The 55,702-nt window shown below is 67.0% G+C and carries 48 protein-coding genes and 1 pseudogene (1 of these 49 cut by a window edge); 33 read left to right on the top strand and 16 right to left on the bottom strand.

Annotated elements, in window-relative coordinates:
- Positions 1-348 precede the first annotated feature (348 nt).
- The 3 genes from lecA to VQ065_RS18565 all read left to right on the top strand — a co-directional run bounded on the left by lecA (position 349) and on the right by VQ065_RS18565 (position 1,873).
- Positions 349-717, top strand: a complete 369-nt coding sequence (gene lecA / locus VQ065_RS18575) for a PA-I galactophilic lectin (RefSeq protein WP_003090046.1) — start codon at positions 349-351, stop codon at positions 715-717.
- A 271-nt stretch (positions 718-988) separates the two neighbouring features.
- Positions 989-1,330: a hypothetical protein gene (locus VQ065_RS18570; protein WP_031629851.1), complete on the top strand. Its 342-nt coding sequence runs from the start codon at positions 989-991 to the stop codon at positions 1,328-1,330.
- Positions 1,331-1,465: 135 nt separating this feature from the next.
- Positions 1,466-1,873, top strand: a complete 408-nt coding sequence (locus tag VQ065_RS18565) for a hypothetical protein (RefSeq protein ID WP_003090041.1) — start codon at positions 1,466-1,468, stop codon at positions 1,871-1,873.
- A gap of 58 nt (positions 1,874-1,931) precedes the next feature.
- Here the strand turns inward: VQ065_RS18565 and VQ065_RS18560 are convergent, their stop codons facing one another.
- Positions 1,932-3,695, bottom strand: a complete 1,764-nt coding sequence (locus tag VQ065_RS18560) for a cyclic di-GMP phosphodiesterase (RefSeq protein ID WP_003090039.1) — start codon at positions 3,693-3,695, stop codon at positions 1,932-1,934.
- 255 nt (positions 3,696-3,950) lie between these two features.
- Between VQ065_RS18560 and VQ065_RS18555 the strand changes: the two genes are divergently transcribed.
- The 4 genes from VQ065_RS18555 (at position 3,951) to VQ065_RS18540 (ending at position 6,805) form a co-directional block, all read left to right on the top strand.
- On the top strand, positions 3,951-4,160 hold the full coding sequence (locus tag VQ065_RS18555) for a hypothetical protein (RefSeq protein ID WP_003090037.1): 210 nt from the start codon (positions 3,951-3,953) through the stop codon (positions 4,158-4,160).
- Between the two features lie 192 nt (positions 4,161-4,352).
- The gene (locus VQ065_RS18550; RefSeq protein WP_003090036.1) at positions 4,353-5,540 is read left to right on the top strand and encodes an NAD(P)/FAD-dependent oxidoreductase; all 1,188 of its coding nucleotides are present in this window, start codon (positions 4,353-4,355) and stop codon (positions 5,538-5,540) included.
- 22 nt (positions 5,541-5,562) lie between these two features.
- Positions 5,563-5,988 carry a DUF1641 domain-containing protein gene (locus VQ065_RS18545; RefSeq protein ID WP_003090035.1) on the top strand — a complete coding sequence of 142 codons (426 nt, stop codon included), beginning with the start codon at positions 5,563-5,565 and terminating at the stop codon, positions 5,986-5,988.
- Positions 5,978-6,805, top strand: a complete 828-nt coding sequence (locus VQ065_RS18540; RefSeq protein ID WP_003090032.1) for a class I SAM-dependent methyltransferase — start codon at positions 5,978-5,980, stop codon at positions 6,803-6,805. Before VQ065_RS18545 ends, VQ065_RS18540 begins: the two co-directional genes overlap by 11 nt.
- Before the next feature lie 9 nt (positions 6,806-6,814).
- Here VQ065_RS18540 and VQ065_RS18535 read toward each other — a convergent pair whose 3' ends face one another.
- The gene (locus VQ065_RS18535) at positions 6,815-8,302 is read right to left on the bottom strand and encodes a SulP family inorganic anion transporter (protein WP_003090030.1); all 1,488 of its coding nucleotides are present in this window, start codon (positions 8,300-8,302) and stop codon (positions 6,815-6,817) included.
- Positions 8,303-8,651: 349 nt separating this feature from the next.
- Between VQ065_RS18535 and VQ065_RS18530 the strand changes: the two genes are divergently transcribed.
- Positions 8,652-9,164, top strand: coding sequence for an anti-virulence regulator CigR family protein (locus VQ065_RS18530; RefSeq protein WP_003090028.1), 513 nt, complete (start codon positions 8,652-8,654; stop codon positions 9,162-9,164).
- 125 nt (positions 9,165-9,289) lie between these two features.
- On the opposite strand, the gene ctpH is transcribed toward VQ065_RS18530, so the two are convergent.
- Positions 9,290-10,906, bottom strand: a complete 1,617-nt coding sequence (ctpH, locus tag VQ065_RS18525) for a methyl-accepting chemotaxis protein CtpH (protein WP_003090026.1) — start codon at positions 10,904-10,906, stop codon at positions 9,290-9,292.
- A 258-nt stretch (positions 10,907-11,164) separates the two neighbouring features.
- Between ctpH and plzR the strand changes: the two genes are divergently transcribed.
- Positions 11,165-11,452, top strand: coding sequence for a type 4 pili assembly inhibitor PlzR (gene plzR / locus VQ065_RS18520; protein ID WP_003090024.1), 288 nt, complete (start codon positions 11,165-11,167; stop codon positions 11,450-11,452).
- 74 nt (positions 11,453-11,526) lie between these two features.
- Here plzR and srfA read toward each other — a convergent pair whose 3' ends face one another.
- Positions 11,527-11,757 carry a stress response facilitator SrfA gene (gene srfA / locus VQ065_RS18515; RefSeq protein WP_003090022.1) on the bottom strand — a complete coding sequence of 77 codons (231 nt, stop codon included), beginning with the start codon at positions 11,755-11,757 and terminating at the stop codon, positions 11,527-11,529.
- Positions 11,758-12,075: 318 nt separating this feature from the next.
- Here srfA and VQ065_RS18510 point away from each other — a divergent pair, with 318 nt between their 5' ends.
- The gene (locus tag VQ065_RS18510; RefSeq protein ID WP_003090018.1) at positions 12,076-12,618 is read left to right on the top strand and encodes a DUF4946 domain-containing protein; all 543 of its coding nucleotides are present in this window, start codon (positions 12,076-12,078) and stop codon (positions 12,616-12,618) included.
- Between the two features lie 39 nt (positions 12,619-12,657).
- Here VQ065_RS18510 and VQ065_RS18505 read toward each other — a convergent pair whose 3' ends face one another.
- Entirely contained in the window at positions 12,658-12,804 is a 147-nt protein-coding gene (locus VQ065_RS18505) for a PSPA7_2676 family Cys-rich small protein (RefSeq protein ID WP_003090016.1), read from the bottom strand.
- A 136-nt stretch (positions 12,805-12,940) separates the two neighbouring features.
- Positions 12,941-13,633, bottom strand: coding sequence for an MgtC/SapB family protein (locus VQ065_RS18500; RefSeq protein WP_003102512.1), 693 nt, complete (start codon positions 13,631-13,633; stop codon positions 12,941-12,943).
- A 221-nt stretch (positions 13,634-13,854) separates the two neighbouring features.
- On the opposite strand from VQ065_RS18500, the gene VQ065_RS18495 reads away from it, so the two are divergent.
- The 6 genes from VQ065_RS18495 to VQ065_RS18470 all read left to right on the top strand — a co-directional run bounded on the left by VQ065_RS18495 (position 13,855) and on the right by VQ065_RS18470 (position 21,698).
- Entirely contained in the window at positions 13,855-15,549 is a 1,695-nt protein-coding gene (locus VQ065_RS18495) for an AMP-binding protein (protein ID WP_003090011.1), read from the top strand.
- A gap of 68 nt (positions 15,550-15,617) precedes the next feature.
- Entirely contained in the window at positions 15,618-16,703 is a 1,086-nt protein-coding gene (locus tag VQ065_RS18490; RefSeq protein ID WP_003090009.1) for an AraC family transcriptional regulator, read from the top strand.
- Positions 16,704-16,879: 176 nt separating this feature from the next.
- Complete coding sequence (locus tag VQ065_RS18485; protein WP_003090007.1) at positions 16,880-18,547, top strand: acyl-CoA synthetase; 1,668 nt, start codon at positions 16,880-16,882, stop codon at positions 18,545-18,547.
- 19 nt (positions 18,548-18,566) lie between these two features.
- Positions 18,567-19,334: a 3-hydroxyacyl-CoA dehydrogenase gene (locus tag VQ065_RS18480; protein WP_003090005.1), complete on the top strand. Its 768-nt coding sequence runs from the start codon at positions 18,567-18,569 to the stop codon at positions 19,332-19,334.
- Between the two features lie 17 nt (positions 19,335-19,351).
- Complete coding sequence (locus VQ065_RS18475; RefSeq protein ID WP_003108823.1) at positions 19,352-20,542, top strand: acetyl-CoA C-acyltransferase; 1,191 nt, start codon at positions 19,352-19,354, stop codon at positions 20,540-20,542.
- A gap of 28 nt (positions 20,543-20,570) precedes the next feature.
- Positions 20,571-21,698: an acyl-CoA dehydrogenase family protein gene (locus VQ065_RS18470; protein WP_003090001.1), complete on the top strand. Its 1,128-nt coding sequence runs from the start codon at positions 20,571-20,573 to the stop codon at positions 21,696-21,698.
- Positions 21,699-21,814: 116 nt separating this feature from the next.
- On the opposite strand, the gene VQ065_RS18465 is transcribed toward VQ065_RS18470, so the two are convergent.
- Positions 21,815-22,747, bottom strand: a complete 933-nt coding sequence (locus VQ065_RS18465; RefSeq protein ID WP_003090000.1) for a LysR family transcriptional regulator — start codon at positions 22,745-22,747, stop codon at positions 21,815-21,817.
- Between the two features lie 173 nt (positions 22,748-22,920).
- Between VQ065_RS18465 and VQ065_RS18460 the strand changes: the two genes are divergently transcribed.
- The gene (locus tag VQ065_RS18460) at positions 22,921-24,150 is read left to right on the top strand and encodes an acyl-CoA dehydrogenase (protein ID WP_003089998.1); all 1,230 of its coding nucleotides are present in this window, start codon (positions 22,921-22,923) and stop codon (positions 24,148-24,150) included.
- Between the two features lie 42 nt (positions 24,151-24,192).
- On the opposite strand, the gene VQ065_RS18455 is transcribed toward VQ065_RS18460, so the two are convergent.
- The 4 genes and pseudogenes from VQ065_RS18455 to VQ065_RS18440 all read right to left on the bottom strand — a co-directional run bounded on the left by VQ065_RS18455 (position 24,193) and on the right by VQ065_RS18440 (position 27,907).
- Positions 24,193-24,384, bottom strand: a complete 192-nt coding sequence (locus tag VQ065_RS18455; RefSeq protein WP_003089995.1) for a hypothetical protein — start codon at positions 24,382-24,384, stop codon at positions 24,193-24,195.
- Positions 24,341-25,384, bottom strand: a complete 1,044-nt coding sequence (locus VQ065_RS18450) for a TerC family protein (RefSeq protein WP_003089993.1) — start codon at positions 25,382-25,384, stop codon at positions 24,341-24,343. The genes VQ065_RS18455 and VQ065_RS18450 overlap by 44 nt, the downstream gene beginning before the upstream one ends.
- A gap of 149 nt (positions 25,385-25,533) precedes the next feature.
- Positions 25,534-26,928, bottom strand: coding sequence for a substrate-binding domain-containing protein (locus VQ065_RS18445; RefSeq protein WP_003122636.1), 1,395 nt, complete (start codon positions 26,926-26,928; stop codon positions 25,534-25,536).
- 60 nt (positions 26,929-26,988) lie between these two features.
- A pseudogene (locus tag VQ065_RS18440) lies at positions 26,989-27,907 on the bottom strand (LysR substrate-binding domain-containing protein).
- 90 nt (positions 27,908-27,997) lie between these two features.
- Between VQ065_RS18440 and VQ065_RS18435 the strand changes: the two are divergent.
- Positions 27,998-28,429, top strand: a complete 432-nt coding sequence (locus VQ065_RS18435; protein WP_024946981.1) for a VOC family protein — start codon at positions 27,998-28,000, stop codon at positions 28,427-28,429.
- 109 nt (positions 28,430-28,538) lie between these two features.
- On the opposite strand, the gene xthA is transcribed toward VQ065_RS18435, so the two are convergent.
- Positions 28,539-29,351: an exodeoxyribonuclease III gene (gene xthA, locus VQ065_RS18430; RefSeq protein ID WP_003089983.1), complete on the bottom strand. Its 813-nt coding sequence runs from the start codon at positions 29,349-29,351 to the stop codon at positions 28,539-28,541.
- Between the two features lie 144 nt (positions 29,352-29,495).
- Here xthA and VQ065_RS18425 point away from each other — a divergent pair, with 144 nt between their 5' ends.
- The 9 genes from VQ065_RS18425 to VQ065_RS18385 all read left to right on the top strand — a co-directional run bounded on the left by VQ065_RS18425 (position 29,496) and on the right by VQ065_RS18385 (position 41,736).
- On the top strand, positions 29,496-30,209 hold the full coding sequence (locus VQ065_RS18425) for a GNAT family N-acetyltransferase (RefSeq protein ID WP_003139068.1): 714 nt from the start codon (positions 29,496-29,498) through the stop codon (positions 30,207-30,209).
- Between the two features lie 133 nt (positions 30,210-30,342).
- Positions 30,343-32,082, top strand: coding sequence for an autotransporter assembly complex protein TamA (locus tag VQ065_RS18420; protein WP_003122638.1), 1,740 nt, complete (start codon positions 30,343-30,345; stop codon positions 32,080-32,082).
- Positions 32,079-35,744, top strand: coding sequence for a translocation/assembly module TamB domain-containing protein (locus VQ065_RS18415; protein WP_014603857.1), 3,666 nt, complete (start codon positions 32,079-32,081; stop codon positions 35,742-35,744). The genes VQ065_RS18420 and VQ065_RS18415 overlap by 4 nt, the downstream gene beginning before the upstream one ends.
- Positions 35,745-35,878: 134 nt before the next feature.
- Positions 35,879-36,514, top strand: a complete 636-nt coding sequence (locus tag VQ065_RS18410) for a CDP-alcohol phosphatidyltransferase family protein (RefSeq protein WP_003139074.1) — start codon at positions 35,879-35,881, stop codon at positions 36,512-36,514.
- Between the two features lie 89 nt (positions 36,515-36,603).
- Positions 36,604-38,364 (top strand): bifunctional alpha/beta hydrolase/class I SAM-dependent methyltransferase, encoded by a 1,761-nt coding sequence (locus VQ065_RS18405; RefSeq protein ID WP_003089970.1) that lies wholly within the window; start codon positions 36,604-36,606, stop codon positions 38,362-38,364.
- Positions 38,364-39,713, top strand: a complete 1,350-nt coding sequence (locus VQ065_RS18400; RefSeq protein WP_009314145.1) for a phosphatase PAP2/dual specificity phosphatase family protein — start codon at positions 38,364-38,366, stop codon at positions 39,711-39,713. The genes VQ065_RS18405 and VQ065_RS18400 overlap by 1 nt, the downstream gene beginning before the upstream one ends.
- Positions 39,706-40,158, top strand: coding sequence for a hypothetical protein (locus VQ065_RS18395; protein WP_003089966.1), 453 nt, complete (start codon positions 39,706-39,708; stop codon positions 40,156-40,158). The genes VQ065_RS18400 and VQ065_RS18395 overlap by 8 nt, the downstream gene beginning before the upstream one ends.
- Before the next feature lie 11 nt (positions 40,159-40,169).
- On the top strand, positions 40,170-40,799 hold the full coding sequence (locus VQ065_RS18390) for a lysophospholipid acyltransferase family protein (RefSeq protein WP_003089964.1): 630 nt from the start codon (positions 40,170-40,172) through the stop codon (positions 40,797-40,799).
- Between the two features lies 1 nt (position 40,800).
- On the top strand, positions 40,801-41,736 hold the full coding sequence (locus tag VQ065_RS18385; RefSeq protein ID WP_003089962.1) for a phosphatidate cytidylyltransferase: 936 nt from the start codon (positions 40,801-40,803) through the stop codon (positions 41,734-41,736).
- Positions 41,737-41,924: 188 nt separating this feature from the next.
- Here VQ065_RS18385 and VQ065_RS18380 read toward each other — a convergent pair whose 3' ends face one another.
- The gene (locus VQ065_RS18380) at positions 41,925-42,920 is read right to left on the bottom strand and encodes an aldo/keto reductase (protein ID WP_003089960.1); all 996 of its coding nucleotides are present in this window, start codon (positions 42,918-42,920) and stop codon (positions 41,925-41,927) included.
- 118 nt (positions 42,921-43,038) lie between these two features.
- On the opposite strand from VQ065_RS18380, the gene VQ065_RS18375 reads away from it, so the two are divergent.
- From VQ065_RS18375 to tpx, 3 genes are all read left to right on the top strand, one after another.
- Positions 43,039-43,950, top strand: a complete 912-nt coding sequence (locus VQ065_RS18375) for a LysR family transcriptional regulator (protein ID WP_003089957.1) — start codon at positions 43,039-43,041, stop codon at positions 43,948-43,950.
- A 154-nt stretch (positions 43,951-44,104) separates the two neighbouring features.
- Positions 44,105-45,454 carry an alanine/glycine:cation symporter family protein gene (locus VQ065_RS18370; RefSeq protein ID WP_003089954.1) on the top strand — a complete coding sequence of 450 codons (1,350 nt, stop codon included), beginning with the start codon at positions 44,105-44,107 and terminating at the stop codon, positions 45,452-45,454.
- A gap of 134 nt (positions 45,455-45,588) precedes the next feature.
- Complete coding sequence (gene tpx / locus VQ065_RS18365) at positions 45,589-46,086, top strand: thiol peroxidase (RefSeq protein WP_003089950.1); 498 nt, start codon at positions 45,589-45,591, stop codon at positions 46,084-46,086.
- A gap of 149 nt (positions 46,087-46,235) precedes the next feature.
- On the opposite strand, the gene ptaA is transcribed toward tpx, so the two are convergent.
- The 3 genes from ptaA to VQ065_RS18350 form a co-directional block, all read right to left on the bottom strand.
- Complete coding sequence (gene ptaA, locus VQ065_RS18360; RefSeq protein WP_003089946.1) at positions 46,236-47,360, bottom strand: pyoverdine biosynthesis transaminase PtaA; 1,125 nt, start codon at positions 47,358-47,360, stop codon at positions 46,236-46,238.
- 196 nt (positions 47,361-47,556) lie between these two features.
- Positions 47,557-48,882, bottom strand: coding sequence for a TldD/PmbA family protein (locus VQ065_RS18355; RefSeq protein ID WP_003089937.1), 1,326 nt, complete (start codon positions 48,880-48,882; stop codon positions 47,557-47,559).
- Complete coding sequence (locus VQ065_RS18350) at positions 48,882-50,315, bottom strand: TldD/PmbA family protein (RefSeq protein WP_003089930.1); 1,434 nt, start codon at positions 50,313-50,315, stop codon at positions 48,882-48,884. Before VQ065_RS18350 ends, VQ065_RS18355 begins: the two co-directional genes overlap by 1 nt.
- 256 nt (positions 50,316-50,571) lie before the next feature.
- On the opposite strand from VQ065_RS18350, the gene muxA reads away from it, so the two are divergent.
- The 3 genes in view from muxA to muxC are tightly spaced (each overlapping or abutting the next) and all read left to right on the top strand, a layout consistent with a single transcriptional unit that may run on beyond the window.
- The gene (gene muxA, locus VQ065_RS18345) at positions 50,572-51,852 is read left to right on the top strand and encodes a multidrug efflux RND transporter periplasmic adaptor subunit MuxA (protein WP_003089923.1); all 1,281 of its coding nucleotides are present in this window, start codon (positions 50,572-50,574) and stop codon (positions 51,850-51,852) included.
- A complete protein-coding gene (muxB, locus tag VQ065_RS18340) occupies positions 51,849-54,980 on the top strand; it encodes a multidrug efflux RND transporter permease subunit MuxB (RefSeq protein ID WP_003089920.1) in 3,132 nt (1,043 codons plus the stop codon). Before muxA ends, muxB begins: the two co-directional genes overlap by 4 nt.
- A protein-coding gene (gene muxC / locus VQ065_RS18335; protein WP_003089914.1) for a multidrug efflux RND transporter permease subunit MuxC crosses the window boundary here: on the top strand, positions 54,977-55,702 show its 5' portion. 2,385 nt of this gene lie beyond the right edge of the window; only the first 726 of its 3,111 coding nucleotides appear in the window; it begins with the start codon at positions 54,977-54,979; its stop codon lies off the right edge, out of view. Before muxB ends, muxC begins: the two co-directional genes overlap by 4 nt.

The following is a 55,702-nucleotide window of genomic DNA, read 5'->3' as shown; positions in this document are numbered from 1 at the left end:
CGGCAGTCAACGAGTCGACGTTGCCTTCTTTCCCTTCTCGGCCTTGGAGGCGTTTCATTCTAGTACGGCTCCGTATAGGGTTCGCCCTGGCTGGCGAGCGGGAGTGTTTGTTCAGCTTGAAGTAGTTGTCTTTGGAAGTTTGATTTTTTGTCGTTATCTTCTGCTCCTGCTTTTTAATTTCCTTTCCGAATATATTCAATTCACTGGCGGAATTATTGTGTTTTCTCCTGCATGAATTGATAGGCGGTACTTTCTCGCTGCTGTGCTTTGCTGACAGGGAAGGATCGCGAATCAGGGTTTTTCGCCTCTTTCGTTTATGAACAGGAATTCATATATCGGAGATCAATCATGGCTTGGAAAGGTGAGGTTCTGGCTAATAACGAAGCAGGGCAGGTAACGTCGATTATCTACAATCCGGGCGATGTCATTACCATCGTCGCCGCCGGTTGGGCCAGTTACGGACCTACCCAGAAATGGGGGCCGCAGGGCGATCGGGAGCATCCGGACCAAGGGCTGATCTGCCACGATGCGTTTTGTGGCGCGCTGGTCATGAAGATTGGCAACAGCGGAACCATTCCGGTCAATACCGGGTTGTTCCGTTGGGTTGCACCCAGTAATGTCCAGGGCGCCATCACTCTTATCTACAACGACGTGCCCGGAACCTATGGCAATAACTCCGGCTCGTTCAGCGTCAATATTGGAAAGGATCAGTCCTGATAACTTGTCTCTGAAAAAAAGGGCCCGAATGGGCTCTTTTTTTAAATACAAATAAAGTGAAGTTGCCCGTGTGGCCGTTATGAACGGACAGGCAGCGCTTCGCAGTTGCGACTACCAATGACAAGGGTATCGAACTCAGGGGCTGCCGCGGTCGTGGGAAACCGAGCGAGTGGGGGCGGGGAACTGCTTCAACACGCTTCGGTCTGAACGGGAATATCGATTCCTGACCCGATTCAGAATTCCGTCCACATAGTAGACAGTACCGAAGCCGATGCCCTGCCGACTTTCCCTGGTTGTATCTCCCGCTCTCTTCTCCATTGCCGCTGGCGCCGCGGAGGAACTCAAGGACATGGCAGGTTCGACCATCGTCGTTGCCGGAAGACTCGAGGCCGTCGAATGCCCTGGCGCAGGCCTGTACGATTGCACGGGGTGGCCTGCCAACCTGTACCGTTTCGAGGGACAGGACGTGTGCCTCAGCATCGAGGCTGGCTGCGATTACAGTTGCGATGGCATTCTCAGCGAGAAGGGCGGCACGCAATCGATCCTGGTTTCCGGCTCCTATCGCGATCACATCCGCAAGGTGGAAGGCACGCAGGTCTCCTGCCCGCGCTAGAGACGCTACCCGGTTCGGCCGCACACCCGGAGCGCTGGAAACATCGCGAGGCGCAACGGACGGTCTGCCGCCCGCTGAAGAAGGCGAGCGGATCGGGATGTGCTAGGGTGCCCGTTTGCAGGGAGGACCCAGGGCATGGAGCACCCATACAAGACCCCAGAGGCCGACCTGGCCGACGAGAGGCTGACTGCGGGAGGTTTCCTTTCCGGCGGGCAGCCGCTGTGGAAGGCATTCTGGCTGTTCTTCGCTGCGGGTTTCTTATTGCTCAGTGTCGCCGCCAGGCAGGCGATGGTGGCCATTGTCGATCCGCTGATGCAGGAAGCTCCCGGCGAACATGCGGTGGCCCTGACCTTGTGGGGAATGATCGGTGTCGAGCTGGTGAGGCTGGCCTACCTGTGCCTCAGCCTCGTCGTGGTCTGGCGCTGCGGGCGCAACTCCCGCTGGGTGGCTGCGCGCCATGCCAGCAGGGCGGTGCTGTCGGCACTGATACTCCTGACCCTTTACTCGATCTATCTGGTCTGGGCCTTGCTCACCAGTCCCTGATCGACGCGCCGAGGCTGGCGAGCATGCTGGTACGGCCCATTCCACGTGCCTGCGTCGGCTAGCGCCGCAGCCAGTCCTCCAGTTGCTCCGGCAGCATCGGCTGGGCGATCAGATAGCCCTGGCCCTCGTGGCAGCCCCAGGCCTGCAGCAGGTGGAAGGTGTCGTGGGTCTCGATGCCTTCCGCGACCACCCGATAACCCAACTGGCTGGCCAGGCCGATCACCGCCTGGGTGACGCTCTGCGCCTTCGGCGAGCCGGCGAGGTCGCGGGTGAATGATTGATCGAGCTTGATGGCGGTGACCGGCAGGTCGCGCAGGTAGGTCCAGTTGCTGTAGCCGGTGCCGAAGTCGTCCACGGCGATGCCCATGCCAAGCTCCCGGGCACGCAGCAGCACCGAGCCGACCGCCGAGGCGTCGCGGATGAGGACGCTTTCGGTGAATTCCAGCTCGAGGGCGGAAAGGTCGATGTCGTAGGTTTTGGCGAGTCTGACGGCCTCTTCCAGGAAGCTGCTGTCTTCCATGTCCGATGCCGATACGTTGATCGCCAGCCTGAGCGGGATGTTCCGTGCGTTCCATTGCGCCAGTTGGGCCATGGCATGGCGCAGCACCCAGTCGCTGAGGGGGCGCATCAGTGCGGTTTTCTCCGCCAGGGGCACGAATTCGGCGGGGCTGACGAAGCCGAGTTGCGGGTGCCGCCAGCGCAGCAGCGCTTCCACGCCCGTGCACCTGCCTGTCGGCAGGTCGATTTTCGGCTGATACACCAGATGGAAGCCTTCTTCGGTTCCGATCGCCTGGGACAGCGAGGTCAGCAATGTGAAGGCGCGCTGCTGGGCCTGGTCCAGCGGCGGGTTGTAGCGGGCCCAGCCGACACCGCGGTCGCGGGCGTCGTCGGCCGCGCTGACCACCAGGCGCAGCCAGTCCTGGTCGCCGTCGAGGGGATCGTCGGCAAGCGGTAGTACGCCGAGTCCCACGATGGCCTTGATCGGGATCCCGCGACATACGACGGGGCTTTCGAAGGCCCGCAGCAAGCGGAGGCAGACCGACTCGGTTTCTTCCTGTTGCTGCCGTGGCAGGAGCAGTCCGAAGCGCGTCGGGCTGATCTTGTAGAGGGTGAAATCCGGCAGTTCCGCGCGGATGCGGTCGCGCGCCTCGAGCATGAGGTCGTTGGAAAAGGGATAGCCCAGCGTACGGATGATGGTATTCAGCAGGGCGAGGGGCAGGAGGTCGGCGGCGATCACGGTGAGGGCGCCGTCGCGCTGCAGGCGCAGGGAAACGTCCTCCTGCAGGCGGAGACGGTTGTACAGGCCGGTTGGCTCGTCGATGTAGTTGGTCGAGCGCAGCGTATGGATACGGGCCATCACCAGGCGGGCGAAATGCTCGAGCATGGCGATGTCGCGCTCGGACAGCGGCCCGCGTGGTTCCCGGTCGATGACGCAGAGGCTGCCGAGGTTGAGACCCTCCGCGGTGGCCAGCGGAGCCCCGGCGTAGAAGCGGATGCGCGGTTCGCCTTGCACATAGGGATTGTCCCGGAAGCGCGGGTCGAGGGTGGCGTCGGCCACCTCGAAGACTCCCTTCCCCAGGATCGCGTAGGCGCAGAACGAATCCCGTCGCGGCGTCTGCCGGGTATCGAGGCCGATGCTCGCGCGAAACCACTGGCGCTGGTGGTCGAGGATGGAAATGAGCGCGATTGGCGTCTGGAAGTAGGATGTAGCGGCGGCGAGGATTTCCTCGAATACCTCGTCCGCACCTTCTTCCAGCAATCCGAGTTGGTCGACGTAGGCTTGCCTGGAATGCTCGTTCGCGGGATAGGGTGGGGTTGCCATGCTGGACTCCTGGGCTACTGCGATGTCGGGCATCGGCAATCAATGATGTCATTGTGCCTTTATTTCGTGGAGCGCGGGCTCTTTCCCAGATTGCAGCGATGAAAGGGCATGGGGGTTGATCGCGGTCATGCCGGTAGGGCCTTCGACGCCGACGCCAGCTCTGCGAAACCGATTACCTGCCAATCGGACGTTTCCTATATCGACCGGCACCACCGCTCGCTAAAACGGTCGCACATGCTTCCACCGAGAAAAGACATGTCCGATACGTTCTCCTTCGCCTCGCGCCTCTGCAAGTTCGTCATCCTTCTCGTCATCCTGCTGATCGGCGGAGCCAGCCTCTACCTGTGGTGGCTGGGGCGGCCTTACCAGGACGCCATGTCCGCCTTCGTCCCGTTGCTCATGCCGATGCTCGTGCTGGTGCTGGCGTTCGATACGTTCCGGGCCCTCGCCCGAACGAGGCGCTAGGCGTCAGCGAGGCAGCGCTGTATTCCCGTCGTTCTACCCTGCCAGTTCTGGTAGGCGGCGGGTCTTCGCAGGCAAGCGCTTGAACTGGATGAGGTTTCCGGATTTGTCCTGTTTCCGTGGCGAAGCCGTGCTTGCCTAATCCCCCGGTTCATCTAGATATACCCATGGCTTCCTCAGGGTTAAGGAGAAGTCATGCAACGAATCGTCATCGTCGGGGGCGGAGTGGGCGGCACTATGCTCGCCAACCTGCTGGTCGTCCGGCTCTACCCGGAGATACTCGGCGGCGAGGTGCAGGTACTGCTGATTTCCGACTCGCCGGATCACTACTACAAGCCGGCCTTCATGTACGTCGCCTTCGAGCAATTCTTCCTCGAAGATCTGAAACGACCGCAGCGCTCGCTGCTGCGGCCGGAAGTGATGTTCCAGCTCGACCGGGTCGACCGTTTCGATTTCCCCCGCCAGGAACTGCAGACCCGCAGCGGCAGGCGCCATGGCTACGACTACCTGGTGATCGCCACGGGTTGCGTGCCGGCTCCGGAACGTATCGAGGGGCTGAAAGAGGCTGGCGACCATTTCTACCAGTACCAGCCGGCCCGTCGGTTGGCCGAGCGGCTGGCGAGCCTGGAGTCGGGGCGGGTATTCATCACGGTGAGCTTCCCGAGGACGCCGAATGTGCCCCACCAGTGCGGGATCGCGCCTGTGGAGACGACCCTGATGCTCGACGACTACTTGCGCCGCCGGGGTGTCCGCGAACGTGTCGAGATCGTCTACACCTATCCCACCACGGCCCAGTTGCTGCGCAACTGTCTGTTCCTGCAACGACCGACCTGCGAAATCCTGCCGAGCCTGTTCGAGCAACGCGGCATCCGTTTCCAGCGCGGTTTTACCCTGGCCAGGGTCGACCCGGAGCGGCGCATCGCCTATTCGGAGGAGGGCGACGAGCAGCCGTTCGACTTGCTCATGGCGACACCGCCGATCCACGCCGTGGATGCGGTCAGGGAGTGCGGCCTGTCCCAGGCCGCCGCCGACGAAGGCTGGTTGCCGACGAACCATGAAACCTTGCAGGTGTATGGCGTCGACCGGGTGTATACCCTGGGCGATACCGTCGATCTGCCGGTGAGCAAGGCCGGTGGGGCCTGTCACAACCAGGCGCCGGTAGTTGCCAGCAACATCGCTGCCGAGATTCGTCTCGGTAAGCCCTGCGCGATCTACGATGGACGAGTCCAGGCTGTCGCGCAGATGGGCCTGAACGCCGGAATGCCGCTCTGGTACGACTATCGGCACGACGTAAAGCCGACCCCGCCGACCAAGCTTGGCGGGTTGTTGCGCCAGGGTTTCAATCGCGGCCTGTACTGGGCCGTAGCCCGTGGAATGCTTTGACCCCGCACGGGGAGGAGCCGACATGGATAGCCATCAGCAGCCATACGCGTCGCAGGCGCAGGCCGATACCACCCTGTTTCCCGAGCAGACCCGCGAGAGTCTCCAGGCCCTGGCCGTCAAGTTGCAGCCGCTGATCGAGGGCCACCGCCTGGACAACCTGGTGGATCTGCTGTCACTGCTTTCGGATATCGTCGATCTGCTGGACCCGGCCATGGTGGACAGGCTGGCGCAGCTCTTCGAGCAGGTCACCAGTGTCGGTTGGTCAGTCGGTAACGCGGTACGCGTGGCCAAGGCGGAGCTGCTCCGAGAGCAGCCGCCAAGCCTGAAAGACCTGCTGCGGTTGTTGCGCGACGCCGATACCCGGCGCGGGCTGGCTCTCGTGCTGGGTAGCTTGCGCAGCCTGGGGTGCCAACTCGCCGCGGAGCAGGAGGTTGCCCATGGTGCATGACCTTCTCCGAGATCGTGCGGATCTAGAGGCGCGTTGGAACCCTTCCGCCTACATGCAGTTCGCCCGATTGCGCCAGCGGCCGGTGGTCGAGTTGCTGGACCATATCGAGCTGTGCTGTCCGGAACGGATCTACGATCTTGGCTGCGGAACCGGCATCGCCACCGAATTGCTCGCCCGCCGCTGGCCGCTGGCCGAACTGCACGGCGTGGACAGCTCCGTGGAGATGCTCGAGGAGGCCGCGCGCTTGCCGATCAAGGCCAGTTGGGAACGCGCCAACCTGCGCCACTGGTGCGCCGAGCGCCCTGCCAGCCTGCTGTTCGCAGCGGCGGTACTGCACTTTCTCGAAGATCACGGCAAGCTGCTGCCACGCCTGCTGGGGCAACTGGCTCCGGGAGGCTGCCTGGCGGCGCACATGCCGAACTGGCGCGATGCTTCCTGGTATCGCCTGATGCTCGATGCGCTGGACAGTGCGGGCCCCGGCGGTGCATCGCTGGGCAGCCCCGCGTTGCGCTATAGGCTGCATCGGCGCAATGTGCTGTCGCTGGACAACTACTACCGGCTACTGGCACCGCTGACGGCGGAGCTGGACATCTGGGAGACCGAGTACCTGCAAGTGGTGGACGGCAACGACCCGATCTTCGATTGGATCAAGGTCTCCGCCTTGCGTCCGGTGCTCGGCGAACTGGACGAGGAGGCGCGTCGGCGCTTCCTCGACCGTTACCTGGAACTGCTGCACCGTCACTATCCACGGGAACTGGATGGACGAACGCTGTTCCCGTTCCGCCGAGTATTCATCGTCGCCAGTCTCGGCCGCTGAACGGGCGTTTCAGTGATCGGAGAGAATGTCCACTGCGCCCGGCTTGTCGTAGGCGCCGAAGCGATCGACCAGGGTCGCGCTGGCGGCGTTCAGGCCCAGCACGTCGACCTGCACGCCGCGCTGGCGAAAGCCCAGGACCACCTTGTCCAGTGCCGCGACGGCGGTGACGTCCCACAGGTGGGCGTGGCGCAGGTCGATGAGCACATGCTCCAGCGTCTCTTTCAGGTCGAAGGCAGCGACGAACCTGCCGGACGACGCGAAGAACACCTGCCCGCTCACCTGGTAGTGGCGGCGGGTGCCGTCGGCGGAGCGTTCGCTGTCGATATCGAGGTAGTGCCCGATCTTGTTGGCGAAGAACAGCGAGGCCAGAAGAACGCCGGCGACCACGCCGAAGGCCAGGTTGTGGGTGGCGAGGACCACGCCGACCGTCACCAGCATGACCAGGTTGGTCGATAGCGGGTAGCGCTTCAGGTTGCGGATCGACTCCCAGCGGAAGGTGCCGATGGACACCATGATCATCACCGCCACCAGGGCCGCCATGGGAATCCGCCCGACCCAGTCGCTGAGGAACACCACCATCAGCAGCAGCGCGACGCCGGCCACCAGGGTCGAGAGCCGGCTGCGCCCGCCGGATTTAACATTGATCACCGACTGGCCGATCATCGCGCAGCCAGCCATGCCGCCGAGCAGGCCGGTGGCGATGTTCGCCAGCCCCTGGCCCTTGCATTCGCGGTTCTTGTCGCTGCCGGTGTCGGTCATCTCGTCGACGATGGTGGCGGTCATCAGCGACTCCAGAAGGCCGACCACCGCCAGGGCGGCGGAGTAGGGCAGGACGATCAGCAGGGTGTCGAGGTTCAGCGGCACGTCCGGCCAGAGGAACAGCGGCAGGCTGTCGGGCAACTGTCCCATGTCGCCGACGGTGCGGATGTCCAGGCCCAGGTAGATGGATATGCCGGTGAGGACCAGGATGCATACCAGCGGAGAGGGCAGCAGCCGGCCGATCCGGGGCAGGTGCGGGAAGCCGTAGACGATCGCCAGGCCCGCGGCGGTCATCGCGTAGACCGGCCAGCCGACATCGGTGAGTTCGGGTAGCTGGGCCATGAAGATGAGGATCGCCAGGGCATTGACGAAACCGGTCACCACCGAGCGCGAGACGAAGCGCATCAGCGAGCCCAGGCGCAGGTAGCCGGCGAGTATCTGCAGCACGCCGCAGAGCAGGGTCGCCGCCAGCAGGTATTGCAGGCCGTGGTCCTTCACCAGGTTGACCATCAGCAGCGCCATGGCGCCGGTAGCGGCGGAGATCATTCCCGGACGGCCGCCGGCGAAGGCGATCACCACCGCCATGCTGAAGGAGGCGTACAGGCCGATCTTCGGGTCGACCCCGGCGATGATGGAGAAGGCGATGGCCTCGGGGATCAGCGCCAGGGCGACGACCAGGCCGGCGAGCAGGTCGCCGCGAATATTGGAGAACCAGTTCTGTTTCAGCGTCTGTAGCATCGGGATATCCAGGGACGAGGCGCGGCCCGTGCCGTCGGTCGACGGTGCGGGCCGTGTGATGGCATTGAAAAAACAAGGGATGACGACAGGCGTTCAGGCGAACGAACGCTGGCCGCGGTCGCTCGGACCGTTGCCGGAAGGGGCAGGCATGGCTATGGCGGAGTGGGCAGCCAGGTCATCGGGGAGTGCGGGTGGTCGCTTGCAGGGAGCGGCAGCATAGCCGATTCGATAGGCCCGACCAAGCTCTACTCCGGACATTCCCTGGGGGCGCAATCGGTGGCGCTGAATCAAACAGGCGAAACGGTTCTAAGCTATCGAGGGATCGTCCTCGCATGGAGAGAACATCATCATGTTCAACACTCGTTCTGTGCTCGCGCTGGTCGTGAGCCTGTCCCTGATCGGCGGTACGCCTGCCGTCCTGGCCGACCCGGGCAATGGCAAGGGCAACCCGCACGGTAACCAGATGGACGGCGGAAAGGGTAACAAGGGCAACAAAGGCAACCAGGGTGGCCACGACAACCATGGCGGCCCCGGCAACAAGGGCGGCGGCGCCGGCCAGAAGGGCAACGGCGGCGGCAACTGGGACTCGGGACCGCGTATCGACGTCGGCGGGGTACGGGTGATCCTCGGCGACAACCGCGGCTACTGGAACCCGGGGCCGGCCCTGCCGCCCGGCATCCAGAAGAACCTGGCGCGCGGCAAGCCGCTGCCGCCCGGCATCGCCAAGAAACTCGACGGCCGCCTGCTAGGCCGGCTGCCGCACTACGACGGCTACGAGTGGATGCAGGCCGGCACCGACCTGCTGCTGGTGGCGGTGGCGACCGGGCTGATCTACGAGGTGCTGGACAACGTCCTCGACTGATCGAACCCTGGCTGTGCATGGCGGATAGCGCCACAACGCTATCCGCCATGCCCCCCGTTGGAGCGGCGGATAATCGCGTTGCGGTTGTCCGCCTTACCTCATGGAAGTCGTTTCCTTACCCCAGGTCAGGCCCGCAGGCGTTGCAGGGCATCGCCCAGTTGCGCGGAGAGGCTGTGGAGATCGCGGCTGGCGGCCTCGGTCTGCTCCACCTGTTCCTGGTTGCTGGAGGCGATCGAGGCGATTTCCGTGAGGTTGCGGGAAATGTCCTCGGCCACGGCGGTCTGTTCCTCGGCGGCGGTAGCGATCTGGCGGTTCATGTCGCGGATCGATTCGACCGAGGCGGTGATCTGGCGCAGCATGGCGCCGGCGTTGGCAACCTGCTCTGCACCGGCCTCGCTGCGCGACTGCCCGCTTTCGATGGCGCGCGCGGCATTCACCGCGCCGCTCTGCACGGTATCGATGATCTGGTGGATCTCGGCGATGGACTCGGCGGTGCGCTGCGCCAGGGTGCGGACCTCGTCGGCGACCACCGCGAAGCCACGGCCGGCATCGCCGGCGCGGGCGGCTTCGATGGCCGCGTTGAGGGCGAGCAGGTTGGTCTGCTCGGCAATGCCGCGGATCACGTCGAGGACCTTGCCGATCCTGCCGCTATCGCTTTCCAATTGGCGGATGACCTCCACCGTATGGTCGATCTCCTTGCGCATCTCGCCGATGCTGCGAATCGTTTCTTCCATCACGTCTTCGCCGCGCTGGGCGGAATCGTCCGCCTCGTCGGCGGCCTTGGCCGCGTCGCCGGCGTAGCGCGCCACTTCCTGGGCGGTGGCGGACATTTCCTGCATCGCCGTGGCGACCTGGTCGGTGCGGCTGAACTGCTCGCGGGTACCGGCCGCCATCAGGCTGGCGATCGCGTTCAGCGAGCCGCTGGCGCTGTCCAGGTCGCGGGTACTGCGCCGCAGCCGCTCGAAGATGTCCACCAGGAAGTCGCGCAGCGTGTTGGCGGCCAGGGCCAGCTTGCCGAGTTCGTCCTTGCGCCGGATCTCGATGCGCTCGCCGAAGTCGCCATGGCTGAGCTGGGCGATGTGCTCGATCAGGCGTTGCACCGGACGGACCAGGTTGCGATTGACCAGCCACAGGCTGAGCAGGGCGACGGCCAGGCTGGCGCCGATCAGCACCAGGCTGCCGAGCAGCATGGTGCGCCGGGCCTCCGCGCTGATGGCGGCGGAACGGAGATCACTGGCCTGGTGCAGTTCGTCACGCAAGGCCTGCATCTGCGCGGTGGTGGCGCGGTCGATGCCGGTCACCGCCTGGTCGCCGGCGATGGGGTCGGCGCCCGCCTCGAGGAACCGTTGCCTGCCTTGTCGGTAAGCCGTACCGAGTCGCCGGTGCTCTTCGCGCAGGCGCTCGACACGATCCTTCAACTCGCCTTCGGCCACGCTGCCCAGGCGCCCGAGGATGTCCTGCACCGCTCGTTCCTGGGCTTCGAACTGGCTCCAGTATTTCGTCTGGGCCTCTGCCTGGCGTCCGCGCAGCAGGACGTTCTTCCATTCCTGGACCTGGCCGCGGAATTGCAGGTTGGCCTCGTCGATCAGTTGCGCCGCCCGCACGGGGCCGCCGAGCAGCTCGCGGTAGGCGCGTACGTCGCCGGTCAGCGAGCCGAAGCAGGCCAGGGCTATGAGTAGCAGCGCCGCCAGGCTGCCGCCGAGCAGGACAAGGATTTGCGCACGTAGGGATTGTTGCAGCATGGAACGCCTCGATGGATTGCCAGGTTGGACCGGCACGCAGGCTGCGACGAGGCAGCCGAGGACGTCCCTGTGGCCCGGCGAGGCGGGCGTGGCGCGTGTTCCGGCTCGCAGAGTATCGACAGCGGATCTGACAACTTGAGGACGACGCAGGGGCCGGGCCAGAGCCGACGAAGGGAAATAGCTGGCATGGATGTTCTGCGGGGCTTCGGTTAATCTCTGTGACGAATGTCACATTGTGCCAGTCGAAGGATCTGACTCATGGATGTCCCTCCCACCGTTCAGGATGAACAGGCCGTTTCCCGCCAGTTGCACTCGTTGAGTGTGCGCAATCTCGCTCACTTGGCTGCCGCCCTGACCCAGCTCGGCTTCGAGCTGTCGCGCAGCTCCGACCCTGGCACCCGCCAGGCGGCCAATGCCTTCATCGGCCAGTTGGCCAATATCAACCAGGACATCGATCGACAGATCGAGCTGCTCGGCGCGCTGGACGCCGACAGCGTGGGGTTTCGCCTGCTGGACGAGGTGCAATACCCGGATGCGCCCGAATGAGCCGACGCCAGGAGCACGCAAAGAGTGGAGGGGGTGTGCGGGCCGAGAGCGGCAGTCTCCCGGCGTGGCGCTGATCAGTCTTCCTGGCGCAGGTCGCTGAGCATCTGCTCCCAGTACTGGTTGGCCTTGCGGTTGAGATCGAAGGCGGCTTGACGCAACTGGTCGTACTCGGCGCCGCTGTAGCCGCTTTCGCGCAGCTTCTGGCGAGCGGCGTCGGCTTCTTCGCGCAGACGGTTGTAGGTCGCCTGGTCGTCCGCCCAGGTCCTGCCTGTGCGCCGGGTGTACTTGTCCTGGGGTTCAGCCATGGGTTCTCCTTGCGGGCCGGATGGGACTTGGAAAAACGCTGCGCTGAACAGACTTTTTCCAATGGCAAAAATTCAAAAAAAACTGACGGATTGCGCGACTTCGCTATTGGTACCGATGTCCCATACCTGTACGCCAGCCGATGAAATTTGTGCGTTCCTCGCCAAGTCGGCTAGCTTGTTCAGGCTTGCGCCTTGGCGCTCGCCGTCTCTCCGGTAAGCTGGGAACCTTGTCGCCATGGGCTCGGAGACTGCGCGGACGGCGCCATGGCGACAGGTCCGACCTTTCCCTCCGATGGGTTTTGCGAGTAAGGAAATGCTATGAGAAGCAAGGCGTCCGGCTTGGCGCTGGTGGTAGTGGCGGGGCTTGTGGCGGGTTGCGCCAGCAGTGGCTATCAGCCCGAGGTCGACTGGCCGGCCGGCTGGCAGGTGATCACCGAGAGCATCCCACCCGAGGCCAGCGACGTGGAGCAACTGGGCTCCCGGCAACTGGCGACCAAGCTCGGGCCGGGAGGCGAGAAGGAAGCCAGCATCGAGTTGCTCAGCCTGAAGATGATGGAAGAGGAGTCGGTGGAGATCGACGGCCAGTTCCAGAGTGTCTTCGATGTCGTCCAATCGGGCTACCGCAAGGCCGGGCTGGGCTCGCGCTGCACCACACCGATCCGCTCGAACCTCGGCGGCCTGGCATCGCTGGAGACCCACTGCCGGATCAGCCAGGGCAACGAGGTGCTGCTGACCCAGATCGTGGCGATGGCCCTGGGACAGCGCGCGATGTACTCCCTGGTATATACCGCCAGTCCGGCCAACAGCGTGGTCTACCGGCAGAGCTACCTGCGCACCCGGGCCAGCCTGGTCCTGCGCTGAAGGGCCAGCCGCTCGACGCCTGGACGCGACCGGCGTCGCTCAGGCTTCCTCGGGCGGCGCCTCGACGCTGAGATAGCGATGGGCGCCGCAACGCCGGCAACGTTGGCGCAGCATCAGGTCGGGGCCTACCGTGACCAGGCTACCTTCGTCCCAGCGGCAACCTCGCAAGAAACAACGCAAGCGCATGACTCCTCCCCGCGGGGCGGCTCGCCCCGTCCACGAAACAGGCAGTGGTGGTGTGGTTCACTCCGGCTTGTTCTTGTCTGGAGGTGGGAAAAGCCTGCGGCGAAGCGTCTAGAATGGGCAACCTAAATTCGCCGGTTCATTCCGCGGCGGGATTCATCACCCAACTGGCGGCGGTGACCTGCGGTGCCAGGCACAGCTCGCCGACCATCTGTTCCACCAGCGAATCTTCCTTGTGCAGGGTGAACACCACGGCGTTCACTTCCACGTTGCCGCTGCCTTTCAGCGCGTGGCTTTCCAGGCTCTGCAGGTTCAGGCGGTTGTCGCCCATGCGTTGCAGCAACTGCATGCGCACCAGCGCTTCGTTGCGCGCCTCGCAGGACACGCTGATCTGGTAGAAGCGCTCCTGCTCGGCCTCGCCCGAGGTGTGGCGGTCCACCACCCGGCCGAGAGCGGGCAGGAACAGGTTGGCGATGACGATCAGCGCGGTCGTCATGCAGGCCGCCAGGATGAAACCGCTGCCGGCCAGTACGCCGATCGCGCCGGTGCTCCAGATGCTCGCCGCAGTGCTCAGGCCGCGTACGCTGAGGCCGTCGCGCATGATCACGCCGGCGCCGAGAAAACCGATGCCGCTGACTACCTGGGCCGCCATGCGGGTCACGCTGACCTCGTTGTCGAGCAACAGCGGCAGGATCGAGAAGCTGGCCGCACCGAGTGCGACCATCGCGTGGGTGGCCATGCCGGAAGAGCGTTGTCGCCATTGCCGCTCGAGACCGACCAGCGCACCGAGGCCGAGGGCCGTCACCAGGCCGATGGCGATTTCCGGGGTCATGCTGTGCTCCTGTGAAAAACCGCCCATTGTACGCCGTTCCGCTGGTTCACGCCGGGACCAGCGGCCCCGGGCGGACAAGCCTCTTGCGTTTACCTTTACGTTAACGTAAACATGCTCATCGACTTCACCGACACCGTTCGCCGGTGTCCGTCGTAGCGCCCCCGGCGGCGCAGGACGACGGTTCAGCGACATTCCCAGAACAACCACAACAAGGGAAAGCCATGAATCAGCCGAGCTATACCTCGGGTCGCCAGGATGTCGCCTTGCTGGCGACCACCGTCGGCGACGCCTTCGATGCCACTGTCGCGCGTCATGCCGAGCGCGAGGCGCTGGTGGTGCGGCATCAACGCCTGCGCTACAGCTGGCGGCAACTGGCGGAGCGGGTCGATGCCTACGCCCGCGCCTTCATCGCCCTGGGTCTGCGCCCCGGCGAACGCCTGGGGATCTGGGCGCCGAACTGCGCCGAATGGTGCATTACCCAGTTCGCCAGCGCCAAGGTCGGTGCGGTCCTGGTGAACATCAACCCGGCATACCGCAGCAGCGAGCTGGAATACGCTCTCAAGCAGTCCGGTTGCAGCTGGCTGATCTGCGCCGACGCCTTCAAGACCAGCGACTACCACGCGATGCTCGGCGACCTGCTGCCGGAGCTGGCGCGGGCGCGTCCGGGCGAACTGGCCAGCGAGCGCCTGCCGGAACTGCGCGGCGTGATCAGCCTGGCCGAGCGGGCGCCAGCGGGCTTCCTGCACTGGCAGGGCCTGCCGGGGCTGGCCGCCGCGGTAGGCGCCGAGGAACTGCGCCAGCGCCAGGCCTCGCTGCAGTTCGACGAGCCGATCAACATCCAGTACACCTCCGGTACCACCGGCTTCCCCAAGGGCGCCACCCTCAGCCACTACAACATCCTCAACAACGGCTACATGGTCGGCGAAAGCCTCGGACTCGGCGCGGAAGACCGCCTGGTGATCCCGGTGCCACTGTATCACTGCTTCGGCATGGTGATGGGCAACCTCGGCTGCGTCACCCACGGCTCGACCATGATCTACCCGGCGCCCAGCTTCGACGCCGAGGCGACCCTGCTGGCCGTGGCCGAGGAGCGCGCCACCGCGCTGTACGGGGTACCGACCATGTTCATCGCCGAGCTGGATCATCCGCGCCGCCGCGAATTCGACCTTTCCAGCCTGCGCACCGGAATCATGGCCGGCGCCACCTGCCCGATCGAGGTGATGCGGCGGGTCATTGGCGACATGCACATGGCCGAGGTGCAGATCGCCTACGGCATGACCGAGACCAGCCCGGTGTCGCTGCAGACCGGTCCGGACGATGGCCTGGAGCTGCGCGTGACCACTGTCGGACGCACCCAGCCGAGGCTGGAGAGCAAGATCGTCGACCAGACGGGCAGGGTGGTGCCGCGCGGCGAGATCGGCGAGCTGTGCACCCGCGGCTACAGCGTGATGCTCGGCTACTGGAACGACCCCCAGGCCACCGCCGAGGCCATCGACCCGGCGCGCTGGATGCACACCGGCGACCTGGCGGTGATGGACGACGACGGCTACGTGCGGATCGTCGGGCGCAGCAAGGACATGATCATCCGCGGCGGCGAGAACATCTATCCGCGCGAACTGGAGGAGTTCTTCTTCACTCACCCGGCGGTGGCCGACGTGCAGGTGATCGGCATCCCCGACGAGCGCTATGGCGAGGAAATCGTCGCCTGGATCAAGCTGCATCCGGGCCACCACGCCGATGACGAACAGTTGCGGGCGTTCTGCAAGGCGCGTATCGCTCACTTCAAGATCCCGCGCCACTTCAAGTTCGTCGACGAGTTCCCGATGACCGTTACCGGCAAGATCCAGAAGTTCCGCATGCGCGAAGTCAGCATCGAAGAGATTCGCCTGCTCGCGCTGCGCGAGGGGCGCGATTGAGAGGATGGAGCCGCGCCCCGCTCCTGCGCTAAGGTGGCGGGCGGCGCGCAGCGAGGCGAGAGGGGCGGGTGAAGAACGACGGCGAGACTCAGGCGAGCACCAAGGGCACCATCTCGGTGCGCCTGGTCGGCGAGGCGCTGGTGGAGTGGCGCCGGCAGGGCGGCGAGGAGGGGGAGGTCCTCCAGGCCGCCGGTATCGATCCGCAGCTGCTCGGCAAACCCTACGCGCGGGTCACCTCGCACGCCTATTCGCGGCTCTGGCTGGATCTCGCGCGGCGCATGGACGACGAGTTCTTCGGCATGGACGCGCGGCGCCTGAAGAGTGGCAGCTTCGCTTTCATGAGCCGCTGTGCGATCCACGAGCAGACCCTGGAGCCGGCGCTGACCGGCATCCTGCGATTCCTCTGCCTGCAGTTCGACGACTTCCAGCCGCGCCTGCAGCGCCGCGGCGGCCTGGCGGAAATCGTCCTCGACGAGGCGCCGGGCCGGTACGGGCGAGCGCTGTCCTACTTCACCCTATGGATGATCACCCATGGCCTGGCCTGCTGGCTGGTCGGCCGGCGCATCCCGATCCTGGCCATCGACCTGCGCTGTCCGCAGCCGGACTACATCGAGGACTACCGGGTGATGTTCAGCGACAACCTGCGTTTCTCCCGTCCCCTCAGCCGCCTGCTGTTCAATGCCGACTGCCTGGCCCTGCCAGTCCGCCGCGACAAGCGGGAGCTGCGGCGCTTCCTGCTTGGCGCGCCGGCCAACATCCTGGTCCGCTATCGCGATCCGCAGAGCCTGGCGGCGCGGGTCAAGGCCTACCTGCGCAGCCTGCGGCCGGGACGCTGGCCGGACGCGGACGCGCTCGCCGGGCATTTCTTCATGGCGCCCTCGACCCTGCGCCGCAAGCTGTCCCTGGAAGGGCAGAGCTACCAGGCGCTGAAGGACCAGGTCCGCCGCGACCTGGCCATCGCGCGGCTGGACGCCGGCGCGGCGAATTTCGCCGAACTGGCGCTGGAGCTGGGCTTCGCCGATGGCAGCGCGTTCCACAAGGCGTTCAAGAAGTGGACCGGCTCGACCCCCGGGCAGTACCGGGCGCAGGTCGCGGCGGAAACCGCGTCGGCCGAATCGTCAGGCGTCTTGTCCGAAACGCTCGGCCGTCGATAGGGCGAATGCCGCGCAGCGTCATCTGCGGTATGTCGCGAACGGTTCGGGGGGACAGGCAGCCAGTCCGGATTGTCCAAACCGCTCAGGCAGATTGAAGCCTTTCGACATTGCCCCGCGCCAGCCACGGCGTGAAGATTCCGGCTACTCCATACAAAAACAAGCCGAGGAGTCCTGCAATGCGCGACTACGCCACCACCGCCGCCGGGTTCGACTTGCAGCGGACCGCCGCCGCCACGCTTTCCGGCACGCTCCAGGCGCTCAACGCCTGCGTCGAATGCTGCGACCGGCATGCCCTGCCGGGTCGGATCGCGTTGTTCTGGGAGGGCAAGGATGGCAGTCGCGCCAGCTATACCTTCAGCGAGCTGAAAGCGCTCTCCGGACGTTTCGCCAATTTCCTCCAGGCCCAGGGCGTACGCCCGGGCGATTGCGTCGCCGGCCTGTTGCCGCGCACGCCCGAGCTGCTGGTCACCATCCTCGGCGCCTGGCGCCTGGGCGCGGTGTACCAGCCGCTGTTCACCGCCTTCGGCCCGAAGGCCATCGAACACCGCGTGGCGACCGCCGGCAGCAAGGTGCTGGTCACCGATGCGGCCAACCGCGACAAGCTCGACGAACTCGCCGATCCGCCTCTGGCCGTCACCGTCGGCGGACCGAAGGGGCAGGGCATCCGTCGTGGCGATTTCAGCTTCTGGGCCGAGCTGGAGCGCTATCCGGCTGAATTCGAACCGGTTCCGCGCAGCGGCGAGGATCCGTTCCTGATGATGTTCACCTCCGGCACCACCGGCCTGGCCAAACCGGTGCCGGTGCCGCTCAAGGCGATCCTCGCCTTCGTCGGCTACCTGCGCGAGGCGGTGGACCTGCGCCCCGAGGACGCCTTCTGGAACCTCGCCGATCCGGGCTGGGCCTACGGCCTCTACTACGCTGTCGCCGGTCCCCTCGCCATGGGCCATCCGACCACCTTCTACGAAGGGCCGTTCAGCGTAGAAAGCACCTGCCGGATCATCCGTGACTACGGCATCACCAACCTCGCCGGATCGCCCACCGCCTATCGCCTGCTGATGGCCGCCGGCGCGGCCGCGGAAACTGCGCTGAAGGGGCGCCTGCGCGCGGTCAGCAGCGCCGGCGAGCCGTTGACGCCGGAGGTGATCCGCTGGTTCGCCGATAGGCTCGGCACCACCATCCACGACCATTACGGGCAGACCGAGCTGGGCATGGTGCTGTGCAACCACCATGCCCTGGCGCATCCGGTGCGGGTCGGTGCCGCCGGATTCGCCTGTCCCGGGCACCGGGTGGTAGTGCTGGACGACGATCTCAACGAACTGCCGCCCGGCCAGCCGGGCATCCTCGCCCTCGACCGGCGGCGTTCGCCGCTGATGTGGTTCCCCGGCTACCAGGGCCTGGAAACCGCAGCCTTCGTCGGCGACTACTACCTGAGCGGCGATACCGTCGAACTCAACGAAGACGGCAGCATCAGCTTCGTCGGCCGCGCCGACGACGTCATTACCACCTCTGGCTACCGGGTCGGCCCGTTCGATGTGGAGAGCGCGCTGATCGAACACCCGGCAGTGATGGAGGCGGCGGTGATCGGCAAGCCCGACCCGGAGCGCACCGAACTGGTCAAGGCCTTCGTCGTGCTCTGCGCCGGCCACCGGCCGACGCCGGAACTGGCGGACGAACTGCAGCGATACGTGCGCCAGCGCCTGTCGGCGCACGCCTACCCGCGGGAGATCGAGTTCCTCGAGGAACTGCCGAAGACCCCCAGCGGCAAGATCCAGCGCTTTCTCCTGCGCAACCAGGAGATCGCCCGGCAACGCGAGGCGGCCCCACAGGCGGCCGCCGCGAACTGATTCAGCAGGAGAAAACGACGTGCGTATCGAAAATCGAGTGTTCCTGGTCACCGGCGGTAGCTCCGGGCTCGGCGCCGCCACCGCGAAGATGCTGGTGGAGCAGGGCGGCAAGGTGGTGCTGGCCGACATCAACGCCGAGGCCGGCGCGGCCAAGGCCGCCGAGCTTGGCGCCCAGGCGCGCTTCGTCAGGGCCGACATCGCCAGCGAGGCCGACGGCCGCCAGGCCGTGGCCACTGCACTGGAGGCCTTCGGCGGCCTCCATGGCCTGGCCAATTGCGCGGGCGTGGCGCCGGCCGAGAAGGTCCTCGGACGCAATGGCATCCATGCCCTGGAGAGTTTCCGCCGGGTCATCGACATCAACCTGGTGGGCAGCTTCAACATGCTGCGCCTGGCCGCCGAGGCCATGTCCCAGGGCCAGCCGGACGAGGGCGGCGAGCGCGGGGTGATCGTCAATACCGCCTCGGTGGCGGCGTTCGACGGGCAGATTGGCCAGGCCGCCTATTCCGCCTCGAAGAGCGGGGTGGTCGGCATGACCCTGCCCATCGCCCGCGAGCTGGCGCGCTTCGGCATCCGAGTGATGACCATCGCCCCGGGCATCTTCGAGACACCGATGATGGCCGGCATGCCCCAGGAGGTGCGCGACTCCCTCGGCGCCAGCGTGCCGTTCCCGCCGCGCCTGGGGCGTCCGGACGAATACGCCGCGCTGGTCCGGCAGATCATCGAGAACAGCATGCTCAACGGCGAAGTGATTCGCCTCGACGGCGCCATCCGCATGGCCGCCCGCTAATACAGGAGGAAGATCCCATGACCCGCGAAGATCCGATCGTCATCGTCAGCGCCGTCCGCACCCCGATGGGCGGCTTCCTCGGCGACTTCAAGGACGTCAACGCCGCTACCCTCGGCGCCGCGGCGGTGCGCGCCGCGGTGGAGCGGGCGCGCCTGCAAGCCGACGAAGTGGACGAGGCCGTGCTCGGCTGCGTGCTCGCCGCCGGCCAGGGCCAGGCGCCGGCGCGCCAGGCGGTGCTTGGCGCCGGGCTGGCGCGCGGCACGCCGTGCTCGACGCTGAACAAGATGTGCGGCTCGGGCATGAAGGCGCTGATGCTCGCCCACGACACGTTGCTCGCCGGCAGCGCCGGGGTCGCGCTGGCCGGGGGCATGGAAAGCATGTCCAACGCGCCCTACCTGCTGGAGCGCGCCCGTAGCGGCTACCGCATGGGCCACGGCAAGGTGCTCGACCACATGTTCCTCGACGGCCTCGAAGACGCCTACGACAAGGGCCGCCTGATGGGCACCTTCGCCGAGGACTGCGCCGAGGCCTACGGCTTCACCCGCGAGGCACAGGACGAGTTCGCCGTGGCCTCGCTGACCCGCGCGCAGCAAGCCATGCGCGACGGACGCTTCCAGGCCGAGATCGTGCCGCTGACGGTCACCGCCGGCAAGACCGAGCGCCTGGTGGATAGCGACGAGCAGCCGCCGAAGGCCCGGCTGGACAAGATCCCGACCCTGAAGCCGGCGTTCCGCGAAGGCGGCACGGTAACCGCGGCCAACTCCAGTTCGATTTCCGACGGTGCCGCCGCGCTGGTCCTGATGCGCCTTTCCGAGGCCGAGCGACGCGGGCTCGCGCCGTTGGCGGCGATCCGTGGGCATGCTTCGTTCGCCGACGCGCCGAACCTGTTCCCCACCGCGCCGGTCGGTGCGGTGAAGCGCCTGATGCAGCGTACCGGCTGGTCGCTGGGCGAGGTCGACCTGTTCGAGGTCAACGAAGCCTTCGCCGTGGTCGGCATGGCGGCGATGCGCGACCTCGACCTGTCCCACGAACGCCTCAACGTCCACGGCGGCGCCTGTGCGCTGGGCCATCCGATCGGCGCGTCCGGCGCACGGATCGTCGTGACCCTGCTCAACGCCCTGCAGCAGTACGACCTGGAACGCGGCGTGGCGGCGGTCTGCATCGGCGGCGGCGAGGCGACCGCGATCGCCGTCGAGCGCTTGCGCTGATGCAGGCAGTGAAGAAGAGGAACCCGCGATGATTCCCTGCGAAGAAGAGATCCAGATCCGTGACATGGCGCGGCAGTTCGCCCAGGAACGGCTGAAACCGTTCGCCGCCGACTGGGACCGCGAGCACCGTTTCCCGGCCGAGGCGATCCGCGAGATGGCCGACCTCGGCTTCCTCGGCATGCTGGTGCCCGAGGAGTGGGGCGGCGCGCAGACCGGGCACCTGGCCTACGCCATGGCCCTCGAGGAGATCGCCGCTGGCGACGGCGCCTGCTCGACCATCATGAGCGTGCACAACTCGGTCGGCTGCATGCCGATCCACAAGTTCGGCAGCGCCGAGCAGAAGGAGCGCTTCCTCCGTCCGCTGGCCCAGGGTTCGATGCTCGGCGCCTTCGCCCTGACCGAGCCGCAAGCCGGTTCCGACGCCAGCTTCCTGAAGACCCGCGCCCGCCGCGACGGTGACCACTACGTGCTGAACGGTGCCAAGCAGTTCATCACTTCGGGCAGCCACGCGGGGATGGTGATCGTCTTCGCGGTCACCGATCCGGATGCCGGAAAGCGCGGCATCAGCGCGTTCATCGTGCCCACCGACACGCCCGGCTACGAGGTGGTGCGGATCGAGGACAAGCTCGGCCAGCACGCCTCGGACACCTGCCAGCTGGCCTTCAACGACCTGCGTATCCCGGCCACGCTGCGCCTGGGCGAGGAGGGCGAGGGCTACCGCATCGCCCTGGCCAACCTCGAAGGCGGCCGCATCGGCATCGCCGCCCAGGCGGTCGGCATGGCGCGCGCGGCGTTCGAGGCGGCGCGCGACTACGCCCATGAGCGGGAAACCTTCGGCAAGCCGATCATCGAGCACCAGGCGGTGGCTTTCCGCCTGGCCGACATGGCCACCCGCATCGCCGTGGCGCGGCAGATGGTCCACCACGCCGCCAGCCTGCGCGAAGCCGGTCTGCCGTGCCTGACCGAAGCCTCGATGGCCAAGCTGTTCGCCTCGGAGATGGCCGAGGAAGTCTGCTCCGCGGCGATCCAGACCCTCGGTGGCTATGGCTACCTCAAGGACTTCCCGGTGGAACGCATCTATCGGGACGTGCGGGTCTGCCAGATCTACGAGGGCACCAGCGACGTGCAGCGCCTGGTGATCGCGCGCAGCCTGTAGCGGCGACTATCCGTCGTTTCCGCAACGGCGCCTTCTCCCTTCAGGGAGAGGGCGCACTGAGGCACCTCGGAAGCAAATGCCCGAGCCTCGTTCGCCCTACGCCCCTTGGCAGGCGCTCACGCCGGCTGCGCCGCCTTGTTCTCGCGCGCGGTGACCTGCTGGCACAGCTCGATGATCTGTTCGCGCATCCAGCGGTTGGCCGGGTCCTGGTCGGTGCTCTCGTGCCAGTACAGGTGGGTTTCCAGCTTCGGCACGTCGCTCACCGGCAGCACCGCGTAGTGCAGGTCGTGGTGACGGGCGAAGCGTTCCGGCACGGTCATCGCCATGTCGGTCTGCTGGACCACCGTGGAGGCCATCAGGTAGTGCTGCGAGCGCAGCGCGATCTTGCGCTGGATGCCCATCTTGCCCAGCGCCAGGTCGATGTAGCCGAGGCCGCTGCGGCGGCTGGAAATATGGATGTGGGTCAGGCCCAGGTAATCGTCCAGGGCCAGCTTCGGCTTGCCCGCCAGTGGGTGGCCGCGGCGCATGGCGCAGACGTAGCGGTCCTCCATCAGCTTGACGTGGCGCACCTGGGGATCGGTGTTCAGCGGCGCGTCGACGGCGAAGTCGAGGCGGCCGGCGGCGAGTTCCTTGGTGGTCTCGCGGCGCTTGGCGAGGAAGCTCTCGATATGCACGTTCGGCGCCAGGCGGCGCAAGCGCTGGAACAGCGGGGGGAGGATGACCGCCTCGGTGAGGTCGGTCATGCTGATGCGGTAGGTCTTGTTCGCCTGCTGCGGATCGAAGCTGCGGCTCTCCTGCACCGAAACCCGCAGCAACTGCAGCGCGTTGCGCACCGGGCCGATGATGTTCTGCGCCATCGGGGTCGGCACCATGCCCTGGGCGGTGCGCACGAACAGCGGGTCGTTGAAGGTCTCGCGCAGGCGGGAAAGGGCGTTGGATACGGCTGGCTGGGTGATGCCGACGATCTGCCCGGCGCGGGTCAGGTTGGCTTCGGTATAGATCGCATCGAACACGATGAACAGGTTCAGGTCGACTTTGTTCAGGTTCATGGCACTGGCTCCGCGACTTTTCTTGTTATTGGGGGCTTGGATGACCCCCATATGGATCATGAATGTTCATGGACGGAAAAAATAGACTGGGCAAATCTTAAGCCCTGTTCCGGCATCGTTACCAGCGCCTTTGTCCGATGCCTCGCCTGCCAACCCGTCAGAAGGTATCCCCCATGGATTTCGCCTATTCCCCCAAGGTCCAGGAGCTGCGTGAACGTGTCAGCGCGTTCATGGAAGCGCATGTCTATCCCGCCGAGGCCGTGTTCGAGCGCCAGGTCGCCGAGGGCGACCGCTGGCAGCCGACGGCGATCATGGAAGAGCTGAAGGCCAAGGCCAAGGCCGAAGGGCTGTGGAACCTGTTCCTGCCCGAGTCCGAGTATGGTGCCGGGCTGGCCAACCACGAATACGCGCCGCTGGCGGAAATCATGGGCCGTTCGCTGATCGGGCCGGAACCCTTCAACTGCGCCGCGCCGGATACCGGCAACATGGAGGTGCTGGTGCGCTACGGCAGCGAGGAGCAGAAGCGCACCTGGCTGGAACCGCTGCTGAGCGGCGAGATCCGCTCGGCCTTCGCCATGACCGAACCGGGCGTGGCCTCGTCCGACGCCACCAATATGGAGGCGCGCGCCGAGCGCCAGGGCGACGACTGGGTGATCAACGGGCGCAAGTGGTGGACTTCCGGCGCCTGCGATCCGCGCTGCAAGATCCTGATCTTCATGGGCCTGACCAACCCGGACGCGCCGCGCCACCAGCAGCACTCGATGATCCTGGTACCGGTCGACACCCCCGGGGTGAAGATCCTCCGTCCGCTGCCGGTGTTCGGCTACGACGACGCGCCGCATGGCCATGCCGAAGTGCTGTTCGAGAACGTGCGGGTGCCCTACGAGAACGTCATCCTCGGCGAGGGCCGCGGTTTCGAGATCGCCCAGGGGCGCCTCGGCCCGGGCCGCATCCACCACTGCATGCGCTCCATCGGCATGGCCGAGCGCGCCCTCGAACTGATGTGCAAGCGCGCGGTCAGCCGTACCGCGTTCGGCAAGCCGCTGGCGCGCCTGGGCGGCAACATCGACCACATCGCCGACTCGCGGATGGAGATCAACATGGCGCGCCTGCTGACCCTGCAGGCCGCCTACATGATGGATACCGTGGGCAACAAGATCGCCCAGAGCGAAATCGCCCAGATCAAGGTGGTGGCGCCCAACGTGGCGTTGAAGGTGATCGACCGGGCGATCCAGATGCACGGTGGCGCCGGGGTTTCCAACGACTTCCCGCTGGCTTACTGGTACGCCATGCAGCGCACCCTGCGCCTGGCCGACGGTCCGGACGAGGTGCACCGCGCGGCGATCGGCAAGTTCGAGCTGGGCAAGTACGTGCCCAGGGAGATGCTGCGCAGCAGCCGCTGACGGCTGTGGTATAGGGGAAAGGCCCGCGGGTGCGGGCCTTTTTCATTCCGGGGAGTCTGCCCCTTTTTCCTCGGCGTTGCGTTCCAGCTGCCACGCGCGACGGCTGTGCAGCAGGGCGGCGAACTCGCGGGCCGCCCGCTCGTTGCGGAAGCAGATCCCACGCGTGCCGAGGCGGACCCGCCAGAAAGGTTCAGCGTGGGTGTCCAGACGTTCGATCCAGAGCGTGTTCGGCATTCGGTTCGGCCTTGTCCTCGACGGTGGCTTTCGGCGTGCGGGTCTTCAGCAGGGAGAGCAGGATACCGCCCGCCAGCAGGCCGAAGGTTACGCCAAGCGAGAGGCCGGCGGGAATCTTGCCGATCACACCGTGGAGCATGATCTTCGCACCGATGAACACCAGAACCAGGGCCAGGGCGTATTTCAGGTAGACGAAGCGGTGGATCATCGCCGCCAGCGAGAAGTACAGGGCGCGCAGGCCGAGGATGGCGAAGATGTTCGAGGTGTAGACGATGAACGGGTCCTGGGTGATGGCGAAGATCGCCGGCACGCTGTCCACCGCGAACACCAGGTCGGCCAGCTCGATCAGCACCAGGGCGAAGAACAGCGGGGTGGCGTAGCGCACCAGCTTGCCGCTGGCGTCCGGCAGGCGGACGAAGAAGTGATGCTCGTGCAGTTCCTTGGTCACCCGCATGTGCTTGCGCAGGAAGCGCAGCACCGGGTTGTGCTCCAGGTCGGGTTCTTCCTCGTGCTTGTTGAACAGCATCTTCACGCCGCTGAACAGCAGGAAGGCGCCGAACACGTACATGATCCAGTCGAATTCCTTCACCAGCGCGGCGCCCAGGCCGATCATGATCGCCCGCAGGACGATGGCGCCGAGGATGCCCCAGAACAGCACCTGGTGCTGGTAGCGGCGGGGGATGCCGAAGAAACTGAAGATCATCGCCATGACGAACACGTTGTCCATCGATAGCGACTGTTCGACCAGGAAGCCGGTGTAGTACTCCACCGCGCTGGTGGGGCCGAAGGCGTACCAGACCCAGCCGCCGAAGGCCAGGCCGCAGGCGAAGTAGCCGGCGGACAGCAGCAGGCTTTCGCGCACGCCGATTTCGTGGTGGTCGCGTTGCAGCACGCCGAGGTCGAGGACCAGGAGAACGATGACGATGGCCAGGAAGGCCAGCCAGAACCAGATAGCCGTACCGAGGAACGGTTCGGTGAGAAATGCATGCAGAGCTGCCATTGGGCCCCCTCGCTTCGAATTGTCGGATGGTCATGTGACTCCGACATGGCGGCAATTGCTTACCGTCAGAGGGGCCCGCAGTCACTCGGAAAAAATAAACCAGGCTCCGGGCGCCGGCAAAACGGCGAGGTTACAAAGTGCTACAGCGTTCAGTAGACCCAGACTTCCACCCGCCGGTTCTTCTGTCGGCCCAGTTCCTGGTCGTTGCTGGCGACCGGCAACTCGTCGCCGAAGCCGGCGATCTCGCGGAAACTCACGCCGCCGCGGGCCAGTTCGCGGCGCACGGCCATGGCGCGCAGACGCGAAAGCAGGACCGAACGCTCGGCGTCGGACTTGGGATCGCCGAAGCCCACCAGCACGGTGCGCTCCTGCAACTTCCGATTTTGCCGCAGGTAGTCCAGCAAACGCTGTACGTCGAGCAGTGCCTTGTTGTCGAGCAGCGCGCTGCCTTCCTGGAAGCGGAAGTTCACCGTCAGGCGCCGCGCCTGTTCCGCGAGCTTGCGGTATTCGGCGGGCATCTGCGGGCGCGGTGCGATCTGCACCGCCTGGATCTTCTGCGCGACGAAGCCGCTGCGGGTGACGATCGCCTGGCCACGCGGGCCCTGGGCGAAACGTACCAGGGCCTGGGCCCAGGGGTTCTTCTCGCCGGGCTTCAGGTAGAGGAACAGGCGGCGCGACAGCGGGTAGTCCTCGGTGGCGATCAGGCTTTCCTGGGGCGCCATCGGCAGCGATTCGCCGTCGGCGATGGCCAAGGCGCGGGCCCGGCCCACCGACGCGATGCCGACGAAGCCGATGGCGTGCGGATCGGCGCTCACCGCGGCCGCCAGCCGATCGTTGGATTCGAAGCGGCGGGCGTCGCTGGCCAGGCTCTTGCCGTGACTGGCCAGCACCAGTTCCTTGAAGGTGTCGTAGGTGCCGGACTGCTCGTCGCGAGCGTACAGGCGGATGGCGCCGCCCTTGCCGCCCAGTTCTTCCCAGGTACGCACCTCGCCGGCGAACACCGCCGCCAGTTGCGCGGTGTCCAGCGAGGCCAGCGGGTTGTCCGGATGCAGGATGATCGCCAGTCCGTCGATGGCGATCACCTGCTCGGCATATGGGCTGCGCAGGTCGCCGAAGCCGGCCAGGGCGCGAACTTCGCTGTCCTTGACGGGGCGCGAGGCCGCGGCGAGTTCGGCGTGGCGTTCGAGGAGGGCGGCGAAGCCGGTGCTCGAACCGTGGGCGGATAGCTCCACCCTCACCAGGCGGCCGTCGCGGCTCTTGCCGAGCAGATGGAGTTCGTTTTCCCGTTCTCCGGGGGTACGGCGGATATCCTCCAGGCCTTCCTCTTCCATCAGGCCCTCGACCAGGGCCGGCAGGAGCTTCGCGCCGATGGTGTTGGAACCCTGGATGCGCAGCGCCGGCGTGTCGTCCGAGGGGATCGGCAAGGGGGCGGCGAATACCGTCCAGGGGAAGGCGTAACAGAGGAATCCGAGGAAAACCAGGCTCAGGGTACGGCTCCAGAGGTCTTTGTCACTGGCGCGCTGGCGGTGTGGCATCGCGGGCATCGTCTTCTATGGGGGAAGGGAATTTGCCGGCGAGATTAAGTCAGACGGGTGACGCTAAGGTTACAGCGTTGGGGAATCATGGCCCTGCGCCATTGTCTCGGTCAGGAAGTCGAGAAACACTCGGGTCTTGCCGGCCAGTTGGCGTGATGGATAGACCGCGTGGATCGCCGTCTCGTCGGCCTTCCAGCCGGCCAGCAATTCAACCAGGCGGCCTTCGGCCAGTTCCGCCTGTACGTACAGCCGTGGGATCAGGCTCAAGCCGAAGCCGGCGAGCAGGGCATCGCGCACCGCCAGGCTGGAGGACACCCGGTAACGCCCGGCGATAGGCACCGCTATGCACTCGCGTTCCTTGCGGAAGGTCCAGCGGTCGGCATGGCCAGAGAGGCTGAAGCGGATGCACTCGTGTTCGCGCAGGGCCTCCGGCCGCAGCGGCTGGCCATGCTGACTGAGGTAGGCCGGCGCCGCGCAGAGCACGTGCTCCAAGACTAGCAGCGGGCGGGCGACCAGGCCGGAGTCCGCAACCCGGTCGCTACCGCGCAGGGCCAGGTCGATGCCTTCGGCGATCAGGTCCTGGCGGCCGTCCTGCAGGAGCAGTTCCAGGCGCAGGTCCGGATAACGCTGGAGAAAAGCCGGAATGGCCGGGGTCAGGCAGGTGAGGGCGAGGGTCAGCGGGGCGCTGACCCGCAGCAGGCCGCTGGGGCCCTGCTGCATCGAAGTGAGCGCGGCGTCGGCGGCCTCGAGATCGTCGAGGATGCGCTCCAGGCGCTGCCGGTAGACTTCGCCGGCCTCGGTCAGGCTCATGCTGCGGGTGGTGCGATTGATCAGGCGCACCTTGAGGTGCGCTTCCAGCTCGGCGACGTTCTTGCTCACGGCGGCCGGCGAGAGATTCATCTGCCGGGCCGCGGCGGCGAAGCCGCCATTCGCGGCCACGGCGCGGAAGACCTTGAGGGCGGTGAGGTGATCCACGAGGATAATTCACTGTCAGTAATCAATGAATCAGGGATTAAAGCATTATCAACCCGGGGTGTGCTGGCTAAAGTCTCGCCATAGTCCACGGTTCTAGAGGTGAATGACCATGCAACCCTTCGTCGTCGAACGTCTCGATCACATCGTCCTGCGGGTCCGCGACCTGGAACGCAGCATCGCGTTCTATCGCGATGTCCTCGGTTGCGTGGTGGTGAAGTGGCGCGACGACCTGGAGCTGGCCCATCTGCGCCTGGGCACGTCGATGCTCGACCTGGTCGCGGTGTCCGGGTCGCTCGGCCGGGAGGGCGGTGCGGCGCCGGGTGGGGAAGGGCGCAACGTCGATCATTTCTGCGTGCGCATCGAGCCGTTCGACGAGGCCGCGCTGATCGCCCATCTCGAGGGGTTCGGCCTGGTCCCGCAGGTTCCCGCGGAAATCCGCTTCGGTGCCGAGGGCGACGGCTGGTCGCTGTACTTCTTCGATCCGGATGGCAATCGAGTGGAGCTGAAGGGGCCGTGTGTGGACAATCCTGCCTGAGGGAAAGGTCGCGCGCCGGATAGGCGGGTGGCGTCGGCGAGATCGCCCAGGCCAGGCAGCGACTGCCTGAAGGCTCATCCGGGGATGAGCCTTTTCCTTAGGCTGGGTCTCAGGCCAGTTCCAGCCAGATCGGGGCGTGATCGGAGGGTTTCTCCATGCCGCGCAGGTCGTAGTCGATGCCGGCGTCCTTGAAGCGCGACTGCAGCACCCGGCTGGCCAGGATCACATCGATGCGCAGGCCGCGCTTGGGGGTGTCCTCGAAGCCACGGCTGCGGTAGTCGAACCAGCTGAAGCGGTCGTTCACCTCCGGATTCAGGGCCCGGAAGCTGTCGACCAGGCCCCAGTTCTTCAACGTAGCCAGCCATTCGCGCTCTTCCGGCAGGAAGCTGCACTTGCCGGTCTTCAGCCAGCGCTTGCGGTTTTCCTCGCCAATGCCGATGTCGCAGTCCTCCGGCGAGATATTGATGTCGCCCATCACCACCAGGGCCTGCTCGGGCTTGAAGCTGTTCTCCAGCAGCGACTGGAGATCGGCGTAGAAGCGCTGCTTGGCCGGGAACTTGGTCGGATGCTCGCGGTTCTCGCCTTGCGGGAAGTAACCGTTCATCACGGTGATCGGGTTGCCCTGGGCGTCGCTGAAGGTGCCCCAGATGAAGCGACGCTGGGACTCCTCGCCGTCGCTCGGGAAGCCGCGGTGCAGTTCCAGGGGCGCCTGGCGGGAGAGCAGGGCGACGCCGTAGTGGCCTTTCTGCCCGTGGTAGTGGACGTGGTAGCCGAGCGCCTCGATCTCGGCCTGGGGAAACTGGTCGTCGGCGACCTTGGTTTCCTGCAGCCCGATCACGTCGGGCTGGTGCCGCTCGATCAGCGCCGCCAGCTGGTGCGGCCGGGCGCGCAGACCGTTGATATTGAAAGAGACGATTTTCATGGTGGGCGTCCTGGCAAAAACAGGAATGCTAGCCCAGCCGGGGGATGCCTGGCGACCCTGGAGGCGCTGTGCTAGTGTCCGCCGGGTACCCGATGGCTGTGTGGCTTGGCGCTTTGCCGGCCCTGTGGTCTGCCGCGGACGGGGATGGCCAGGCCATCCGCTCGACCAATCGCCGTGGCGAAGCGTGCGTGTCGCTGCGCCGGCGGCCGACAAGGAATGCGTTCCATGCCTGATCAGGTCACCGATGTCCGTCTGCTCGACGACGGCTATAGCCGCGAAGTCCGCTCGCTTTTCTACCACGCCTACCGCCACGAACCGACCTTCGCCTACCTGATGGATGCGCAGCGCGCCGGCTACGACCAGCGCGTGCGTGCGTGCGTCCGGGAGATGGTCGAGCGCCATCTGGGCGAAGAGTTGCCGGCCATCGGCCTGTTCATCGACGATCGGCTGGTCGCGGCGGCCCTGATCACGCCGCCGCAGCGGCGCCTGGATATCACCGAGAGCTGGAGCTGGCGCCTGCGCATGCTGTTCAGCGTCGGCCTGGCCGCGACCCGGCGCTACCTGGATTACCACCGGGCGGTGCAGGCCTGCCTGCCGGTCGGCCCCCACCACCAGTTGCCGATGCTCGGCGTGCATCCCGAGTACCAGGGCAGGCAGATCGGCGAGCAGTTGCTGGCGGCCGTGCAGCGCTGGTGCGCCGAGGACTCCGCTTCGCAGGGGCTGGTCCTGGATACCGGCAATGCGCGCTACCTGGACTTCTACCAGCGGCACGGCTACCGCGAGATCGGCGAGGTGACGCTGGGAGCGGTGCGCGAGCACGTCCTCCTGCATCCTGGCGAGACGCCGGCGGCGACCTGAGCGTTCCCCCGGGCGCGCGAGAAAAGCCATGCCTGTCAGGCGCTTGGCGTCATAAAACCCGAATGTCAGGAGGTGGTCGGCGGCGTCCGCGCAAATCTGGACGCGCGCCACCCGCCTGCGTAGCATCCGCGCCATGAGACTGACTCAAGGATTGTTCCGGTTCCCGCTGGCCGGGCTGCTGTGCCTGAGTACGGCCGCCTTCGCGGAGAGCCAGCTTAGCGTGCGCGTCACCCCCGCCAATGCTGCCCTGAAGGCCAATATCGAGGCCTACGTGGGTAGCCTCGGCGAGCGGGACGAGGCGGCGTTGCAACGTTTCCGCCGCAATGCCGAGGCGCAGGCGGAAAAGGCGGCCCAGGCGCTCGGCTACTTCCAGGCGCAGATCGACAGCGAGGTGAAGGACGGCAAGCCGCCGAAGCTCACGCTCAAGGTAGTGCCCGGCGAGCCCGTGCGCCTGCGCCAGGTGAACATCCAGGTGCTCGGCGAGGCCGCCAGCCTGGAGAGCTTCCGCTTGCCGTCGGGCAAGCAGCTGAAACCGGGCGCGAAGCTGAACCAGGGTGTCTACGAGGACGCCAAGCGGCTGATCCAGAACCAGGCCTCGCGCTACGGCTTCTTCCAGGGCCGCTTCAGCACCCAGCGCCTGAGCATCGATCCGCGCGCCGGCATCGCCGACATCGACCTGGTCTACGACAGCGGCCAGCGCTACACCTTCGGCAAGGTGAGCTTCGACGGCGACTCGATCATCGAGGAAGAACTGTTGCGCCGCATGGTGCCGTTCAAGGCCGGCCAACCCTATGACTCCGAACTGATCGCCGAACTCAACCAGAACCTGCAATCCAGCGGCTACTTCGAGGGCGTGCGGGTCGACGCCGCGCCGACCCAGGCGCAGGCCGACGGCGCGCGCCAGGCGATCCCGGTAGCGGTCCGGCTGGAGGCGCGCAAGCCCCGGACCATGGGCGTCGGCCTCGGCTTCTCGACCGACGTCGGGGCGCGCGCGAGGTTCAACTGGACCCGCCATTGGGTGAATGCCGAAGGGCATAGCCTGGGATTCGAGTCGGAAATCTCCGCACCACGGCAGAACGTCGGCGCCTGGTACGAGATTCCCCTCGATCCGCCGCTCACCGACAAGCTGCGCTTCACCAGCGGCTACCAGTTCGAAGACCTGGTCGACACCGAGAGCAAGCTGCTGACCCTTGGCGGCGAATGGCACAGCAAGCAGCCCGATGGCTGGCAGCGGGTGGTTTCGCTGAACTGGATGCGCGAGGAGTACAAGCTGGGCGACGACTCCGGGCTGAGCAGCTTCCTGATGCCGGGGATCGGCTACTCGCTGCTGGAGACCGACAACAAGGTCGACCCCAGCCATGGCTACCGCCTGCAGTTCAACGTCAAGGGGGCGAAGGAAGGCCTGCTGGCCGACGCCGACGTACTCCATGTCGACGCCATGGCCAAGGGCCTGACCAGCTTCGCCGGCGGCCATCGCCTGCTCGGCCGCCTGCAGGTAGGCGGAATCGCCACCAACGACTACAAGTCGATCCCGCCCTCGCTGCGCTTCTTCGCCGGCGGTGACCAGAGCGTGCGCGGCTACGACTACCGGACGCTGTCGCCGGAGAATTCCGATGGCGACAAGATCGGCGGCCGCTACATGATCGCCGGCAGCGTCGAGTATCAATATCCGCTGGCCGAGCGCTGGCGCCTGGCGACCTTCGTCGACCAGGGCAACGCCTTCAACTCGCTGGACTTCCCGTCGATCAAGACCGGGGTCGGCTTCGGCGTGCGCTGGGTCTCGCCGGTCGGCCCGTTGCGCCTCGACCTGGCCCATGCGCTCGACGACGACGGCGGTTTCCGCCTGCACTTCTCCATGGGGCCAGAACTGTGAAGGCGCTGAAGATCACCTTGCTGGCCATAGTCGGGCTGCTCCTCGCGCTGCTCCTGGGACTCGCTGCGCTGCTCGGCACCCAGGCCGGCAGCGCCTGGCTGCTCGGCCGCGTGCCGGGCCTGCAGGTCAGCGGCTTCGAGGGTCGCCTCGGTGGCGCCTGGCAGGCACAGCGGCTGTCCTGGGCGCAGGACGGTACGCAACTGGTCGTCGAGCGGCCAGAACTGCGCTGGTCGCCGGCTTGCCTGGCGGGGCTGCGCCTGTGCCTGCAGCGGGTGGCCGCCGAGCGGGTCGCGCTGGACCTGCCGCCGAGCGGCGACAGCGCCGACAGCGGGCCGATCAGCCTGCCGACGCTGAAACTGCCGCTGAGCATCGAACTCGGCGAAGTGGCGGTCGGCAGCTTCCTGCTCGACGGCAACCAGCAGGTCGCCGAACTCAAGCTGGCGGCCCATTGGCTGGCCGACGGCCTGCACATCGACTCGCTGACGGCGCGGGGCTTCGGCCTGGACCTGGCGCTCCAGGGGCGCTTGCAGCCGAGCGGCGACTGGCCCTTGCAGGCCGAAGCCACGCTCGGCCTGCCCGCTCCCGAAGGCAAGCCGTGGAAGCTGGCCGTCCAGGTCGGCGGTGAGCTGCAGCAGGCGCTGACCCTGAAAGGCCGCAGCAGCGGTTACCTGGACGGCAGCCTGGAAGGACAGTTGCAGGCGCTGGCGGAAAACCTGCCGGCACGATTGCTGATCCGCGCCGACGGTTTCAAGGGTACGGCCGGACTACCGGACACCTTGACCCTGAATGCCATCCAGCTCGATGCCGGCGGCGATCTCAAGAGCGGTTACCTGATCCGCGGCGGCGCCAGCCTGCCGGGCGAGGGCGGGGCGGTGGCGTTGAGCCTGGACGGGCGGGTCGACGCCCAGGGCGCGGATATCCGCCAACTGCGCCTGGACGCTGGCGGCGAGCAGCGCCTGGAGCTGGTCGGACGCCTGGACTGGCGCGAAAGCCTGGCCGCCGACGCGACCCTGGACTGGAAGGACTTCCCCTGGCTGCGCCTGTATCCGCTGGAGGAGCCGCCGCCGGTGACGCTGAAGACCTTCAAGGCGGAAGTGCATTACCAGGACCAGCGCTACCTGGGCAATTTCAGCGCGGCGGCGAGCGGTCCGGCGGGCGACTTCACGCTGGCCAGCCCGGTGTCCGGCGACCTCGTCCAGCTCAACCTGCCGTCGTTGCAGCTCCGCGCCGGGCAAGGCCAGGCCGAGGGCCGGGTGACGTTGCGTTTCGACAATGGCGTGGCTTGGGATACCGCCCTGCAGCTCAGCGAACTGAACCCGGCGTACTGGGTCGCCGAGCTGCCGGGTTCACTGGCCGGTCCCTTGCGCAGCCAGGGAAGTGTTCGCGACGAGCGGCTGGCGTTGGGCGTGGATCTCGACGTCAAGGGCCGCCTGCGCGGCCAGCCGGCGCTATTCCAGGCGCGCGCCGAAGGCGAGGGGCAGCGCTGGACGCTGGGCAACCTCGACCTGCGCCTGGGGGATAACAAGGTGCAGGGCAGCGGGGCGCTCGACCAGCGCCTGCAAGGCCGCCTGGACATCGCCCTGAACCGTCTCGGCCAGCTTTGGCCGCAACTCTTCGGTCGCCTCGACGGACGCCTCGACCTGGCTGGCAGCCTCGCGGCGCCGCAAGGCAGGCTGAACCTCAAGGGACAGCAGATCGCCTACGCCGAGCAGCGCATCGCCGGCCTCGACCTGCAGGCGAACCTCGATGCCCGGCAGAACGGCACCCTGGCGCTGGTCGCTTCCGGCCTGCGCAGCGGCGAAACCGATCTCGGCCTGTTCAAGGCCAATGCCCGCGGCGACCAACGCCGCCAGCAACTGGAACTGGACCTGCAAGGTGCCTTGCTCAAGCTCGGCCTGGCCTTCGACGGGCAACTGGAGCGCGGCAACTGGCGCGGTCGCCTGGCGCGCGGCGAGTTGAGCAGCGGCGGCCAGGACTGGAAGCTACAGCAGCCGGCGCGCCTGGAGCGGTTGGCCGACGGCAAGGTCAATTTCGGCGCACATTGCTGGGTATCCGGCGCCGCCAGCCTCTGCGGCGGCGAGCAGCGCCTGCTGCCCGAGCCGCGGCTGCGCTACACCTTGCGCGACTTCCCGCTGGACAGCCTGAAGCAATGGTTCCCCGAGGATTTCGCCTGGCAGGGCAAGCTGAACGGCGACCTGCAACTGGACGTTCCGGCCCGCGGCCCGAGCGGCGTGGTCAGCCTGGACGCCGGCAGCGGTACGCTGCGCCTGCGCGACCAGGGCCAGTGGGTCGACGTCGGCTACGACAGCCTGCGCCTGGAGAGCCGGCTGGCGCCCAACCGCGTCGATACCTCCCTCGACTTCCGCGGACCGAAGCTCGGCGAGTTGCGGGTGCAGGCGCAGATCGACCCGCGCCCGGCGAGCAAGCCGCTGAGCGGCGAGTTCAGCCTGGCCGGCCTCGACCTGTCGGTGGCGCGCCCGTTCGTGCCGATGGTGGAGAAACTGCAAGGCAGGCTGAACGGCAGCGGCCGGCTGTCCGGCGGCCTGCTGGCGCCGCGGGTCGACGGACGGGTGACGCTGAGCGACGGCAACATCGGCGGCGGCGAGCTGCCGACCAGCTTCGAGAACCTTTCCCTCGACGCTCGCATCGCTGGCGAAAGCCTGGAACTCGGCGGCGGCTGGCGCAGCGGCAGGTACGGCCAGGGCAGCCTGTCCGGCAACCTGAGCTGGGGCGAGGCGCTGAACGTCGCCCTGAACATCCGTGGCAACCGCCTGCCGGTGGTGGTCGATCCCTATGCGCAACTGGAGGTGGAACCGGACCTGAAGATCGGCATGGCCGGCCAGGAGCTGGCGATCTCCGGCAAGGTCCTGGTGCCGCGTGGCGACATCACCATCCGCCAGTTGCCGCCATCCACGGTCAAGGTCTCCGACGACGCGGTGATCGTCGGCTCCGAGCAGCCCGAGCAGCAGCCGCTGAAGATGAAGATGGACATCGATGTCGAGGTCGGCCAGGACAAGCTGGCGTTCTCCGGCTTCGGCCTCAGCGCCGAACTGGCCGGCCACCTGCACATCGGCGACAACCTGGATACCCGCGGCGAGCTGAACCTGAACAAGGGCCGCTATCGTGCCTACGGCCAGCGCCTGACGATCCGTAGGGCGCGGCTGTTCTTCGCCGGACCGATCGACCAGCCGTACCTGGATATCGAGGCGATCCGCCGGGTCGACGATGTGGTCGCCGGCCTGCGCCTGACCGGCAGCGCCGAGCAGCCGACCAGCGCGGTATTCTCCGAACCGGCGATGAGCCAGGAGCAGGCGCTGTCCTACCTGGTGCTGGGGCGGCCGATGAGCACCGGCGAAGACAGCAACATGCTCGGCGAGGCGGCCCTGGCCCTGGGCCTGGCCGGTAGCGCACCGCTCACCGGGGAAATCGCCAAGCAGCTCGGCATCCAGGACTTCCAGCTGGACACCGAGGGCACCGGCAACAGCACCAGCGTGGTCGCCAGCGGGAATATCACCGACAAGCTCAGCCTGCGCTATGGTGTTGGAGTGTTCGAACCGGCAAATACCATCGCCTTGCGCTACCAGTTGACCAAACGCCTCTATCTCGAAGCGGCGAGCGGCCTGGCCAGTTCGCTGGACCTGTTCTTCAAGCGCGATTTCTGACGGATGCGCTGATACGGACCATGCGTAACGCATAAAAGTGTGTCACTTTTAGCGGCGCATCGACGTCGTAGAATGGAGCGGGCGCCGACCGCCAGGTCGGTGCCCGAAGCAACTCGGCACAAGGACTGGCTGACATGATTTCCGTCTATCAACTCAAACCGCGCTTTCAGAATCTTCTTCGTCCCGGCGTGCAGCGCCTCTACCAGCGCGGCATCACTGCCAACCAGGTGACCCTGGCGGCCTGCCTGCTGTCGCTGCTGGTCGGCGCGCTGGTCGCCGGTTTCGCCAGCCATCTCTGGCTGTTCGCCCTCGTTCCGCTGTGGATGTTCCTGCGCATGGCGCTGAACGCGGTGGACGGCATGCTCGCCCGCGAGTTCGGCCAGAAATCCGACCTGGGCGCCTACCTCAACGAACTCACCGACGTGATCGCCGACAGCGGCCTGTACCTGCCGTTCGCCCTGTTGCCGGGAGTCAATCCGCTGTGGGTGGTGCTGGTGGTGCTGCTGGCGGTGATCAGCGAATATGCCGGTGCGCTGGGCACCATGGTCGGCGCTTCGCGCCGCTACGACGGCCCGATGGGCAAGAGCGACCGGGCGCTGTGTTTCGGCGTGATCGGCGCCGGGGTGGCCAGCGGCCTGTTGCCGCTGGCCTGGATCGACTGGCTGATGTTGCTGATCGCGGCCCTGCTGCTGCTGACCATCGGCAACCGTGTGCGCCAGGGCCTGGCCGAGCTGGCCGCGAGTCGGCGGGGCCGCGACGAGCAGGCCTGAGCGGGAATGGGCGAGCACCATGGAGGTGGGCGCCCGCAGGAAGCAACCCCGCCGGGTTCCCGGCCGGGGCAACGACATAGGGACATCACATGCGCGACGTACAGGAATTGCGTTTCACCACCCACGACGGGGTAGAACTCTTCTACCGCCACTGGCCGGCCAGCCGCCCGGCGCCGGACGGCACGCGCCAGGCGGTGCTGCTGTTCCACCGCGGCCATGAGCACTCCGGGCGGATCGCCCACCTGGTCGACGAACTCGACCTGCCGGAACACGACTTCTTCGCCTGGGACGCCCGTGGCCACGGCCTCTCGCCAGGCGCCCGCGGCGACAGCCCGAGCTTCGCCACCAGCGTGCGCGACGTACAGACCTTCGTCGACCATATCCAGGCCGTCCACGGTATCGCCGAAGAGCGGATGGCGGTGGTGGCGCAGAGCGTCGGCGCGGTGCTGGTTTCCACCTGGGCCCACGACTACGCGCCGAAGGTACGCGCGCTGGTGCTGGCTTCGCCGGCGTTCCAGGTCAAGCTCTACGTGCCGTTCGCCCGCAGCGGGCTGAAACTGATGCGCCTGTGGCGCGGCAATTTCTTCGTCAACAGCTATGTCAAGGCACGCTTCCTCAGTCACGACCCGCAGCGGATCGCCTCCTACGACAGCGACCCGCTGATCGCCAAGGCGATCTCGGTGAACGTCCTGCTCGGTCTCTACGAAGCTGCCGAGCGGGTGGTAGCGGACGCACAGGCGATCCAGATTCCCACCCAACTGCTGATTTCCGGGGCCGACTTCGTCGTCCATCGTGCGCCGCAGGAGCGCTTCTTCGAGCGTCTCGGCAGCCTGCGCAAGGAAAAGCACATCCTGCCCGGCTTCTTCCACGACACCCTTGGCGAGCGCGATCGTCACCTGGCCGTCGCCCGTGCCCGGCGCTTCCTCCTCGAGGCATTCGCCACGGCACCTGAACGACCGAGCCTGCTCGATGCCGACCGCCTGGGTCATACCTGCGCCGAGGCCGAGGCACTGGCCGCGCCGTTGCCGAAGAACTCGCCGCGCGATCTCTACTGGCGCGCCACCCGTGCCGGCCTGCGCCTGGGCAGCCTGTGGTCGGACGGGGTCAAGCTGGGCTTCGACACCGGTTTCGATTCCGGCAGCACCCTCGACTATGTCTACCGCAACCAGCCCACCGGCAGCGGCCCGCTGGGTCGCCTGATCGACCGCAACTACCTGGACTCCATCGGCTGGCGCGGCATCCGCCAGCGCAAGCTGCACGCCGAGGAGCTGCTGCGCCTGGCCATGCAGCGGTTGCGCGAGGAGCAGCGCGAGGTGCGCATCGTCGACATCGCCGCCGGCCACGGCCGCTACATCCTCGAAGCCCTGCAAGGCGTCGAGCCGCTGCCGGAAAGCATCCTCCTGCGCGACTACAGCGAGATCAACGTGCGTGACGGCAGCGCCCTGATCGAAAGCAAGGGCCTCGCCGGCATCGCCCGCTTCGTCAAGGGCGACGCCTTCGATCGCGCCGACCTGGAGGCGCTGCAACCGAAGCCGAGCCTCGGGGTGGTTTCCGGGCTCTACGAGCTGTTCGCCGACAACCGCATGGTCGGCGACTCCCTCGCCGGCCTCGGCGAGGCGTTGGAGGAGGGCGGCTACCTGGTCTACACCGGACAGCCCTGGCACCCGCAGCTGGAACTGATCGCCCGCGCGCTGACCAGCCACCGCCAGGGCCAGGCCTGGGTGATGCGGCGCCGGACCCAGGCGGAAATGGACCAACTGGTGGCGGCCGCCGGCTTCCGCAAGATCACCCAGCGGGTCGACCAGTGGGGCATCTTCAGCGTATCGCTGGCGCAGAAGGTCGCCCGCTGATGGCGCCGCGCGAGCCGGGGGTACTGAAACGGGCGGTGCTCTGGCTGCTGTTCCTCGGCCCGTTCTTCTTCGCCAGCTATGGCCTGGCCAACTGGTTGACCAGCCAGCGCGGCGACGTCGGCAGCCTGGTCTTCGACTGGGAACGCGGGATGCCGCTGTGGCCCTGGACCATCCTGCCGTACTGGTCGATCGACCTGCTCTACGGCCTGTCGCTGTTGTTGCCGCGGGACAAGCGCGAGCTGGACACCCACTGCCTGCGCCTGCTCAGCGCCCAGGTGCTGTCGGTGACCTGCTTCCTGCTGTTCCCCCTGCGCTTCACCTTCGAACGGCCGGAACTGGGCGGCGTGTTCGGCTGGCTGTTCGACGTGCTGATGGGGTTCGACAAACCGTACAACCAGGCACCGTCGCTGCACATCGCCCTGCTGGTAGTGCTCTGGGTCTGCTACGCGCGCTACGCCAGCGGCGCCTGGCGCTGGCTGCTGCATGGCTGGTTCGCGCTGATCGGGCTGTCGGTGCTGACCACCTGGCAGCACCATTTCATCGACGTGCCCACCGGCGCGCTGGCCGGTTGGCTGTGCGTCTGGCTGTGGCCGCAGGCGCAGCCCGCGCCGTTCGCCCGCGCCAGCCTGAGCCGCGACCGGCAACGGCGGCGGCTGGCCGCTCGCTATGGCCTCGGCGCGCTGGCCTGCGCCGCCGTCGCCTTTGCCGTCGGCGGTGCGGCGTTGTGGCTGTGCTGGCCGGCGCTGGCGCTGGCGCTGGTGGCGCTGAACTACCTGCTGTTCGGCGCCGCCGGCTTCCAGAAGGGCAGCACTGGCCGCCTGAGCGCCGCCGTGCGCTGGCTGCTGGCGCCATATCTGCTTGGCGCGCGGATCAACGCCTGGCTCTGGACCCGTCGCCGGCCGCAGCCGGACGAGGTGCTGCCGGGCCTCTGGCTGGGGCGCCTGCCGTCGTCCGCGGAACTGGCCGACGGCCGCTTCCGCGCATTGCTCGACGCTACCGCCGAACTTTCCTGCGAGCCGCAGGGGCTGGCCTATCGCAGCCTGCCGTTGCTCGACCTGGTCGCGCCGGACGTCGGGGACTGCCGGCGCGCCGCCGCGCTGATCGACGAACTGCTGGCGCAAGGGCCGCTGCTGGTGGCCTGTGCCCTGGGCTATTCGCGCAGCGCCACGCTGGTCGCCGCCTGGCTGCTGCTCAGCGGCCGCGCGGCGGACGTCGAGTCGGCCGTGGCGGTGTTACGCCGGGCGCGACCGCAAGTGCTGCTGGGCGAGGCCCAGCGGCGGACCCTCGCGGCGCTGAGCGGGAGCGTGCCGGAGCCGTCGGCGGAACTGGGCGAGGTGCGCCATGCCTGAGCAATCCCTGGCCCTGGTGGCGGCGCTGCTGCGCCGTGGCCGCGAGATCGACCGGCTGTCCGCCGCACTGACCCTGCTGGCCATCGGGCTGGGCCTGTATCAGGCCGTGCAGGGCATCGGCTGGCGCTATTTCGCTGCGGCGATGCTGGCGATCGCCATGCTCGGCCTGTGGCAGAAGTACTGGGCGCTGCGAGTGGCCCTGGACGCCGAACTGTTCGAACGTTTCAGCCGCGCCGGCGACAGGCTGGAGGCGCAGACCCAAGACCTGGACCGGGCCCTGGCCGACCTCGGCCTGGCCCGCGCGGACGCCGCGGGGCGCACCTGGAACCAGCGCAGCCGCGGCGCCCTGCGCCTGCTACGCTGGCAGGCGCTGGCCTGTGGCGCCCAGTTCCTGCTGGCCTTGTCGTGCCTGTTGTCGATCCCTCTATTCAACGCTCAAACCTGAAGAGTCTTCCCATGCTCGAATCAGTCGTCGCCTATGGCATCATCGCCGGCGCCCGCGCCATCACCGGCTTGCGCAGCCTCTGGCTGGGCACTACGCCGATCCCCAAGCAACGCATCTATTACGCCAACCACAGTAGCCATGGCGACTTCGTCCTGCTCTGGGCCTCGTTGCCGCCGGAGGTGCGGCGGCGTACCCGGCCGGTGGCGGGCGCCGACTACTGGAACAAGGCCGGCCTGCGCAGCTACGTGATCAACAAGGTGTTCAACGGCGTGCTGGTCGACCGCCAGCGCAGCGATGCCAATGCCAATCCGCTCGAACCCCTCGACCGCGCCCTGGACGGCGGCGATTCGCTGATCATCTTCCCCGAGGGCACCCGCAACCTGGACGACGAGGTCAAGCTGTTGCCATTCAAGAGCGGTATCTACCACCTGTCCCTGGCCCACCCGGACGTCGAGCTGGTGCCGGTCTGGCTGGCCAACCTCAACCGGGTCATGCCCAAGGGCCGCATGCTGCCGTTGCCGCTGCTCTGCACCCTGAGCTTCGGCAAGCCGCTGGTCGCCACGGCGGAAGAAGGCAAGGAGGCGTTCCTCGAACGAGCGCGCATGGCCCTGCTGGACCTGGCGCCGGAAGAGGAGGCCTGAGATGAACGAACAGACCTGGATGCTCTTCGGCGGGATCGGCGCGCTGCTGCTGCTCGCCTCGCTGGTCGGCTTCGTCCTCAAGTGGCGCGCCGGTCCCGGCCCGAACGCGGTGATCGACAACCTGAACGCGCGGATCAACGCCTGGTGGGCGATGGTCCTGGTGATCGGTTTCGCCTTCTGGCTCGGCCAGGCGGCGGTGATCCTGCTGTTCTATGGCGTGTCGTTCTACGCCCTGCGCGAGTTCATCACCCTCACCCCGACCCGGCGCAGTGACTACCCGGCGCTGGTGGCGGCGTTCTACTTCGTGCTGCCGATGCAGTACCTGCTGATCTACATCGACTGGTACAGCATGTTCTCGATCTTCATCCCGGTGTACGTGTTCCTGCTGTTGCCGATCCTCGCCTCGCTGGGCGGCGACACCAAGCACTTCCTCGAGCGCGCCTCGAAAGTGCAGTGGGGCCTGATGCTGGCGGTGTTCTGTATCTCCTTCGTGCCGGCGCTGCTGACCCTCGACATCCCCGGCTTCGAGGGGCGCAACCTGCTGCTGATCGCCTACCTGGTGATCGTCGTGCAGCTCTCCGACGTGATGCAGTACATCTGCGGCAAGCTGTTCGGCAAGCGCAAGATCGCTCCCAACCTGTCGCCGTCGAAGACCGTCGAAGGCTTCGTCGGCGGCATCGCCCTGGCCACCGCCATCGGCGCCTCGCTGTGGTGGATCACCCCGTTCAACCTCTGGCAGGCGGCGCTGATCGCGCTGCTGATCAACCTGCTGGGCTTCTTCGGCGGCCTGGTGATGTCGGCGATCAAGCGCGACCGCGGGGTCAAGGACTGGGGGCACATGATCGAAGGTCACGGTGGCATGCTCGACCGCCTGGACTCGGTGTGCTTCGCCGCGCCGATCTTCTTCCACGTGGTGCGCTACTGGTGGACGCCCTGAGGTTCGCCTGGCGCCGTTTCCCCGCCGTGTAGGCAGCCAGGAAATTGCGAGCGATAGAGACCCGTAGGGCGAATACCGCCACAGGCGGTATCCGCCGATACCCCGGATAAGCGGCGGATAACCGCAAGCGGTGATTCGCCCTACAACCAGGCTCCGGCATATGGAGACGTGACCGCAGCTTCACTGTCTCAGAGATTGACCAGGCGCATGCCTTCCTCGCTATAGCGACTGCCGGCGACCGCCTCGGCGGGGAAGATCGCATCCAGCTCGGCCAGTTCCGCCGCGCTCAGGCGCAGTTCCGTCGCGGCGACGTTCTCCTCCAGGTAGCGCCGCTGCTTGGTGCCGGGAATCGGGATCAGGTCATCGCCCTGCGCCAGCACCCAGGCCAGCGCCAGTTGCGAGGGTTTCACGCCCTTGGCCGCGGCCAGTTCGCCGACCTTGTCCACCAGCTTCAGGTTCTTCGCGAAGTTCTCGCCCTGGAAGCGCGGGCTGAAACGGCGGTAATCGTCGGCGGCGAAGTCTTCCGGGCGCTTCAGGGTGCCGGTAAGGAAACCTCGGCCCAGCGGGCTGTAGGGGACGAAGGCGATGCCCAGGCGACGGCAGGCGGCGAGCACCCCGGTGTCCTCCGGATCGCGGGTCCACAGCGAGTACTCGCTCTGCAACGCGCTGATCGGGTGCACCCGGTGGGCACGTTCGAGGGTTTCCGCCGAGGCTTCGCTGAGGCCGATGTGGCGGATCTTGCCGGCCTTCACCAGGTCGGCGAGGGCGCCGACGCTGTCCTCGATGGGCACCTGCGGGTCCATGCGGTGCTGATAGTAAAGGTCCAGGCGGTCGGTACCGAGGCGCTTCAGGCTGCCTTCGATGGCGCGGCGGATATATGCCGGGCTGCCGTCGACGCCGCGCGCCTGGGGATTGGCAGGGTCGCGGACGATGCCGAACTTGCTGGCCAGGAACACCTGCTCGCGTTTGCCGCGCAGGGCCTCGCCGAGCAGTTCCTCGTTGCTGTGCGGGCCGTACATGTCGGCGGTATCGAAGAAGTTCAGCCCGAGTTCCACGGCGCGATGCAGGGTGGCGATGGCCTCCTGGCGGTCGCCGCCGGTGGTGTAGAAGTCGGTCATGCCCATGCAGCCGAGGCCGATGGCGGAGACGGAAGGGCCGTTGTGGCCGAGTTGACGGGTTTTCATGTGTCGAGCCTCGCGGGAGGGAAGGAAAACGCCGTCATTCTTCGCTCCGCATTGGCCTGGATAAAGCCCATAATTACGGTTTTACCATTCGTATTTTCCAAATAATCGAGGACGTCCGATGGATCGTTTCCAGGCCATGCAGGCCTTCACCCGCATTGTCGAGCTGGGCGCCTTCGGCAAGGCCGCGGACAGCCTGGAGCTGCCGCGCGCCAGCGTGACCCAGGCGATCCAGCAACTGGAGGCGCACCTTGGCGTGCAGTTGCTGCAGCGCACCACCCGCCAGGTCAGCCTGACCCTCGACGGGCAGGCCTACTACGAGCGTTGCGTGCGCCTGCTGGCGGACCTGGAGGAGGCGGAAAGCTGCTTTCCACGCGTCCTGAACAACCCGCGCGGGCGCTTGCGGGTCGACCTGCCGGGCGCACTGGGGCGGATGCGGGTGATTCCGTTCCTGCCGGAGTTCTGCGAGCGCTACCCGGAACTGGAGCTGCAGTTGAGCAGCAACGATCGCCTGGTCGACCTGCTGCGCGAGGGTGCGGACTGCGTGCTGCGGGTCGGCGAGCTGCACGATTCCAGCCTGGTCGGCCGGCACCTGGCCGACCTGCAGCAGGTGACCTGCGCCAGCGCCGCCTACCTGGAGCGTCATGGCCATCCGCGGCAGCTCGCCGAACTCGGCGGGCACCTCGCGGTGAACTACCAGTCGCCTTCCAGTGGGCGTACCTTCGACTTCGAGTTCAGCGTCGACGGGCGCCTGCGCACGTTGCCGATGCGCAGCCGGGTCAGCGTCAACAACGCCGATGCCTACGTCGCCGCCTGCCGGGCCGGGCTCGGGCTGATCCAGGCGCCGCACTATCACGTCGCCGCCGGCCTGGCCGACGGCAGCCTCCGACAAGTGCTCGGCGAATGGTTGCCGCCATCGCTGCCGCTGCATGCCGTGTATCCCTCGCAGCGCCAGTTGTCGCCGCGGGTGAGGGTGTTCGTCGACTGGCTGGTGGAACTGTTCGGTCGCCAGGCGGCCGGCGAGACGCAATGAGACGCAGGCTTCCTGGTGAAGATTTTTCTCGATTTCGCCGGGATAACCTCGTTAGGATCGGCAGCCTTGGCCTGTCGAGCAGGGATGTTCGTCCGAGTTCCGGATGCCCACTGCCGCCAGGCCGCATTCATTCGAACAAGAATAAGGATCGCTGATGGAAAGCTTGCAGAAGTGGGTGGTCGACCTGAACGGCGTGGTCTGGGGGCCGTTGATGCTGGTGCTGATTCTCGGCACCGGCCTGTACCTGATGCTGGGGTTGAAGTTCATGCCCCTGGTGCGCCTGGGAGTCGGCTTTCGCCTGCTCTGGCAGGGGCGTAGCAAGGATGACGAGAGCAGCGGCGAGATCAGCCCGTTCCAGGCGCTGATGACCTGCCTGGCGGCCACCGTCGGTACCGGCAACATCGCCGGGGTGGCCACGGCGATCTTCCTCGGCGGCCCGGGCGCGCTGTTCTGGATGTGGTGCACCGCGCTGGTGGGAATGGCCACCAAGTTCTCCGAAGTGGTGCTGGCGGTGCACTACCGCGAGAAGGATGAGCGCAACGAACACGTCGGCGGTCCGATGTATGCCATCAAGAACGGTCTGGGCAAGCGCTGGGCCTGGCTCGGCGCGGCCTTCGCGCTGTTCGGCGGGCTCGCCGGCTTCGGTATCGGCAACATGGTCCAGGTCAACAGCATGGCCGATGCCCTGGAGGTTTCCTTCGGCGTGCCCGACTGGGTCACCGGGGTCGCCACCATGCTCGTCACCGGGCTGGTGATCCTTGGCGGCATCCGCCGTATCGGCAAGGTCGCCGAAGCCCTGGTGCCGTTCATGTGCGTCGGCTACATCGTCGCCTCGGTGATCGTCCTGGTGGTCCATGCCGAGGCGATTCCCGGCGCGTTCCAACTGATCTTCACCCACGCCTTCACGCCGATCGCCGCCACCGGCGGCTTCGCCGGCGCAGCGGTGATGGCGGCGATCCGTTTCGGCGTCGCACGCGGGATCTTCTCCAACGAGGCTGGCCTCGGCACCGCCGGCATTGCCCAGGCCGCCGGCACGACCCATAGCGCGGTGCGTTCGGGCCTGATCGGTATGCTCGGCACCTTCATCGATACCCTGATCATCTGCAGCCTGACCGGCCTGGCGATCATCACCTCGGGCGTCTGGACCAGCGGCGCCAGCGGCGCGGCGCTGTCCTCGGCGGCGTTCGAGGCGGCGATGCCGGGCGTCGGCCACTACATCCTGTCGCTGGCCCTGGTGGTGTTCGCCTATACCACCATCCTCGGCTGGAGCTACTACGGCGAGCGCTGCTGGGAGTACCTGGTGGGCACCCGGGCGATCCTGCCGTTCCGGATCGTCTGGACCCTGGCGATTCCGTTCGGCGCCATGACCCAGCTGGACTTCGCCTGGCTGGTGGCGGATACCCTCAACGCGCTGATGGCGATTCCCAACCTGATCGCCTTGCTGCTACTGAGTCCGGTGGTGTTCCGCCTGACCCGGGAGTATTTCGCCAAGGCCAGGAGTTGAGCCTCGGGGGACGGCGACGCTCAAACCCGAGGTTTTCGCTCGGGTAAAGCGTGCTAGCATCGTCGCCGGCCCCGAATGCTTCCGCTGCCGGCCACAGGGCCGGCGGCTTCTCACTGACTAGAAGGATCAACGCAATGGCTCAAGTGACTCTCAAGGGCAACCCGGTCAACGTCGATGGCCAGCTCCCGCAGAAAGGCGCCCAGGCTCCGGCCTTCAGCCTGGTCGGCGGCGACCTCGCCGACGTGACCCTGGAAAACTTCGCCGGCAAGCGCAAGGTGCTGAACATCTTCCCCAGCGTCGACACCCCGACCTGCGCCACCTCGGTGCGCAAGTTCAACGTCGAGGCCGGCAAGCTGGCCAACACCGTGGTGCTGTGCATCTCCGCCGACCTGCCGTTCGCGCAGAAGCGCTTCTGCGGCGCCGAAGGCCTGGAGAACGTAGTCAACCTGTCGACCCTGCGCGGTCGCGAGTTCCTCGAGAACTATGGCGTGGCCATCGCCAGCGGCCCGCTGGCCGGCCTGGCCGCGCGCGCCGTGGTGGTGCTCGACGAGCAGAACAAGGTGCTGCACAGCGAACTGGTCGGCGAAATCGCCGACGAGCCGAACTACGCGGCGGCCCTGGCGGCTCTCTGAGCCCCACGGCCAACCCGCTTCGTCCCATGACCGTCGGCCAGGCTGGCTGGTAACGGGCGAACCCGATTCCCTTGGCTGCTCGCCTCGGGCCATGAGCAGGGCGGATAATCGCAGCGCGGTCATCCGCCCTGCGTCGCAGAGACGCAGCGCTAGCGCATGGCGACCTGATGGCGCCGGCTGACGCTGGCGAAGGCGCTCCGGAACGCCTGCATCTCTTCCTCGCTGCCTACCGTCACGCGGACCCAGTTGGGCCAGGAGGCCCACGGGCGGCCGACGTGCACCCGCTGTTTCTCCAGTTCGGCGATGACCAGCTCGGCGGGACGGCGCATATCCACCATGAAACAGTTGGACTGCGAGGCGGTGCAGCGGAAGCCCTGCTGGCGCAGCCAGGCGATGGTGCGCTCGCGGACCTCTGCGTTCTGCTGCTTGCGCCGTGGCACCAGATCGTCGTCACGCAGGCTTTCCAGCCCGGCGTGGGCGGTCGGCGAGGGCACCACGTTGTGGCCGCCGAAGCGCTCCAGCCGCGCCAGCAGCTGCGGATGCCCGATGGCCAGGCCGAGCCGGGCGCCGGCCATCCCGTAGAGTTTCGAGAAGGTACGCAGGACCAGCACATCCTGGCGCTGGACGGCCAGGCCAACGACGCTGGGTGCGTCGGAAAAATGGATATACGCCTCGTCGACCAGCACCACGCTGCGCTCGGGCTTGCGTTCGATCGCCCTGACGATCCGCTCGTGCGGGGTGAGGGTGCCGGTCGGGTTGTTCGGGTTGCAGATATAGATCAGCCCGGCGTCGCGTTGCGCGGCGGCGAGCATGCGCTCGATGTCGTGGGCCGCCTCGGCGTCCAGCGGCACGGCAGCGACCTTCGCCCCCTGGGCCTGGGCGGCGCCGACCACGGAGTCGTAGGAGGGATCGGCCATGACCAGTCTGCGCTCCTTGCCGGTGAACGCCGCGACGGCGTATTGCAGCGGCTGGCGCGAGCCGCAGTAGGCATGCACGCATTCGGCGGGGATGCCGTTCTGCTTGGCGAACAGGCCGACCAGGGCGTCCTGCGCGTCGTAGTCGTAGCGGCCGCAGAGCGCGGCCGCCCGCTGCATGGCGGCCCTGGCCTTGGCGGAGGGGCCGTAGGGGCTTTCGTTGAAATCCAGGAAGGTCTCTTGCGGCTTCCCGGCGGCGCTTGTCGCGCCGCTCCCGGCGAAGGCTCGCGGGCTCAGCAGGATGCTGCTGGAGGCCAGGGCGGTCAGGGTCACGAACGAACGACGACTCAAAGCGGGCATAGCTTCACCTCCGTGTACCGAATGGGATATGCGTGCGGTGGGTTCCTCTCGGGCGTGTGTCACCAGAGTGGAGAACGAGGAGGGAGCCGGTCCGTTTATGGTGGCGTGATAATGGCGCCAGAATATCGGCGGGTGTTCTTCGGATTGCGCACGCGGCGCTCCCGGGCGGCGAACCGCCGGGGAGCGCCGCGCGGGCTCAGAGCGTGAGGGTGAAGCGCCCGGTCAACGCGCCCGGCAGGTGCATCGAGTCGGTCTGGCGTTCGCCGTAGGTATTGCTGGACAGGCGCAGTTCGCGCTCGTGGCTGAGGTCTTCCAGGTGGGCGCCGAGGAAGCTGTACAGGCTGTCGTCGAAGCGCATGGTGCTGACCGGCGCCCGGATCTGGCCGTTCTCCACCCAGAAGGTGGCGAAGCGGGTCATTCCGGTCAGGCGCGCGGCGGGCATGTCCGAGTAGTTCAGGTACCACAGGTTGCCGATGTACAGGCCGGTATCCAGGGCCTCGAGGATGCGCGCCTGCTCCAGGCTGCCGCCGGCCATGTCCAGCGCCGTGGGCGCCTCGTTGGCGCCGGCGCCATTGGCTACCAGGCCATATTCGCGGGCGCTGCGCGAACTCACCAGGCGTCCGCTCAGGCGGCCGTTGCCGACCAGTTCGACTTCGGCGCGCGGCGAGCCTTCCGCGCTGAATGCCGGGGAGGGCGAGGTGGCAGGGCGCTCGGCGAGGTTCAGCAGCGGACTGAGCAGGGCGTCGCCGTTCTGCAGGCGTTGCAGGGGGCTTTCGCCGGTAGCCAGGGCGCGCGCGGAGAAACCGCCCCAGCAGAGCATCTGCATGACTTCTTCGAGCGCCGCCGGCGCCAGGTAGGCGCGGTAGTCGCCGGGGCGCAACTGGCGCAGCGGCTTGCCCAGGTGGCCGAGCTGCTCCCGGGCCTGTTCGAAGCGCCGGGCGAAGGCTTCGTCGTCCCAGCGCTGGCCGGCGTAGTCGGCCTTCACCGCCTGGCCGTTGCCGTGGAACAGGCTCCAGTCGAAGTTGAAGCTGCTGCCGGCATGCCAGCCGAAGGCGCCCCAGGAGTTGGCGAAGCCACGGAACAGCGGTCCGGCGGCATAGATGCCGACCAGGTCGAGGTCGCGCGCCCGGCGTTCGAGGCTGGCCAGCAGCGCGCCGCTGTCGGGCGCTGCGCCGAGGTCCTGGTTCTCTCGCTGCCAGGCCGAGGTGTCGAGCAGCAGATAGGGATCGGCGGGAATCCAGGCCAGGCTCTGGCGCAGTTGCCGAAGGCCTTCGACCAGACGCTGGCGGTCTTCTTCCGGCGCGCCGGAGAGCGTCAGGTCGAGGCTCGCCTGGCGTTCGTCGCGGATCAGCCGGAGCAGCGCGCTGGCCTGGCGCACCCGACCGGCCTGGCGCACCCGCGCCCGGTTGAAGCGGATGAACTCGGAGTCCTCGGCGCTGTACCAGAGGGTGAAGTCCTCGCCCTCGGCCAGGTGTCGGCGCAGGTCCTCGGCGAGGGCTTCGAAATGCTGTCTCTGGTGCATCAGGCGTCTCCCCCGAATACGTCCACATCGCTGAATACGCAGGCCGGCGAGGCGTGGCCGACACGGATCACCTGGTTCGGCTCGCCCTTGCCGCAGTAGGGGGTGCCGAGCACCTCGAAGGTGCCGGCGTCGCCCACCGCGCTGAGGTTGCGCCAGAACTGCGCGGAGACGCCCCGGTAGTTGGGGTTCTTCACCACGCCCTTGAGTTCGCCGTCCTCGATCAACTGGCCCCATTCGCAGCCGAACTGGAACTTGTTGCGTGCGTCGTCGATCGACCAGGAGCGGTTGTAGGACATCAGCACCCCGCGCTCGATACCGCCCACCAGTTGGGCGAAGCTCTTGTCGCCGGGCTCCAGGTTGAGATTGGCCATGCGGTCGATGGGCGCGCGGTTCCAACTGCTGGCGCGGCTGTTGGCGACGCCCTCCAGGCCGCTGCGGTGTTGCGACAGGGCGCCGCCGAGCGGGCGCAGCAGGCGGCCTTCGCGGATCAGGTATTCCTTGCGCGCGGGGCTGCCGTCGTCGTCCTGGCGGTAGCTGGCCAGTTCCTCGGGGATTTCCGGGTCGAAGCTGACGTTGAGCAGGCTGGAGCCGTACTGGTAGCGACCGAAGTCCTCGGTCTTGATGAAGCTGGTACCGGCGTAGTTGCGCTCGTCGCCGAGGATGCGATCCAGCTCCAGCGGGTGGCCGATCGACTCGTGGATCTGCAGGATCATCTGGTCCGGCATCAGCAGCAGGTCGCAGCGGCCGCTCGGGGTGTTCGGCGCCGCCAGCAGTTGCAGCGCCTGGTCGGCGATGCGCGGCGCGGCGCCGACCAGGCCGAGGCGCTCGATCACTTCGGCGCCGCCCTGCTGGCCGGCATGGTGGCCGCCGAAACTGCGGGTCTGGCTGTCATGGCCGTCGTAGGCGGTGACGCTGGCGCCGGGATAGACGAAGCGCTGCTCGTGGTATTGCTCGGCGCCGGCGCTGTTCAGGTAGAGCTGTTCCTGGCGGCTGACTTCGAGGAATACGCTCCAGTTCACCAGGCGCTCGTCGCGCGGCACCTTGGCGGACTCCTCGGCGAGCAGTTCGTAGCACTCGGCGAGGGAGGGGAAAGGGGCGTCCTGGTTCGGCGAGCGATACTGCGAGCGGCCGCTTGCCGGCGGCAATCCGCGGACGTCGAACAGGGCGTGCCGGGCGATCCGCTCGGCTTGCCGCTCGGCCTGCTCCAGGGCGGCCTGCAGGCCGGCCGCGGAGAGATCGTTGGTGGCGGCGTAGGCTTCCACGCCGTTCAGCCGTACGCAGAGCATGGCGCCGCGGTCCTGGCTGAAGTGCGGCGGTTCGCTGACGTTGCGGCGCACCGAGAGGTACTCGCCGCTACGCTGGACGTAGCGCAAGGAGTGGAATTCGGCGCGGCTGCGGAGCGCCGCGAAGCGGTGTTTCAACGGGTCGATCATCTGTGCGTCCCTGGCCGATTGCGGAGTGGGCGAGTGCAGGACGCTCTATTTCAAGCCTTCGCCCGTAACGGAGCAAGCCGTTTGTTGTCATAGCCTGGTGCCAGGCTGCGGGTGGCTCGCCGAAGCATGCGGGCGGAATGCCTAACTATCGGTAAAGCAAGGGTAAATAGCGGGTAAAGAGGCTTTGCCTGGGCCCCCGCAATGCTTATCGTGCAGCCTGGAAAAAGCGCCTCCGTTCTAAGCCTGAAGAAGAACCATGACTCCAACGACCGGTAAATCCAAGTTCCGTACCCTGCGCCCGTGGCTGATCACCGCCCTGGCCTTCGCCGCCGTGATCGGCCTGGTGATGTGGCTGGCGGCGCCCGCCTCGGCGCCGTCCTCCGACGGGCGACCCGGTCGCGGCGGCAAGCCGGGCGCCGCGCTGCCCAAGGCCAACGCGCTCACCGTCGGCGTGGCCAGGGTGGAGCAGGGCGACCTGGCGCTGCATTTCAACGCGCTTGGCACCGTCACCGCCTTCAACACGGTGAACGTCAAGCCGCGGGTCAACGGCGAGCTGGTCAAGGTGCTGTTCCAGGAGGGGCAGGAGGTCAAGGCCGGCGACCTGCTGGCGGTGGTCGACCCGCGTACCTACAAGGCGGCGCTGGCCCAGGCCGAGGGCACGCTGATGCAGAACCAGGCGCAACTGAAGAACGCCGAGATCGACCTGCAGCGCTACAAGGGGCTGTACGCCGAGGACTCGATCGCCAAGCAGACCCTGGATACCCAGGAAGCCCAGGTCCGCCAGTTGCAGGGCACCATCCGTACCAACCAGGGCCAGGTCGACGACGCCCGCCTCAACCTGACCTTCACCGAGGTCCGCGCACCGATTTCCGGGCGCCTCGGCCTGCGCCAGGTGGACATCGGCAACCTGGTCACCAGCGGCGATACCACGCCGCTGGTGGTGATCACCCAGGTCAAGCCGATCTCGGTGGTGTTCAGCCTGCCGCAGCAGCAGATCGGCACCGTCGTCGAGCAGATGAACGGCCCCGGCAAGCTGGCGGTCACCGCGCTGGACCGCAACCAGGACAAGGTTCTCGCCGAAGGCACCCTGACCACCCTGGACAACCAGATCGACACCACCACCGGCACGGTCAAGCTCAAGGCACGCTTCGAGAACGCCGACGGCAAGCTGTTCCCCAACCAGTTCGTCAACGTGCGCCTGCTGGCGCAGACCCTCAAGGGCGTGCTGACCATTCCGGCCAACGCCGTGCAGCGCGGCACCAACGGTATCTATGTGTACGTGGTCGGCGCCGACAACAAGGTCAGCCAGCGCAGCGTCTCCATCGGCACCAGCGAGAACGAGCGGGTGGTGGTGGAAAGCGGCCTGAAGGCCGGCGAGCAGGTGGTGGTGGAAGGCACCGACCGCCTGCGCGACGGTATGGAAGTGCGTGTCGCCGAGGCCTCCCCGCAGGTCCTCGAGGGCGAGCCGCAGAAACCGCAGACTGGCCGCCCCAGCGGCCTCCAGGGCGACTCGGTGGGTAGCGGGAGCGCTGAATGAACCCGTCCCGCCCGTTCATCCTGCGGCCGGTCGCGACCACCCTGCTGATGGTGGCGATCCTGCTCTCGGGCCTGATCGCCTACCGCTTCCTGCCGATCTCGGCGTTGCCGGAAGTGGACTACCCGACCATCCAGGTGGTCACCCTGTACCCCGGTGCCAGCCCGGAGATCATGACCTCGTCGATCACCGCGCCGCTGGAGAACCAGCTCGGGCAGATTCCGGGGCTCAACGAGATGTCTTCCAGCAGTTCCGGCGGCGCCTCGGTGATCACTCTGCAATTCAGCCTGCAGAGCAACCTCGATGTCGCCGAGCAGGAAGTCCAGGCGGCGATCAACGCCGCGCAGAGCCTGCTGCCCAACGACCTGCCGAACCAGCCGGTGTTCAGCAAGGTGAACCCGGCGGACGCACCGATCCTGACCCTGGCGGTGATGTCCGATGGCATGCCGCTGCCGCAGATCCAGGACCTGGTGGATACCCGCCTGGCACAGAAGATCTCGCAGATCTCCGGGGTCGGCCTGGTCAGCATCAGCGGCGGCCAGCGTCCGGCGGTGCGGGTGCGCGCCAACCCGACGGCGCTGGCGGCGGCCGGGCTGAGCCTGGAGGACCTGCGCAGCACGGTGACCAGCAACAACCTCAACGGCCCCAAGGGCAGCTTCGACGGCCCGACCCGTGCCTCGACCCTGGACGCCAACGACCAGTTGCGCTCGGCCGACGCCTACCGCGACCTGATCATCGCCTACAAGAACGGCTCGCCGCTGCGCATCCGCGACGTCGCCAGCGTCGAGGACGACGCCGAGAACGTGCGCCTGGCCGCCTGGGCCAACAACCTGCCGGCGGTGGTGCTGAACATCCAGCGCCAGCCGGGGGCCAACGTGATCGAGGTGGTCGACCGGATCAAGGCGCTGCTGCCGCAGCTGCAATCGACCCTGCCGGGGAATCTCGACGTGCAGGTGCTGACCGACCGCACCACCACCATCCGCGCCTCGGTCAAGGACGTGCAGTTCGAGCTGGCGCTGGCGGTGGCGCTGGTGGTGATGGTCACCTTCCTGTTCCTGCGCAACGTCTACGCCACCCTGATTCCCAGCTTCGCCGTGCCGCTGTCGCTGATCGGCACCTTCGGCGTGATGTACCTGTCCGGCTTCTCGATCAACAACCTGACCCTGATGGCGCTGACCATCGCCACCGGCTTCGTGGTCGACGACGCGATCGTCATGGTGGAGAACATCGCCCGCTACCTGGAGCAGGGCGACTCGCCGCTGGAAGCGGCGCTCAAGGGCTCGAAGCAGATCGGCTTCACCATCATCTCGCTGACCTTCTCGCTGATCGCCGTGCTGATCCCGCTGCTGTTCATGGGCGACGTCGCCGGGCGGCTGTTCCGCGAGTTCGCCATCACCCTGGCGGTGGCGATCCTGATTTCCGGCTTCGTCTCCCTGACCCTTACGCCGATGCTCAGCGCCAAGCTGCTGCGCCACATCGACGAGGACCAGCAGGGCCGCTTCGCGCGCGCCGCGGGGCGGGTCATCGATGGCCTGATCGCACAATACGCCAAGGCCCTGCGGGTGGTCCTGCGGCACCAGCCGCTGACCCTGCTGGTGGCCATCGCCACCCTGGCGCTGACCGCGCTGCTCTACCTGGCCATGCCCAAGGGCTTCTTCCCGGTGCAGGACACCGGGGTGATCCAGGGCGTCGCCGAAGCGCCGCAGTCGATCTCCTTCCAGGCCATGTCCGAGCGCCAGCGCGCCCTCGCCGAGGTGGTGCTGAAGGACCCGGCGGTGGCCAGCCTGTCCTCCTACATCGGCGTCGACGGCAGCAACCCGACCCTCAACACCGGCCGCCTGCTGATCAACCTCAAGCCGCACAGCGAGCGCGACGTCACCGCCAGCGAAGTGATCCAGCGCCTGCAGCCCGAACTCGACCACCTGCCCGGGATCAAGCTGTACATGCAGCCGGTGCAGGACCTGACCATCGAGGACCGGGTCGCTCGCACCCAGTACCAGTTCACCTTGCAGGACGCCGACCCGGACGTGCTCGCCGAGTGGGTGCCGAAGCTGGTGGCGCGGCTGCAGGAGTTGCCGCAGCTCGCCGACGTCGCCAGCGACTGGCAGGACAAGGGCTTGCAGGCCTACCTGAACATCGACCGCGACACCGCATCGCGCCTCGGCGTGAAGCTCTCCGACATCGACAGCGTGCTCTACAACGCCTTCGGCCAGCGGCTGATCTCGACCATCTTCACCCAGGCCACCCAGTACCGCGTGGTGCTGGAGGTGGCGCCGCAGTTCCAGCTCGGCCCGCAGGCCCTGGAGCAGCTCTACGTGCCGTCCAGCGACGGCACCCAGGTGCGCCTGTCGAGCCTGGCGAAGGTGGAGGAGCGGCATACCCTGCTGGCGATCAACCATATCGCCCAGTTCCCCTCGGCGACCCTGTCGTTCAACCTGGCCAAGGGTTACTCCCTGGGCGAGGCGGTCGAGGCGATCCGTGGCGTCGAGGCCAGCCTGGAGCTGCCGCTGAGCATGCAGGGCAGCTTCCGCGGCGCGGCGCTGGCCTTCGAGGCCTCGCTGTCGAACACGCTGCTGCTGATCCTCGCCTCGGTGGTGACCATGTACATCGTCCTGGGCATCCTCTACGAGAGCTTCATCCATCCGGTGACCATCCTCTCGACCCTGCCCTCGGCCGGGGTCGGCGCGCTGCTGGCGCTGATGCTGGCGGGGCAGGAGATCGGCATCGTGGCGATCATCGGCATCATCCTGCTGATCGGCATCGTCAAGAAGAACGCGATCATGATGATCGACTTCGCCCTCGACGCCGAGCGCAACGAAGGCAAGCCGCCCCATGAGGCGATCTACCAGGCCTGCCTGCTGCGCTTCCGGCCGATCCTGATGACCACCATGGCCGCGCTGCTCGGCGCGCTGCCGCTGATGCTCGCCGGCGGCGCCGGCGCCGAGCTGCGCCAGCCGCTGGGCATCACCATGGTCGGCGGCCTGCTGCTGAGCCAGGTCCTGACCCTGTTCACCACCCCGGTGATCTATCTCTACTTCGACCGCCTGGCCCGTCGCTGGGCGGCCTGGCGCAAGCAGCGCGGGCTGGACCTGAACACCGAGGCCGGGTTCGACGGGGACGCCGGGCGATGAGCCTGTCCACGCCCTTCATCCGCCGCCCGGTCGCCACCACGCTGCTGACCCTGGCGTTGCTGCTCGCCGGCACCCTGTCGTTCGGCCTGCTGCCGGTGGCGCCGCTGCCCAACGTCGACTTCCCGGCCATCGTGGTCAGCGCCAGCCTGCCGGGCGCCAGCCCGGAAACCATGGCCTCGTCGGTGGCCACGCCGCTGGAGCGCTCGCTGGGACGGATCGCCGGGATCAGCGAGATGACCTCCAGCAGTTCGCTGGGCTCGACCACCGTGGTGCTCGTGTTCGACCTGGAGAAGGACATCGACGGCGCCGCCCGCGAGGTGCAGGCGGCGATCAACGGCGCGATGAGCCTGCTGCCCAGCGGCATGCCGAACAATCCCAGCTACCGCAAGGCCAACCCCTCGGACATGCCGATCATGGTCCTCACCCTGACCTCGGAGACCCAGAGTCGCGGCGAGATGTACGACCTCGCCTCGACCGTGCTGGCGCCGAAGCTGTCGCAGGTGCAGGGGGTAGGGCAGGTGAGCATCGGCGGCAGCTCGCTGCCGGCGGTGCGGGTCGACCTCAACCCGGATGCCATGAGCCAGTACGGGCTGTCCCTGGACAGCGTGCGCACGGCCATCGCCGCGGCCAACAGCAACGGCCCCAAGGGCGCCGTCGAGAAGGACGACAAGCACTGGCAGGTGGACGCCAACGACCAGTTGCGCAAGGCCCGCGAGTACGAG

The organism is Pseudomonas sp. KBN10P06128 (assembly GCF_037574945.1).
Taxonomy (GTDB): Bacteria; Pseudomonadota; Gammaproteobacteria; order Pseudomonadales; family Pseudomonadaceae; genus Pseudomonas; species Pseudomonas aeruginosa.
This window is presented reverse-complemented; position numbering and strand designations above follow the sequence as displayed.

Excerpts from the sequence above, each read along its gene's own strand:
- lecA (WP_003090046.1), top strand. The coding sequence starts at position 349 with ATGGCTTGGAAAGGTGAGGTTCTGGCTAATAACGAAGCAGGGCAGGTA.
- VQ065_RS18570 (WP_031629851.1), top strand. The coding sequence starts at position 989 with ATGCCCTGCCGACTTTCCCTGGTTGTATCTCCCGCTCTCTTCTCCATT.
- VQ065_RS18565 (WP_003090041.1), top strand. The coding sequence starts at position 1,466 with ATGGAGCACCCATACAAGACCCCAGAGGCCGACCTGGCCGACGAGAGG.
- VQ065_RS18560 (WP_003090039.1), bottom strand. The coding sequence starts at position 3,695 with ATGGCAACCCCACCCTATCCCGCGAACGAGCATTCCAGGCAAGCCTAC.
- VQ065_RS18555 (WP_003090037.1), top strand. The coding sequence starts at position 3,951 with ATGTCCGATACGTTCTCCTTCGCCTCGCGCCTCTGCAAGTTCGTCATC.
- VQ065_RS18550 (WP_003090036.1), top strand. The coding sequence starts at position 4,353 with ATGCAACGAATCGTCATCGTCGGGGGCGGAGTGGGCGGCACTATGCTC.
- VQ065_RS18545 (WP_003090035.1), top strand. The coding sequence starts at position 5,563 with ATGGATAGCCATCAGCAGCCATACGCGTCGCAGGCGCAGGCCGATACC.
- VQ065_RS18540 (WP_003090032.1), top strand. The coding sequence starts at position 5,978 with ATGGTGCATGACCTTCTCCGAGATCGTGCGGATCTAGAGGCGCGTTGG.
- VQ065_RS18535 (WP_003090030.1), bottom strand. The coding sequence starts at position 8,302 with ATGCTACAGACGCTGAAACAGAACTGGTTCTCCAATATTCGCGGCGAC.
- VQ065_RS18530 (WP_003090028.1), top strand. The coding sequence starts at position 8,652 with ATGTTCAACACTCGTTCTGTGCTCGCGCTGGTCGTGAGCCTGTCCCTG.
- ctpH (WP_003090026.1), bottom strand. The coding sequence starts at position 10,906 with ATGCTGCAACAATCCCTACGTGCGCAAATCCTTGTCCTGCTCGGCGGC.
- plzR (WP_003090024.1), top strand. The coding sequence starts at position 11,165 with ATGGATGTCCCTCCCACCGTTCAGGATGAACAGGCCGTTTCCCGCCAG.
- srfA (WP_003090022.1), bottom strand. The coding sequence starts at position 11,757 with ATGGCTGAACCCCAGGACAAGTACACCCGGCGCACAGGCAGGACCTGG.
- VQ065_RS18510 (WP_003090018.1), top strand. The coding sequence starts at position 12,076 with ATGAGAAGCAAGGCGTCCGGCTTGGCGCTGGTGGTAGTGGCGGGGCTT.
- VQ065_RS18505 (WP_003090016.1), bottom strand. The coding sequence starts at position 12,804 with ATGCGCTTGCGTTGTTTCTTGCGAGGTTGCCGCTGGGACGAAGGTAGC.
- VQ065_RS18500 (WP_003102512.1), bottom strand. The coding sequence starts at position 13,633 with ATGACCCCGGAAATCGCCATCGGCCTGGTGACGGCCCTCGGCCTCGGT.
- VQ065_RS18495 (WP_003090011.1), top strand. The coding sequence starts at position 13,855 with ATGAATCAGCCGAGCTATACCTCGGGTCGCCAGGATGTCGCCTTGCTG.
- VQ065_RS18485 (WP_003090007.1), top strand. The coding sequence starts at position 16,880 with ATGCGCGACTACGCCACCACCGCCGCCGGGTTCGACTTGCAGCGGACC.
- VQ065_RS18475 (WP_003108823.1), top strand. The coding sequence starts at position 19,352 with ATGACCCGCGAAGATCCGATCGTCATCGTCAGCGCCGTCCGCACCCCG.
- VQ065_RS18470 (WP_003090001.1), top strand. The coding sequence starts at position 20,571 with ATGATTCCCTGCGAAGAAGAGATCCAGATCCGTGACATGGCGCGGCAG.
- VQ065_RS18465 (WP_003090000.1), bottom strand. The coding sequence starts at position 22,747 with ATGAACCTGAACAAAGTCGACCTGAACCTGTTCATCGTGTTCGATGCG.
- VQ065_RS18460 (WP_003089998.1), top strand. The coding sequence starts at position 22,921 with ATGGATTTCGCCTATTCCCCCAAGGTCCAGGAGCTGCGTGAACGTGTC.
- VQ065_RS18455 (WP_003089995.1), bottom strand. The coding sequence starts at position 24,384 with ATGCCGAACACGCTCTGGATCGAACGTCTGGACACCCACGCTGAACCT.
- VQ065_RS18450 (WP_003089993.1), bottom strand. The coding sequence starts at position 25,384 with ATGGCAGCTCTGCATGCATTTCTCACCGAACCGTTCCTCGGTACGGCT.
- VQ065_RS18445 (WP_003122636.1), bottom strand. The coding sequence starts at position 26,928 with ATGCCCGCGATGCCACACCGCCAGCGCGCCAGTGACAAAGACCTCTGG.
- VQ065_RS18435 (WP_024946981.1), top strand. The coding sequence starts at position 27,998 with ATGACCATGCAACCCTTCGTCGTCGAACGTCTCGATCACATCGTCCTG.
- xthA (WP_003089983.1), bottom strand. The coding sequence starts at position 29,351 with ATGAAAATCGTCTCTTTCAATATCAACGGTCTGCGCGCCCGGCCGCAC.
- VQ065_RS18425 (WP_003139068.1), top strand. The coding sequence starts at position 29,496 with ATGGCCAGGCCATCCGCTCGACCAATCGCCGTGGCGAAGCGTGCGTGT.
- VQ065_RS18420 (WP_003122638.1), top strand. The coding sequence starts at position 30,343 with ATGAGACTGACTCAAGGATTGTTCCGGTTCCCGCTGGCCGGGCTGCTG.
- VQ065_RS18410 (WP_003139074.1), top strand. The coding sequence starts at position 35,879 with ATGATTTCCGTCTATCAACTCAAACCGCGCTTTCAGAATCTTCTTCGT.
- VQ065_RS18405 (WP_003089970.1), top strand. The coding sequence starts at position 36,604 with ATGCGCGACGTACAGGAATTGCGTTTCACCACCCACGACGGGGTAGAA.
- VQ065_RS18400 (WP_009314145.1), top strand. The coding sequence starts at position 38,364 with ATGGCGCCGCGCGAGCCGGGGGTACTGAAACGGGCGGTGCTCTGGCTG.
- VQ065_RS18395 (WP_003089966.1), top strand. The coding sequence starts at position 39,706 with ATGCCTGAGCAATCCCTGGCCCTGGTGGCGGCGCTGCTGCGCCGTGGC.
- VQ065_RS18390 (WP_003089964.1), top strand. The coding sequence starts at position 40,170 with ATGCTCGAATCAGTCGTCGCCTATGGCATCATCGCCGGCGCCCGCGCC.
- VQ065_RS18385 (WP_003089962.1), top strand. The coding sequence starts at position 40,801 with ATGAACGAACAGACCTGGATGCTCTTCGGCGGGATCGGCGCGCTGCTG.
- VQ065_RS18380 (WP_003089960.1), bottom strand. The coding sequence starts at position 42,920 with ATGAAAACCCGTCAACTCGGCCACAACGGCCCTTCCGTCTCCGCCATC.
- VQ065_RS18375 (WP_003089957.1), top strand. The coding sequence starts at position 43,039 with ATGGATCGTTTCCAGGCCATGCAGGCCTTCACCCGCATTGTCGAGCTG.
- VQ065_RS18370 (WP_003089954.1), top strand. The coding sequence starts at position 44,105 with ATGGAAAGCTTGCAGAAGTGGGTGGTCGACCTGAACGGCGTGGTCTGG.
- tpx (WP_003089950.1), top strand. The coding sequence starts at position 45,589 with ATGGCTCAAGTGACTCTCAAGGGCAACCCGGTCAACGTCGATGGCCAG.
- ptaA (WP_003089946.1), bottom strand. The coding sequence starts at position 47,360 with ATGCCCGCTTTGAGTCGTCGTTCGTTCGTGACCCTGACCGCCCTGGCC.
- VQ065_RS18355 (WP_003089937.1), bottom strand. The coding sequence starts at position 48,882 with ATGCACCAGAGACAGCATTTCGAAGCCCTCGCCGAGGACCTGCGCCGA.
- VQ065_RS18350 (WP_003089930.1), bottom strand. The coding sequence starts at position 50,315 with ATGATCGACCCGTTGAAACACCGCTTCGCGGCGCTCCGCAGCCGCGCC.
- muxA (WP_003089923.1), top strand. The coding sequence starts at position 50,572 with ATGACTCCAACGACCGGTAAATCCAAGTTCCGTACCCTGCGCCCGTGG.
- muxB (WP_003089920.1), top strand. The coding sequence starts at position 51,849 with ATGAACCCGTCCCGCCCGTTCATCCTGCGGCCGGTCGCGACCACCCTG.